At 52.1% G+C, this 57,671-nt stretch carries 51 protein-coding genes, 3 tRNA genes and 1 pseudogene (2 of these 55 only partly in view); 17 read left to right on the forward strand and 38 right to left on the reverse strand.

The genetic code is table 11. The features are described from left to right. The 11 genes from P0D43_RS14985 to P0D43_RS15035 all read right to left on the reverse strand — a co-directional run. A protein-coding gene (locus P0D43_RS14985) for an N-6 DNA methylase (protein ID WP_394672848.1) crosses the window boundary here: on the reverse strand, positions 1 to 115 show its 5' end (the start). 1,508 nt of this gene lie to the left of the window's left edge; the window shows 115 of its 1,623 coding nt (coding positions 1-115); its start codon is at positions 113 to 115; the stop codon falls past the left edge of the window. Positions 116 to 127: 12 nt separating this feature from the next. Continuing rightward, on the reverse strand, positions 128 to 1,906 hold the full coding sequence (gene rmuC / locus P0D43_RS14990) for a DNA recombination protein RmuC (protein ID WP_394672849.1): 1,779 nt from the start codon (positions 1,904 to 1,906) through the stop codon (positions 128 to 130). Between the two features lie 2 nt (positions 1,907 to 1,908). Continuing rightward, positions 1,909 to 5,310 (reverse strand): DEAD/DEAH box helicase family protein, encoded by a 3,402-nt coding sequence (locus P0D43_RS14995; RefSeq protein ID WP_394672850.1) that lies wholly within the window; start codon positions 5,308 to 5,310, stop codon positions 1,909 to 1,911. A gap of 56 nt (positions 5,311 to 5,366) precedes the next feature. Beyond that, positions 5,367 to 5,573 (reverse strand): hypothetical protein, encoded by a 207-nt coding sequence (locus P0D43_RS15000; RefSeq protein WP_394672851.1) that lies wholly within the window; start codon positions 5,571 to 5,573, stop codon positions 5,367 to 5,369. A gap of 36 nt (positions 5,574 to 5,609) precedes the next feature. Then, positions 5,610 to 6,869 carry a sigma-54 interaction domain-containing protein gene (locus tag P0D43_RS15005; protein ID WP_394672852.1) on the reverse strand — a complete coding sequence of 420 codons (1,260 nt, stop codon included), beginning with the start codon at positions 6,867 to 6,869 and terminating at the stop codon, positions 5,610 to 5,612. Continuing rightward, positions 6,856 to 7,065, reverse strand: a complete 210-nt coding sequence (locus P0D43_RS15010) for a helix-turn-helix domain-containing protein (RefSeq protein ID WP_394672853.1) — start codon at positions 7,063 to 7,065, stop codon at positions 6,856 to 6,858. Before P0D43_RS15010 ends, P0D43_RS15005 begins: the two co-directional genes overlap by 14 nt. A gap of 241 nt (positions 7,066 to 7,306) precedes the next feature. Then, the gene (locus P0D43_RS15015; protein WP_394672854.1) at positions 7,307 to 7,720 is read right to left on the reverse strand and encodes a hypothetical protein; all 414 of its coding nucleotides are present in this window, start codon (positions 7,718 to 7,720) and stop codon (positions 7,307 to 7,309) included. Positions 7,721 to 7,836: 116 nt separating this feature from the next. Then, positions 7,837 to 9,288: an AAA family ATPase gene (locus P0D43_RS15020; protein ID WP_394672855.1), complete on the reverse strand. Its 1,452-nt coding sequence runs from the start codon at positions 9,286 to 9,288 to the stop codon at positions 7,837 to 7,839. Further along, entirely contained in the window at positions 9,285 to 10,436 is a 1,152-nt protein-coding gene (locus P0D43_RS15025) for a hypothetical protein (protein ID WP_394672856.1), read from the reverse strand. The genes P0D43_RS15020 and P0D43_RS15025 overlap by 4 nt, the downstream gene beginning before the upstream one ends. Before the next feature lie 2 nt (positions 10,437 to 10,438). Next, complete coding sequence (locus tag P0D43_RS15030; RefSeq protein ID WP_394672857.1) at positions 10,439 to 11,893, reverse strand: tyrosine-type recombinase/integrase; 1,455 nt, start codon at positions 11,891 to 11,893, stop codon at positions 10,439 to 10,441. Next, positions 11,893 to 12,117, reverse strand: a complete 225-nt coding sequence (locus P0D43_RS15035; protein WP_008250376.1) for a hypothetical protein — start codon at positions 12,115 to 12,117, stop codon at positions 11,893 to 11,895. The genes P0D43_RS15030 and P0D43_RS15035 overlap by 1 nt, the downstream gene beginning before the upstream one ends. Positions 12,118 to 12,261: 144 nt before the next feature. Here P0D43_RS15035 and P0D43_RS15040 point away from each other — a divergent pair, with 144 nt between their 5' ends. The 3 genes and pseudogenes from P0D43_RS15040 to P0D43_RS15050 all read left to right on the forward strand — a co-directional run. After that, positions 12,262 to 12,462 (forward strand): helix-turn-helix transcriptional regulator, encoded by a 201-nt coding sequence (locus P0D43_RS15040; RefSeq protein WP_350105334.1) that lies wholly within the window; start codon positions 12,262 to 12,264, stop codon positions 12,460 to 12,462. A 4-nt stretch (positions 12,463 to 12,466) separates the two neighbouring features. After that, positions 12,467 to 13,177 carry an SOS response-associated peptidase gene (locus P0D43_RS15045; RefSeq protein WP_394672858.1) on the forward strand — a complete coding sequence of 237 codons (711 nt, stop codon included), beginning with the start codon at positions 12,467 to 12,469 and terminating at the stop codon, positions 13,175 to 13,177. Between the two features lie 480 nt (positions 13,178 to 13,657). Next, positions 13,658 to 13,888: pseudogene (locus P0D43_RS15050) on the forward strand (DNA polymerase V subunit UmuC); the annotation flags it as partial. Between the two features lie 445 nt (positions 13,889 to 14,333). Here the strand turns inward: P0D43_RS15050 and P0D43_RS15055 are convergent. Both P0D43_RS15055 and P0D43_RS15060 read right to left on the reverse strand, forming a co-directional pair. Next, positions 14,334 to 15,203, reverse strand: coding sequence for an ImmA/IrrE family metallo-endopeptidase (locus tag P0D43_RS15055; RefSeq protein ID WP_394672859.1), 870 nt, complete (start codon positions 15,201 to 15,203; stop codon positions 14,334 to 14,336). Next, the gene (locus P0D43_RS15060; RefSeq protein WP_394672860.1) at positions 15,203 to 15,526 is read right to left on the reverse strand and encodes a helix-turn-helix domain-containing protein; all 324 of its coding nucleotides are present in this window, start codon (positions 15,524 to 15,526) and stop codon (positions 15,203 to 15,205) included. Before P0D43_RS15060 ends, P0D43_RS15055 begins: the two co-directional genes overlap by 1 nt. 164 nt (positions 15,527 to 15,690) lie before the next feature. Here P0D43_RS15060 and P0D43_RS15065 point away from each other — a divergent pair, with 164 nt between their 5' ends. The 9 genes from P0D43_RS15065 to P0D43_RS15105 all read left to right on the forward strand — a co-directional run bounded on the left by P0D43_RS15065 (position 15,691) and on the right by P0D43_RS15105 (position 27,312). Continuing rightward, entirely contained in the window at positions 15,691 to 16,656 is a 966-nt protein-coding gene (locus P0D43_RS15065) for a CBASS oligonucleotide cyclase (protein ID WP_394672861.1), read from the forward strand. Between the two features lie 5 nt (positions 16,657 to 16,661). After that, complete coding sequence (locus P0D43_RS15070; protein ID WP_394672862.1) at positions 16,662 to 17,177, forward strand: hypothetical protein; 516 nt, start codon at positions 16,662 to 16,664, stop codon at positions 17,175 to 17,177. A 1-nt stretch (position 17,178) separates the two neighbouring features. Continuing rightward, on the forward strand, positions 17,179 to 18,111 hold the full coding sequence (locus tag P0D43_RS15075) for an AAA family ATPase (RefSeq protein WP_394672863.1): 933 nt from the start codon (positions 17,179 to 17,181) through the stop codon (positions 18,109 to 18,111). A gap of 49 nt (positions 18,112 to 18,160) precedes the next feature. Further along, the gene (locus P0D43_RS15080) at positions 18,161 to 19,675 is read left to right on the forward strand and encodes an SAVED domain-containing protein (RefSeq protein WP_394672864.1); all 1,515 of its coding nucleotides are present in this window, start codon (positions 18,161 to 18,163) and stop codon (positions 19,673 to 19,675) included. Between the two features lie 202 nt (positions 19,676 to 19,877). Continuing rightward, positions 19,878 to 20,999 (forward strand): DUF4062 domain-containing protein, encoded by a 1,122-nt coding sequence (locus tag P0D43_RS15085; RefSeq protein ID WP_394672865.1) that lies wholly within the window; start codon positions 19,878 to 19,880, stop codon positions 20,997 to 20,999. An 11-nt stretch (positions 21,000 to 21,010) separates the two neighbouring features. After that, positions 21,011 to 22,780, forward strand: coding sequence for an alkaline phosphatase family protein (locus tag P0D43_RS15090; protein ID WP_394672866.1), 1,770 nt, complete (start codon positions 21,011 to 21,013; stop codon positions 22,778 to 22,780). Positions 22,781 to 23,948: 1,168 nt separating this feature from the next. Next, positions 23,949 to 25,079, forward strand: a complete 1,131-nt coding sequence (locus P0D43_RS15095) for a dsDNA nuclease domain-containing protein (protein ID WP_394673738.1) — start codon at positions 23,949 to 23,951, stop codon at positions 25,077 to 25,079. Continuing rightward, positions 25,076 to 25,555: a hypothetical protein gene (locus P0D43_RS15100; protein ID WP_394672867.1), complete on the forward strand. Its 480-nt coding sequence runs from the start codon at positions 25,076 to 25,078 to the stop codon at positions 25,553 to 25,555. The genes P0D43_RS15095 and P0D43_RS15100 overlap by 4 nt, the downstream gene beginning before the upstream one ends. Then, a complete protein-coding gene (locus P0D43_RS15105) occupies positions 25,552 to 27,312 on the forward strand; it encodes a hypothetical protein (RefSeq protein ID WP_394672868.1) in 1,761 nt (586 codons plus the stop codon). The genes P0D43_RS15100 and P0D43_RS15105 overlap by 4 nt, the downstream gene beginning before the upstream one ends. Before the next feature lie 748 nt (positions 27,313 to 28,060). Here the strand turns inward: P0D43_RS15105 and P0D43_RS15110 are convergent. The 5 genes from P0D43_RS15110 to P0D43_RS15130 all read right to left on the reverse strand — a co-directional run bounded on the left by P0D43_RS15110 (position 28,061) and on the right by P0D43_RS15130 (position 29,287). Then, positions 28,061 to 28,136, reverse strand: a tRNA-His gene (locus P0D43_RS15110). Positions 28,137 to 28,160: 24 nt separating this feature from the next. Beyond that, positions 28,161 to 28,237 (reverse strand) — tRNA-Arg (locus P0D43_RS15115). Between the two features lie 77 nt (positions 28,238 to 28,314). Beyond that, positions 28,315 to 28,391 (reverse strand) — tRNA-Pro (locus tag P0D43_RS15120). Between the two features lie 27 nt (positions 28,392 to 28,418). Beyond that, positions 28,419 to 28,715: a hypothetical protein gene (locus tag P0D43_RS15125; protein ID WP_394672869.1), complete on the reverse strand. Its 297-nt coding sequence runs from the start codon at positions 28,713 to 28,715 to the stop codon at positions 28,419 to 28,421. A 5-nt stretch (positions 28,716 to 28,720) separates the two neighbouring features. After that, a complete protein-coding gene (locus tag P0D43_RS15130; RefSeq protein WP_394672870.1) occupies positions 28,721 to 29,287 on the reverse strand; it encodes a hypothetical protein in 567 nt (188 codons plus the stop codon). Between the two features lie 31 nt (positions 29,288 to 29,318). On the opposite strand from P0D43_RS15130, the gene P0D43_RS15135 reads away from it, so the two are divergent. Further along, a complete protein-coding gene (locus P0D43_RS15135) occupies positions 29,319 to 30,206 on the forward strand; it encodes an FkbM family methyltransferase (protein ID WP_394672871.1) in 888 nt (295 codons plus the stop codon). A 382-nt stretch (positions 30,207 to 30,588) separates the two neighbouring features. Next, on the forward strand, positions 30,589 to 33,132 hold the full coding sequence (locus P0D43_RS15140) for a hypothetical protein (protein WP_394672872.1): 2,544 nt from the start codon (positions 30,589 to 30,591) through the stop codon (positions 33,130 to 33,132). Between the two features lie 53 nt (positions 33,133 to 33,185). Here the strand turns inward: P0D43_RS15140 and glmM are convergent, their stop codons facing one another. From glmM to P0D43_RS15165, 5 genes are all read right to left on the reverse strand, one after another. Further along, complete coding sequence (glmM, locus tag P0D43_RS15145) at positions 33,186 to 34,538, reverse strand: phosphoglucosamine mutase (protein WP_159572133.1); 1,353 nt, start codon at positions 34,536 to 34,538, stop codon at positions 33,186 to 33,188. Positions 34,539 to 34,568: 30 nt separating this feature from the next. After that, entirely contained in the window at positions 34,569 to 35,555 is a 987-nt protein-coding gene (locus P0D43_RS15150; RefSeq protein ID WP_394672873.1) for a GlcNAc-transferase family protein, read from the reverse strand. After that, positions 35,555 to 36,391 (reverse strand): dihydropteroate synthase, encoded by an 837-nt coding sequence (gene folP, locus P0D43_RS15155; RefSeq protein ID WP_394672874.1) that lies wholly within the window; start codon positions 36,389 to 36,391, stop codon positions 35,555 to 35,557. The genes P0D43_RS15150 and folP overlap by 1 nt, the downstream gene beginning before the upstream one ends. A 539-nt stretch (positions 36,392 to 36,930) precedes the next feature. Further along, the gene (gene ftsH, locus P0D43_RS15160) at positions 36,931 to 38,853 is read right to left on the reverse strand and encodes an ATP-dependent zinc metalloprotease FtsH (protein ID WP_394672875.1); all 1,923 of its coding nucleotides are present in this window, start codon (positions 38,851 to 38,853) and stop codon (positions 36,931 to 36,933) included. Between the two features lie 150 nt (positions 38,854 to 39,003). After that, positions 39,004 to 39,639 carry an RlmE family RNA methyltransferase gene (locus P0D43_RS15165; RefSeq protein WP_159572121.1) on the reverse strand — a complete coding sequence of 212 codons (636 nt, stop codon included), beginning with the start codon at positions 39,637 to 39,639 and terminating at the stop codon, positions 39,004 to 39,006. 28 nt (positions 39,640 to 39,667) lie between these two features. On the opposite strand from P0D43_RS15165, the gene yhbY reads away from it, so the two are divergent. Beyond that, a complete protein-coding gene (gene yhbY / locus P0D43_RS15170; protein WP_394672876.1) occupies positions 39,668 to 40,039 on the forward strand; it encodes a ribosome assembly RNA-binding protein YhbY in 372 nt (123 codons plus the stop codon). 1 nt (position 40,040) lies between these two features. On the opposite strand, the gene P0D43_RS15175 is transcribed toward yhbY, so the two are convergent. The 6 genes from P0D43_RS15175 to P0D43_RS15200 all read right to left on the reverse strand — a co-directional run bounded on the left by P0D43_RS15175 (position 40,041) and on the right by P0D43_RS15200 (position 47,620). Continuing rightward, on the reverse strand, positions 40,041 to 40,520 hold the full coding sequence (locus tag P0D43_RS15175; RefSeq protein ID WP_394672877.1) for a DUF4149 domain-containing protein: 480 nt from the start codon (positions 40,518 to 40,520) through the stop codon (positions 40,041 to 40,043). A 28-nt stretch (positions 40,521 to 40,548) separates the two neighbouring features. Next, on the reverse strand, positions 40,549 to 41,025 hold the full coding sequence (gene greA / locus P0D43_RS15180) for a transcription elongation factor GreA (RefSeq protein ID WP_159572112.1): 477 nt from the start codon (positions 41,023 to 41,025) through the stop codon (positions 40,549 to 40,551). An 81-nt stretch (positions 41,026 to 41,106) separates the two neighbouring features. Continuing rightward, positions 41,107 to 44,337 (reverse strand): carbamoyl-phosphate synthase large subunit, encoded by a 3,231-nt coding sequence (carB, locus tag P0D43_RS15185; protein ID WP_394672878.1) that lies wholly within the window; start codon positions 44,335 to 44,337, stop codon positions 41,107 to 41,109. A gap of 59 nt (positions 44,338 to 44,396) precedes the next feature. Continuing rightward, positions 44,397 to 45,572, reverse strand: a complete 1,176-nt coding sequence (gene carA / locus P0D43_RS15190) for a glutamine-hydrolyzing carbamoyl-phosphate synthase small subunit (protein ID WP_201301501.1) — start codon at positions 45,570 to 45,572, stop codon at positions 44,397 to 44,399. Between the two features lie 152 nt (positions 45,573 to 45,724). Continuing rightward, positions 45,725 to 46,594, reverse strand: coding sequence for a bile acid:sodium symporter family protein (locus tag P0D43_RS15195; RefSeq protein WP_159572106.1), 870 nt, complete (start codon positions 46,592 to 46,594; stop codon positions 45,725 to 45,727). A 78-nt stretch (positions 46,595 to 46,672) separates the two neighbouring features. Further along, on the reverse strand, positions 46,673 to 47,620 hold the full coding sequence (locus P0D43_RS15200; protein WP_159572103.1) for a LysR family transcriptional regulator: 948 nt from the start codon (positions 47,618 to 47,620) through the stop codon (positions 46,673 to 46,675). A gap of 90 nt (positions 47,621 to 47,710) precedes the next feature. Between P0D43_RS15200 and P0D43_RS15205 the strand changes: the two genes are divergently transcribed. Continuing rightward, complete coding sequence (locus P0D43_RS15205; protein WP_159572100.1) at positions 47,711 to 47,959, forward strand: hypothetical protein; 249 nt, start codon at positions 47,711 to 47,713, stop codon at positions 47,957 to 47,959. A 2-nt stretch (positions 47,960 to 47,961) separates the two neighbouring features. On the opposite strand, the gene P0D43_RS15210 is transcribed toward P0D43_RS15205, so the two are convergent. The 6 genes from P0D43_RS15210 to P0D43_RS15235 all read right to left on the reverse strand — a co-directional run bounded on the left by P0D43_RS15210 (position 47,962) and on the right by P0D43_RS15235 (position 53,708). Then, positions 47,962 to 48,351 (reverse strand): DUF2784 domain-containing protein, encoded by a 390-nt coding sequence (locus P0D43_RS15210; protein ID WP_159572097.1) that lies wholly within the window; start codon positions 48,349 to 48,351, stop codon positions 47,962 to 47,964. Positions 48,352 to 48,419: 68 nt separating this feature from the next. Then, positions 48,420 to 50,225, reverse strand: coding sequence for an acyl-CoA dehydrogenase (locus P0D43_RS15215; RefSeq protein WP_394672879.1), 1,806 nt, complete (start codon positions 50,223 to 50,225; stop codon positions 48,420 to 48,422). Between the two features lie 50 nt (positions 50,226 to 50,275). Further along, complete coding sequence (locus P0D43_RS15220) at positions 50,276 to 51,205, reverse strand: FAD-binding protein (protein ID WP_341236806.1); 930 nt, start codon at positions 51,203 to 51,205, stop codon at positions 50,276 to 50,278. Between the two features lie 23 nt (positions 51,206 to 51,228). Continuing rightward, positions 51,229 to 51,978, reverse strand: a complete 750-nt coding sequence (locus tag P0D43_RS15225; protein WP_159572088.1) for an electron transfer flavoprotein subunit beta/FixA family protein — start codon at positions 51,976 to 51,978, stop codon at positions 51,229 to 51,231. A gap of 123 nt (positions 51,979 to 52,101) precedes the next feature. Next, positions 52,102 to 52,791, reverse strand: a complete 690-nt coding sequence (locus P0D43_RS15230) for a carbonic anhydrase (protein ID WP_159572085.1) — start codon at positions 52,789 to 52,791, stop codon at positions 52,102 to 52,104. Beyond that, the gene (locus P0D43_RS15235) at positions 52,788 to 53,708 is read right to left on the reverse strand and encodes a histone deacetylase family protein (RefSeq protein WP_341236804.1); all 921 of its coding nucleotides are present in this window, start codon (positions 53,706 to 53,708) and stop codon (positions 52,788 to 52,790) included. Before P0D43_RS15235 ends, P0D43_RS15230 begins: the two co-directional genes overlap by 4 nt. 94 nt (positions 53,709 to 53,802) lie before the next feature. Between P0D43_RS15235 and mltB the strand changes: the two genes are divergently transcribed. Then, positions 53,803 to 54,879 (forward strand): lytic murein transglycosylase B, encoded by a 1,077-nt coding sequence (mltB, locus tag P0D43_RS15240; protein WP_394672880.1) that lies wholly within the window; start codon positions 53,803 to 53,805, stop codon positions 54,877 to 54,879. Here mltB and cysM read toward each other — a convergent pair. The 3 genes from cysM to ubiB all read right to left on the reverse strand — a co-directional run. Then, positions 54,876 to 55,778 (reverse strand): cysteine synthase CysM, encoded by a 903-nt coding sequence (gene cysM, locus P0D43_RS15245; protein ID WP_159572076.1) that lies wholly within the window; start codon positions 55,776 to 55,778, stop codon positions 54,876 to 54,878. The genes mltB and cysM overlap by 4 nt on opposite strands. A gap of 41 nt (positions 55,779 to 55,819) precedes the next feature. Next, positions 55,820 to 57,265, reverse strand: coding sequence for a sodium:solute symporter family protein (locus P0D43_RS15250; protein ID WP_159572073.1), 1,446 nt, complete (start codon positions 57,263 to 57,265; stop codon positions 55,820 to 55,822). Between the two features lie 61 nt (positions 57,266 to 57,326). Continuing rightward, a protein-coding gene (gene ubiB / locus P0D43_RS15255; protein WP_394672881.1) for a ubiquinone biosynthesis regulatory protein kinase UbiB crosses the window boundary here: on the reverse strand, positions 57,327 to 57,671 show its 3' end. 1,251 nt of this gene lie beyond the right edge of the window; 345 of the gene's 1,596 nt are visible here — the last part of the coding sequence; its start codon lies off the right edge, out of view — the gene reads right to left on this strand; its stop codon occupies positions 57,327 to 57,329.

Below are 57,671 nucleotides of genomic sequence, written 5' to 3' on the forward strand. Positions count from 1 at the left end.
GGGCAAACATCAGGTAGCTAATCTGCTCGATGACAGTTAGTGGATTGGTAATACCGCCAGTCCAGAACTTTTCCCAGAGTTTGTCGATGTTGTTACGTATTTTTCCAGTTAGCATTTTATTACTCGTTTATTGGTTATCGTTTGCTTCTAATTTGTCGCTTGATGCAATGGACGAAGTTTCCAATGCATCGACTGTTTCCTGATCCTCTATCTGCCTAATACCTTGCTCATCACTCACCTCGTCGATTAGCTCGACAATTAGGGCAAGGCGTTCGGTTTCAAAGTCCACATGGGTTGCCTCAAGGTGGGGCAGGCTTTTGCTGACTTTGGCAGAGAGCTTACTGAACCGATCTACCTTGCCGTACAAACCCTGCTGGCCAGCAAGCGCTGTGATTGTGCTGTTGTAGTGATTGCTTACCGTTTTTAAGGTGCCGCCCAGGCTATTTAAGCGCTCAGCAACAGTACACACCGCATTGAAAATCTCGCCTGCTTTTTCACTGATTTCGCGAGCCTCAGCATTGCTGCGCTCAATCATCCATAGATTTGACACGGTGCGCAGAATTGGAATCAGCGTTGTGTGAGAAACAAGTACAACACCTTTCTTGTATCCATACTCAAACAAATCTTTGTTGTTCTTTAGTGCCTCGATGTAGGCAGGCTCAATCGGCATAAACATCAGCACAAAGCTAGGGCTACGCATGCCAACTAAGTTGGTGTAGTCTTTTGACGCCAAATCATCAATGTGCTTTCGCACCGCCCTTGCATGCTCAACCATGGCCAATTGGTATTCCTCAGGCGATTGCGCACCAACAGCACGGTCGTATGCATTCAACGCCACCTTGCTGTCGATGATGATGTGCTTTCCATCAGGTATTTTGATCAGGTAGTCCGTCTGCTTTTGTTTACCCTCGGCATCCTTGAATGAACTTTGAACTTCGAAGTGGGCTTCTTCGATTAAACCGCTCATTTCCAGCGTGCGACGCAATTGCGCCTCACCCCAGGCACCACGCTGCTGAGAATCGCCCTTAAGCGCAGAAGTCAGGTTGTTCGCTTCCTTGCTCATCTGCAAGCCGATATCCAGAATCTTTTTGATCTCGGAATTAAGACTGGTATTGCCTTGCAGCGAAGCATCATGTACCTCGTTGATACGCTTCTGAAACCCTTCAATCTGCTCACGAAAGGGTTTGAGCATTGTGTCGATACTGGTCTGACTGGTCTGAGTAAAAGTCTTGCCTTTTTCCTCGAAGATTTTGTTAGCCAGATTCTCGAATTCTTTAGTCAACGATTGCTTAGTCTCACCTAGCTGCTGCATTTGTTCTTTGAAATGCTCCTCTCTTCGTTCAAAGGTGGTCTTCAGTTCAGTATGTTGATTGTTAAGCGCTTGATAGCGGTCTTGGAGTTCGTTGTAACGTTGTTGGTACTCCGTAAAGCTCTGCTTGATTTCTTTAAGTTGCTCTCGCGCTTCGAAGTTGGAAGCCTCTTGCTCCTTGGCCTTTTTTCCTTCCTGCGCGACTTCATCTTTAAGTTGGCTTACCAGGCAACGCTCTTGTTGAACGCTCTGCTCCGTTTTTTCCAGTCGGTTTCGCAAATCCAGCACTTGGTCTTTCAAGTTTTGCTCTGTGGCTTGAGCAGATGATTGAAAGCCATCCAGCTTTGTCTGCAATCTACTTTCACACAGTTCTTTCTCGTGCAAGGCAGTTCCTAGCTGCCTGATTTCATCTTGCTGCTTCTCGCTATGTATGCTGCTCAACTCAAGGGCCTGCTCGGCCTGTTTTATCTGTTCGCTGAGCTCCGTGTTCTTTCTGCCCAGCAGAACCATAGCCAGCAAATACCCCAGCGCAGCGAGCCCCAAGCCCGCAACCAGAGTGATTACGGTAAGTTCAGTTGTCCATTCCAGTGATTGCATGTTTACTCCTGGGCATTGCCAGGCTGTAAGCCTGGTGATTTGGGTTCGGCCTTGATAAAAGGCCTCAACACGGTAATGAGCTCACCTACGTCATCAGGTTTAAATACCCCGTCAATTCCTTCGTGCGAAACAGAAGTAAATGGCGCGTCATAAAGCTTTTCGATCACGATAGAGCCATGCTGAGCAATATAATTTTTCAGCAGATTCATAAACCGCACCTGTGGTGCTGTGAGCGTTGAATGGGCGTGCAAAAATTTCTTAAAGTGATCTTCAATGGCTTGTGGATCTAGCCCGATAATTTCACGAACAGTCAGATGTAATTGATCTGCTGTACGGCCATAGAACTCATTCAATAGCTCAAGGCTTACACCAGGATGGCTAGTAAGTATCGTTGAGGTCAGTGTTTTTAGTTCTGGCTCAGCGATAGGCTCACCTCGGCGGATTTTCTGCAAGGTTGGGTTGGCAATCACCATTTGGTCCAGAATATCTTTAAGCCTGCGTCGGTAAATCATGGCCTCGTTGGCCCCAGCAATTTTTACCTCTCGCGTTGTTTCTTGTACTCCAGAATCTCCAGTGCGAGTTGTGCTGGTTTCATAGCCAGGGCCAGTTAGCTGCTGACGATATTTCATGATTCCCCGCAACTCTTTACGGGCTTTTTCCAGTTTTTCAATCGTCGAGGTTTGCCAAAAGTCCGCGCTACGCACTTCCGCAATCATGGCGTCTTTCTGGCGTACCGCCTGAATGTTAACCGCTAGCTTGTCCAGCTCGGCCAGTAACTGATCTCGGCAATCATCAAAGCAGCTTGCTTGTTCAACCATACAACGTTCAAGGGTCGCTATAAGCTTGTCAAGCTGGGTTGCATGCTTGTCGCGAAGAACACGGGCTGACATTAAGGGCGCGATGACATTGGAAAGCAGGTGCTGGGTTTTAGCATCGAAACTTTTCAGTAATCCGGTTTGCTGTAATTGGTGAACAGTTCGTAGTTCTCGCCTTACCGCGATACTGGTATCAGGCAAGTCATTAACATCAGCTCGAAGTAATTCAATAGCAGCATCGAAAGCAACAGCGTGGTTTTTCTGTAGTGCAACCTGCGCCAGTTCAAGCCGTGCTTCAAAAGTTGTTTGCAATAAAGATTTGCTACCTGTGTCGTCGGGCTCTTGATATTCTTCTTCGAAGAAGTCGAAGTTTCCATAGTGGTCGAAAATCAAGAACTCAGTCTTGTGCCTTCCTGGGCCAAACAGGTTTTGGCGCAAACGTGTACCACGACCAATCATTTGCCAAAACTTCACCCAGCTTTTTACAGGCTTCGCAAACACAAGGTTTACAACTTCCGGTACGTCAATACCTGTATCTAACATATCTACTGAAATCGCAATCCGAAAATCGTTGCCTGGTTTTTTGAACTCTTTGATCAGGCTTTCCACATGGGGAATCGCATTGTGGATGACTTTACAGACCTTGGTGCCGTACTGCGGATAGAGTTTACAAAACAGTTTTTCTAGGTGCTCCGCATGATCTTGACGCTGAGCAAAGACAATTGTTTTACCGACCAAGGAGCCCGTCTCATCCTTAATGCCATTGTTGATCAAATTTTCTAGGATTATGCGATCGGTATCTTCACTGAAGATCTTGCGGCCAATGTCTTTACCCGCAATGGTTGTATTTCGAGCCTCTTCCTCGCCAAGATCTTCTTCTAACTGTCGCTTTTGATCCTCACTTAGATCGTTGTAATGAATACCATCACGAAGAAAGTCGGTAGTCAGGTCTTTTACCCGAAAAGGAGCCAAATACGGTGGCTCATTATTTATAGCTGCGTCCAAGCCAAACTCAAATGTAGGATCGGTTGTCTCACAATCAAATATATCGAAGGTATTGCGACTAATGAATTTAACTGGAGTCGCAGTCAAGCCCACCTGCAGAGCGTCAAAGTAATCAAACAGGTCTCGGTATTTGTTGTAGATGCTTCGATGGGATTCATCAGCAATAATGAGATCGAAGAATCCTACATCCAACTGCGCGAAGCGGTTCATCATGCCCGGGTAGGTAGCAATATAGATTCGCGCGCTTTGATCGATCTTATTGGTTTCACCAATCACGCAGCGTGGTTCAGATGGCAAGTTTTGCTTAAACGCATCATCTGCCTGCACCCGTAATTCTTTCCGGTCACAAAGAAATAGCGCCCTCTTGGCCCAGCCAGTGCGTAACAGCAGCTCAGCCAATGCAATGGCTACGCGGGTTTTACCTGTACCAGTAGCTTGGATAATCAGCGCCTTACGGCGCTGGCTTTGGAAGTGCGCAGCAACTGTTTTAATTGCTTCGATCTGATAAGGGCGATCAGCAATGCTGAGTTCTGGATTGAATTTTTCCAACTCAGCGGCACGATAATGACGCTGATAAATCAAGTAATCCAGGCTGTCCTTACTGTAGAAACCGTAGACAGGTCGATAGGTGTTGTACTGGTGATCGTCCCAGATAAAGGTTTCGTAGCCGTTGGAATAGAAAATAACCGGGCGTTGGAAACCCATGCGTTCAAAGGCATCGGCATAGAGACGAGCCTGCTCACGACCTGCTTGCAGATTAGTGTTCCCAGACTTTTTTGCCTCAATTACAGCAAGCGGCTGGCCGTTGTCACCCCAGAGCACGTAATCGACGTAGCCCTTACCGCTTGGATTGTTCGGAAATTGTACTTCAATTTCCTGGCCGACCTGATCTTGATTCTGAATGTCCCAACCAGCTTGCAACAGCATGGCATCGATCAACAAAGCGCGAGTTTTGGCTTCATTCCATTGCAGACTGTCTGCAACCTGTTGACTTTGCTGCTGGCGTTTCTGTCGATCAGGCCTTACTGGTGGTTCAAGCTTGTCAATGTTCTTAGTGCGCTCACGCTCCAGTTGTTCCATGACTCTCTCAAGTTCTACCTGCTGCTTTTGCAGTTCTTTCTCGTAGCTAGAGACAGATTTTTGAAGTTGGTTGAGCGTTGATGTTGGATCGCCGACATCGACAAACGCAGCAAGTTGTTCCTTTTTCTTGCCGTAATATTTGATGCCCATGTACATGGCCAACTGGTGCGCAGTACCCAGGGCCATTTGTGCGTTACGAAACTCACCCTCTGCTCCGTGAGCAGTGTCATTGCCTTGAATTCGCAGGAAGTTGATTTGGTGAATCAGAGATTTGCTGACGCAATCTTCGAAAACGGGGCTTTTAATCAGCTCATAGAAACTGGACTGCGGCAGGCGCGGCAGGAGTTCTTCCTTGTAAATCGCCTTGGTCAGTTCCTCTGCAAAGCTACGCAGACGGGTCAAAGCACTACCCGGATCAATATGCAGTACTGCTTCCGCCAACCCACCAAGGTTAGCAAGCAGATCATTCTCAGGCCGCAGGAATTCGAAGTTCACTGATTTCATAAAAATTATTCTATCCATGACGACCTAATAGCGAAGATCGTGCCAAGTTTAATAAATCACTGGGAAATACCGTATTTTTCCATCCAATTGTTCAATGTCTGGTAGTTTTTCAAGCCCAAAAGCTGTGCTGCCCGTGTCTTATTTTGACCGCTACATGTCAAAGCCTTACGGATATAATTCGCAGCCACAGAACCAATTACTTCCTGAATATCAATGCCTTGCGATACGTCTTTATTTAGAAAACCTGCATTAATATCCGGCATGTTAAATAGTGCCTGACGCAGATCGACAGCAGTAATTTAATCGCCCTGACACCAGAGTGCTGCCCTTAATAAGGTGGACTGTAACTCACGAACATTCCCACGCCAAGAATGCCGAAAGATAATATTTTTTGCCTCAGGAGAAATTTTCTTATCTTTGAGAGTTAGATCATTGGCGCCCAACTCTCGGATTAGGGTGTCCGTCAATAGTGAAAGATCCCCTTCCCTTTCCCTCAGGGGTGGGAGATGCAAAACCCCTACCGCAACACGGTAAAACAGATCCTCTCTAAATTGACCACTGGCCACTGATTCCATCAAGTTGCGATGTGTAGCCGTAATTAATCTGACATCGACCTTCCGCTCCTTGAGACCACCCACCGGTACGAATGAACCCTCCTGTAAAACGCGCAATAGCCGCACTTGCACACTGGGCTCCAACTCGCCAAATTCATCCAAAAACAAAGTGCCTCCGTCCGCCTGCTCAAATACACCAGGCTTGTCTGACACTGCACCGGTAAAAGCACCTTTTTTATGACCAAAGAGCACAGAGTCAACCAGCTCGCTGGGAATTGCACCGCAGTTAACAGGCACAAATGCCTTATCCCCCCTTTTACTTGCATTGTGTATTGCGCGGGCAAACAGTTCTTTACCTGTCCCTGTCTCACCATAAATCAACACAGGCAATTCACGCTCTGCCAATATTTGCGCCTGCGCTTTTAGCGCCTTCATCTGGGGGTTTCGGGTAACTATATTGTCGAAGGCGGCATTGATAGGCGCGGTGGCTTCGGCCAGTTGACCGATCTTTGAGCTACTAATGCTTTTAACAGCAGGCAAGTATTCAGCAGAAAGCTCAAATGGGATATCGATCTGCTGCACCCCCTCTTCCAACGAGGATTGATAAAACTGACAGGGATAACGGGTTTTGCCCAACAAAATCCAGACAGCCTGCATGGCCGGGGTTCCTGGACTTAACAAAATGGACAGGTTACAGCCCTGAGCACTTACTCTGGCTAACTGCTCATTGACCTGAATGTAAATTTCGCCAAAGTTAACTGGCGAAGACAATGCAATACTTTGGGAATTGATCGGGAGTGGGACATATTTCTGAAGCCAATCTAAATAGGGCTTTACTTGATCTTCTGGATAGCTATAGAGAAGTTCTACAGCGTCGAATGCCTGTGCCCTTAGTGTCGCGGCAATTGGCCCGAGGGCTTGTCCCTCTGCATTGATGTTACCGGTGGCTTTGAGGTCGTTCCCCCCAATCCAGCTAACCAGTATTTGAGGCTTAACCTTCCGCATCCGTGAACTCCAAAATATCGGCCACCGCACATTCAAACAGGCGACATAGCTTGTCCAAAGCCTCGACATCGATCTTTTGCGCTGTCTCCTTGTACATCAAGGTCACCGTATTTCGGCTAAGTCCAGTTTCGCGTAAAACATCGGAGATTTTCATTTTTCGCTCCCCCATGAGGCGAGCAAGATGGCAACGAATCATGACCAGATCCTACGCATAAAAGATTGATCATGATATTAACCTTCCATCCTAAAAAATTAAAGATTAGATGAAATATTTACACATAAAAACAAAAACTAGTCATTTGCGCTGATTAAAGCTTTTTATCGAAAAATAGAAAAAACTTCCTTGAACATCCCAAAATTATTCGGTGCACGATATGGCAAAAGTGAATGGGGTTACCCGCTCAGAATCAACTTCTGCGTATTCTGTATTCATGATCTCAAACTATCCTTGGCTTGTAAGCGGCCCACTCCTTCAAGAATAAAGCAAAAGGCATCAGATCAAGATCACTCCCTAGGTCGAGCTCCGTCGCCCTCCATCCCAAGATGGTTATTAACATCTGTTGACTGAAGCCTTGATCCTCAAATTTGCAACGATAAATCGACCCTGAAAACCCGTGAAAGTCCACGTAGCCATTCTGAATTTCGAAGCAACGAATGCCAGAATTCAGACTCCAGACAGCGTCCTCACCATCATGAGGCGCCGAAACCAATCGATAAAGCACTCCTTGTTTGTCGATATATTTAATGACGCCCCACTGGTACGCCTGTTTAATTTGCGTAGACGATTTTTGGGTTTCCGATGCAGACTTTTCATTACTAGATTTATCAGATGAGCTGGTTTTCTTGTTCACCGTAATCTTCCTGATTGAACTGAGCCCTCCCCCTAGCTCTTCCGTTTTTCAGAGCCTTTGAGGAGGACAGTTTTTTGATACATCGAGCTCGAGTCATCACCAAGATAACTAGGCTTTCACACCTCAATATGATCAAAGAATCTGACCTTGGCCCCCATCTGTTCCAAAGCGATCCTCACCGTGAGCTCCTGAATTAACTGTCTTCCACGAAGCGTTGCACCTCGCCCCAACCCCATCTGAGCGAGAGTTAAATCCACATGGCAGGCAACCACACGATCTAAAATCGACTGGAGCGAACGAAGATCACTTTCTTGTCTTGCCAGAAAATTCAGAGCCTGCGGCGCGAAATCGACGTTGCGATAGGCCTTCGTCAGCATGCTGCGAATAATGATCAATCTCTGACTGCGATCAGGGTAGGAGATATCAAATACGTCAAACCGGGATCTGAGAGGGGCTGAAACCGAACTTAAATTATTCGAAGTCGCCACATAGATCACCCTTGAAGCATCAAACTCTATGGACCCATATTCATCTCGCAATTCGCGGGCGGTTTGTGGCTCCAGTGCTGCCAGCAACGGTCCCTCAACAGGGTGCTGCTGAAATGACGACATCTTGTCGATCTCATCGAGAAGAATAAGGGGCGAAGCTGTTTCACTTCTTGCCAACTCAGAGAAAATTAAACCCGTCTGACCGTTTCCCCATTTGTTGGATGTACCTGTCAGCACTCCACCCATTGATGTGGCCGAGATGTTTATATACGCGTAGCGGGTGTTCAAAGCCTCGGCCAATTCGCGAGCAAATGCACTTTTACCTGTCCCCTTCGGTCCATCCAGCAAAATTGGCTTGAGCCTTCGCTCCTGGGAGTTTTTTAAAGGCCAGATTCGCATTTGCCTAAGCACGTGATCAACGACATGTGCAAAATTTGGAAAGTTAGATCGCAGGTGTTGCAGCCGCTTCTCAATCGAAGTACTGGGCTTGATAATTCTTCTAAAGCCGTTGTTTTGAGACATTGAAACAAACAGCCGCCAAGAGCGGCCAATACGTTCACGGTCCTCACCAATTTGTTCGACAAATTCTGATGTGGCTCTGGCTGTAAAGATCCGAGCCTTACCCTTATATGCCGTTAGGTATGCTTTGCTATCACTCATGCACTCCTTCAAGTGCTTAAGAAACAAGCTCGTAGAGTCTGGAACTTTGAGATTCTCTGCTTTTTTCAACGCCTTTTGAGAGTGATTTTTCTTCTCCCCACCATCTTGAAATACCCAACTGGGGTGCTCGTTCAGACTGTCAGACCACTTCTTCTTTAATTCTTCGAATCGCTTAGAGTCAAAAAAATCATGAAGTTCTTCATGAAAATCCAGACTGTTAAGTTGCCTGATAAATTTATCCTTGGAAAGCAATTGCATTCTGCTTTGCAGCTCTTCTTGTCTATTTCTAGGAATGAGAATTTCACACAAGTCGCTGTAGTAGTACTCACTGCAAACTACACTTTCCTGTTGGGGAATCCCTCTCCGTAGGAAAGCGGTCTCACCAAATGGATATTTGCTGCCCTGCCCCTGGTTATTCATGCAGATTCTCCACGTACAAAATGATGGGCCAGCAAGACACTTTTCTCACCTTTATCGAATGCACGTGCGCTTGCACAATCAGCCTCGTGCAACACAAAGCTCTCGGGAGTTTTACGCTTTCGAGCACCCGACTGATCATGCTGTCGCTTCACGGCGCAGATGGCATGTTCAAGCTGTAGTTCACGCTTAAGTGGATAATTCCCTGAATTAGAGCAAGCCGCTGCGATCCACTTGAGCATGGTTTGCTCATGGCCAAGTAGTTTGCAATTGAGATTTGTAGAATAAACATCAGGAGCAAGACGGTAGTAATCGTCCACCTTGGCGGCATCATGTAATAGCGCCGCAAGAAGGGTAAGACTTAGGTCAAAAGCGGGTTTACCTATGCTTCTCTGCCACGGCGACGCCGCTAAAAAGCTAAGCAAAACATTGGCCACCGTTTCTGCTGTGTGCAACATAAGTCCGTGATCGCCATTGTGATGACTGCGTGTTGAAGCCGCGTACTTCAGGAACCTGGGGAAGCGGTTGCTCTGCAACATGATTCCCAAATAAAGGGTACGGTCCTCGGGGGTTAGCAATCGAAACGTTTCACTGAAGAACTCGCACAAACTTGAAGCGCAGATTGCTGTGTTTCCAGCTTGATTCAAAGTGGAAGGCAATTGAGCTATTGCGTAGTCGAAAGGATTGTATTCAGGCTCACCCTCAGCTGGGCTCAATCCCGACACCCAGCAGTTCTTACCATCATCGACAGCACGGGCCCACAACGAGGGAACAACCTTAACGACCGAGTGATCTCCCAGGCCATCTACGCCACTACAGGCTAGATTTACAAATAGCATTCCTTGGTAGATTTGATCAGCCGCAGCGTAAACCGGTATACCAAGCTTCACGTAAGTTACGCCCTCGCGCTGCTGTCTTTGCGAAACATAACCACGTTTGGCCACGCAAATTCCAGTACCAAGTTTTGCGAACTGCGGCATATTCAAACCAGAGAAAGCACCGGTAAAAAGCTGATTGGCATCTGGATTGATGCGAACCATTTTCTGAACACAAACTTTGTTGGCGTGAATACCTTGGCTAGTACAGACCGTTTGTTTATCGGCTTGAGCGCTAAAGGAGCTATTACCGGTTTGAAGTTTTGGATTGATCATGGTTATTCTCCCTGAGTGTTCTTGTTTTGGTAGCTTGCAAACATTTGCAGCCATGGGCTTTGAATGGCAGCTTTAGAAGCTTGATTCACGCCGGTAATAGACGCAGAAGATGTGGGTGCCGCTTTGGGTACTCGTGATGGCTGGGCTTGCTTTGGAGCCTCCGAAACAGAGGACTTTTCCGCCACCGCCACAGAACTCGGAGCAATCGGCGGTGATACACCGGGACCCAAGTTGGCAGCCAACATGCGCTCAAACGCTGAGCCATCACGACGAGTCAAATTGGGTACATAGCGTGAGTACACCTTGAACAGCATTTCTGTGGACGAATGCCCCATCTGAAATGCAATCCACTCCGGTGATTCACCCGCGGCCAACATCAACGTGGCGAAGGTATGCCGGGTTTGATAGGGTGTACGGAGCTTCAACCCAAGGGATCGAAGCATGGGGTACCACACCCGATTGCTCATGTTGCGGTTGGTCAAAGGCCCGCCATTGCCATTGGCAAACACATATGGCGATTTCTTGCCCGTAACTTCCCACTGGGTTTTAAGGGCTTCATACACCTGTGGTGCCATTTGAATGTCCCGGTTGGAATCGGCTGTTTTAGGCGTTTCCTCGTAGTCATCCACAATGGTTTCACGAATGGTGATCAGTCGCTTTTCGAAATCGATGTACTTCCACTTCAGCCCATGAATTTCTCCAGGGCGCATACCTGTGAAGAACTTCACCGTGAAGTAATCCCGAAAGTCCTCGCGGCAGTACTTGATGATCATCTCCACCTCTTCAATCGTGAAGGGTGTGACATCAGTCTTTTTGATCCGCATCCGTTTTATATTCTGGTACGGAGTGGTAAAGTTGAATCGATCAGCGGCTTCATCTAAGACCTGTTTCACAGACGTCATCACATGATTGATCCGTGAAGCTGACATTGTTGTTCCTGGTTTTTTGCCCGGGGCTTTGGCGAGAACTGAGCGAAATTCCAGAAGGTCCTGTTTGGTGATACTGCTGATCACCCTATCTCCAAACTGCGGGATCAACCACTTTTCCAAGATGTCCCGCTTGGTGCGAACGTTCGAACGCTTCCAAAGGGATTCGTTTTCCGTAATGAACTTTTCCGCGAATTCGGCGAAAGTTGGGTGCCCGGCTGAGGAAATATTCTCAACCGCTTGGCGCACCGACTGGTTGGCCATTGGAATGGAAACCATTGGCGAGGCGGGTTGATATTGTTGAGTTTCGAGGGCTTCAATTTTTTCCAGATTTCTACTTGATGGAAATGCGGAACGATATCGAAAAGAGCCTTTTTTAATCTCAGTCACGATTCCAGCCATCACGCGCTCCATGAGCTTGCGATTCTCAGGCGTATCTTTCAAATTAGACTGTTCACGACACCGCACTTTCAAATACTGAAAGTCGAAGTAAAGCAGTCCAGTCTCGGGGCGTACACGAATTTGTGACATCACATACTCCTTGAAGCAGTCATCGGAATAGCCGATGCCAAGGAAGCCGCCGAGAACATATCTTGCTCAATCTGCTCCCAGATGAACAAAATCTTTCTTCCTCCAAAGGGTCGAAAATAATGACGGCCTTCGATCAAAACCGAATCTTTCAGGCGATCCCGGATGGTTCGAATGTCGTACTTGATTCGAGCAGAAAGCTCTTCTGTTGTTAGATAAGTTGCCATGATTACTCCAGTAGGGTTTAAACTAGGAGATCATTTAGATCTTCAAAAGAAATAAATGATCTTCTGTAGATCATTATGCACTATTTTAGATCTTCTGCAAGCGATTTTGATCTTCTATAGATCATTTTGTAACTAGAGGGAACAATGCGTATTCATTTCGCGAGGCTATTAGGCGAACACAAGAAGAAAATTACAGACGTAGCAAGAGACACTGGCATCAACAGAGGGACGTTGACCAGGCTGTATCACGAGACAGCGGAGCGGGTGGATTTAGAGGTGTTGCAGCAGTTGTGTGACTACTTCGACTGCGAGGTAGATGTTCTACTAGAGAGGACGAAGGACTAATCGAATGTGCGGTCGATATGTTCTTGAAGGGCCAGTGTCGCGATTGACTACATACTTCGATGCACGCCATACCGAAGACCAAAGTCAGTTCAAGAACAGCTACAACATTGCTCCCACCACACAGGTGCCCGTAGTAAGAATAAATCGCGAAGGCGAACGAGTCATTCTTAACCATATTTGGGGGCTCATTCCCTACTGGGCTAAAGATATAACTGGCAGTGCAAAACTGAACAATGCACGCGGGGAAACTGTTCATGAAAAACCATCATTTCGAACAGCTTTCAAAAAGTTCCGTTGCTTAATTCCAGCAAGCGGCTACTACGAATGGAAAGCGCCGCCTGAGGGGAGTGGCAGCCGCAAACAGCCCTTTTACATTTACCCCAATGAAACACCCTATTTCGCGATGGCTGGTGTTTGTGACCACTGGATCGATAAAACAAATGGTGAGCTTGTCATGAGCACTGCGATCATTACAACCGAACCTTGCGAGAAGTTGAAGCAGGTTCATGACCGTATGCCAGTGATGATTCCGAAATGGGGTTGGGCTGAGTGGTTAGATCCCAAGAATCAGGATTTAATTTCGCTAAGGCAATTTGTTTCGAGCAGCGATGAAGTGAATTTTCATGCGGTGAGTTTTGAAGTGAGTGGGACAGGAAAGAATAGGGTCGACTCTGAGGCGCTTATAGAGCCAAGGTATCCTAAGCTATATGAGTAGATGAATGGCGACTATTCGGCCGAAGCGAATATTAGGGCTAACGACGGGCTGAAACGTCTGAGTTATTGGTGAAAGCAGACTTCGAAACTTCGGTGGTAGTTGATGATGACGCTGACCTTCGGAATTGAGTTCCAGGCTCACCATTTGATGACGAATAATCAGGATTTATTTTTCATCCCGTTCATGCAACGCATGACAGCTATTCATAATAATTAAGTTAAAGAAATTTTCGTGATTTTCGAACAAATGGACAGCCGTTCTTCGCCGGCTGGGTATATGACCCAATAAAAAACGTTCCAGCACTTTTATTGGCAGGGTCTAAAGTAAGAAAAATTCTGAAGCGAACAGAAAGTCGACAAATTAAATTTCAAGAATTTTAGTGGGTGAGTCTTTCTTGAGAGGCGTCAATCCGGCTTGACTGATCAGATCCTGGTGTTCGCCTACACGTCCCCCGTCAGACAGTGAACACACTTCTCCAAAAGCATCGTCATACCCCGGCGTCGACCTACGGCGGATACAAGGCATCTGGTTCAGGCCGCAGTGATGGGTGGCAGGCAGATTTACGAGCCAGGATTCCAACTCTCAAAAGCGGGCATCATGCTGCTAGACTTGATGCCTGACAACGTCTCTCAAGGTGAGTTTGACTTCGATTCGCCTAAAACACGAGATCGCGGCAGGTTAATGGCAGCGATGGATGCCATCAATGATTGATTAGGACGCGGCGCCATCCATGTAGGAATTGCAGTCGATGCGGCAATAGAGACTTACACCTCAATACTCGAGTAAATTTAGCGACATACCGCTTGCACGGGCATAAGTCTCATGTGCAAAGATTGCGGCCGCTGACTTCTTACAGGCGAGAGAACGGTCTCCGCCACAATTCGGACATGGCGGTTGTATGGCATGCTTAGCGCTAAAGAACGAACTGGAGCGGTTTGCTGACATTGCAGAGCCCAACTATACGTAGCGGGTCTGGCATCGTCACCAAACCAATCATGCCGAGGCCAAGGCCGACATCGCTGACTACATCGTCGGCTTCTGCAACAGCGTGCGGCACTTCAAACTGGGCAAGCTACCGCAGAATGCCTTTGAGCAGAATGGGCCATCAAACAACCTATCGTTGTGACCGAAAAATCTTGACCAGCACACAGTGCTATCACCAATCCTTATTCCCCCAAGGCGGCCAGACCTCTGCGGAACGCGGGAGATGGAGCAGGCTCACCACGACGCCGTATTGCTCCGCATAAACCTTCATCTCGCGCAGCGGCGTGTCGGCGCTGGCGTGTGGAAACCAGACTGACGCCGGAATCTGGGTTCCTGTACGGTCGTGCGTGATCTCAGTCTTAGCGGCGAGCGCACTGTCGGGCACAGGAATCACGCTTTTTCGTGTCCGGAAGAAGGCCCCGGCCTTGGCTGCGGGTTCGCTGGACCAAGCCCAGTTGATGAAGCCATCGTTGGAAATTACCAGCACGGCCTTCTCATCTGTATATTGCAACCATTTCAGTATTGCCGCTGTCAGCGAAACACCATAGCGATCTGCGCAATGCCCCAACAGATCAAGATCGACTGTGGCGGTGGTTACCTGCTTTCGATAGTCATCGAGCGGCATTAACAAGTATGAGGCGAACAAATCGGCCTGCCCCTCAATGTCCTTGTCATCTTTCGACCAGTTCAGCATGTCAGCGTCGCTGCATTGGAACGACTCCCTGAGTTGCCTATGCAAGATGTAGTGCCCAAGCTCATGAGCCTGTGTAAAACGAATGCGTCCGGATGAAGATACCGCTTCGTTGTACAGCAGCAGCCACTCCTTTCGCTCATCACCAGGAAAAAGAGCGCCGTCGAAACCCTTGATGTTGGCAGCCTGCACTTGAGTGATCGGATCTGGCCAGCCGAAGATGCGGGCCGCCTCCATCGCAAGTAACGGTACATCCACCGGAAAACGGTCCATGCCGTGCGCGACGCTGAACACCTCAGCCATTTTCTCCAGCCGGTTGGCTGCGCGCTGCGGTGTCCAGACCTCCGTCATTACGAGTTCTTCTTGAAGGTGTTCAGTATTTTGCGGAGTTGCTCTTTCGCATCAGGCTCAAGCTTCTGATAGCCGCGAAAAAAAGCCTCGTCCAAATGTCGCTCTTCTGGAGCACGCACATCCTCTTCCAGGAAATAAGTAGCCGCAACGCCCAGTGCGTCGGCCAATGCCGTGAGTTTTTCCGCCGAAGGCCGCTGGGATTCGCGGTTTTCAAGCTCCCAGAGGTAGCTCTTGCTGAGCCCTGCAAGCTCAGCCAGCTTTTCGAGTGTCAGCCCGCGCTGCTTGCGCAACTCATGCAGTTTCTCGCCGAGACGTGTCGCCATGGTCCGTCTCCTTTACAAAAGTGATAATCGAAGAATACCACGGTACCGAACTTTTTCTTTGACATCCGAGAAAAATCGCGTAACATAAAATCATGTTCACGATTCCGAACTTTTAATCATGACTCGCTGATACGAGCTGCAACTCCAAAGAAGGAGCTTTTCAGATGTCCCGAACCCATATCGACCATCGCGACCTTGTACGGTTCGCTGAAGATAAGGTCAACTTGCCCAAAGACAAGGCAGATGAATACCGCGCCCAAGCACGGCGGCTGCGCGAGAAGCTGGAGGGCTACATCTCGGAGAATTCCGACTTCTCGCTAAAGCGGATCCAGTTGTCAGGGAGCTTGGCGAAAGGTACGGCGCTACGCTCGTTAAACGACATAGACATGGCCGTCTACATCAGCGGCTCGGATGCGCCCCATGACACGCGGACGCTGCTGGACTACTTGGCCGAACGGATGCGCAAGGCATTTCCCAATTTCAGCCCCGATCAAGTCAAGCCGCAGACTTACTCGGTCACAGTGTCGTTTCGCGGAACCGGGCTGGATGTCGACGTAGTGCCGGTCCTGTACGCCGGCCTGCCCGACTGGCGAGGCGACTTGATCAGCCAAGACGACGGGTCCTTTCTGGAAACCAGCATCCCGCTGCACCTTGACTTCGCAAAGAAGCGTAAGCAGGCCCAGCCGAATCACTTCGCCCAGGTCGTGCGCTTGGTGAAGTTCTGGGCTCGGCGCATGAAGCAGGAGCGCGACGGCTTCCGATTCAAGTCCTTTATGATCGAGATGATCCTGGCCAAGCTGTGCGACGACGGCGTGGATTTCTCCGACTACCCTGAAGCGCTGCAATCTTTCTTCACTTATGTGGCGAAGTCCAACCTACGCGAGCGAATAGTCTTCGAGGACCACTACAAGGCATCGAGCGTTGCCAAGCTCGACGACCCGGTCCAGATCATCGACCCCATCAACGCGATCAATAACGTGGCGCGGCTTTACACCGCGCAGAACGCCGATGACATCGTGGAGGCTGCCCTTGATGCAGGCGACGCCATCGATTCCGCCTTGGCCGCACCCAACAAAGAACTGACGGTGTACTACTGGCAGAAAGTTTTTGGCCCCTCTTTCCAAGGTTGAACATCATGAGCTACAGCTTCACCGCGACCGAAACCAAGACCTTTACGCTGACACATGCGCGGCACCTAGCAGCCAAGGTGGCGGCAGACCTCAAGCGCCTGCAGCGCTTGTATGGGCACATCACCGACGAGCGCATCCGCGAGTTCGAAGGCGAGGCCACCGAACTGCTGCGCCAGGGCTACCTTGGAACCGTCACCTACGGATTTCAGCGCAACGACAAGTGGATCGAACCGACCTTGCGATACACGGCCAATGAATTGGCGAACGGCGACACTGACGACGATCCTGGACGCGTGCCGCCCGGCAAAGATATCAGTGGCGCGCAGTTCCACAGTTACTTGACCTACAGCGCGGCTTGGGACGCCCTGACAGCGGATCAACGTGCGGCCGTCAAGGGGCAGTTGCCCTTGCAGCGCGTGGGTGGTTCGGACGCTGCTGTCAGCAACGGCTACTTCGCTGACGACAAGACTTATGCATCCGGCGGCCGCTCACTTGGCCGCGCCAGCCTGAGGACCTATTAACATGAGCCAACAATCCAATCTGCAGGGCCTTTTCGAACGTCCTACGACGCTGCCCGATCCCGATGCCCAGGGACGCCTCGCGCGTTTGGTGGGGATGGACGACAAGATCAAGCGCCTGGCCAACGTGCTGGGCGTCTTGATCAATCCGTCTGGGCTTCGAAAGTGGCAAGACAAGCACCATGCCGACGCTGGCGGCCTGCTCGACGCCGTCATTTGCCGCCCACCGTTGGTAGTGCTCTCCGGCGATGTCGGTTCAGGCAAGACGGAACTCGCGGAGACCATTGGCGACAAGGTCGCGCGCCAGGAGAATATCGATATCACGCTGTTGCCATTGAGCCTTTCTTCACGCGGGCAGGGTCGCGTGGGCGAGATGACCCAGCTCGTCACTGCGGCTTTCGAATACGCGTTCACCGAAGCCAGCAAATTCAAGTCGACAAAAGGTGCTGCACGTGGTGGCGTGATCCTGCTGGTCGACGAGGCAGACGCTTTGGCGCAATCGCGTGAATCAGACCAGATGCACCATGAAGACCGGGCGGGCGTCAACGCCTTCATCCGCGGCATTGATCGATTCGCGAACGGCGGACTTCCTGCCGTTGTACTGATGTGCACCAACCGGCTGAATGCCCTGGACCCGGCGGTGCGTCGGCGAGCGGCGGACATCCTCGTATTCGAGCGGCCCAATGCCGAGCAACGGCATGAGGTTCTCTCCCGCCGTCTGGGAAGCGCCGGGTTTGGAAAACTCGATCTGCAGGCGCTCGTGGAGGCAACGGGCGAGCAGCCCAAGCGCGCCTACGGGTTCACGTACTCGGATATCACGCAGAGACTGCTGCCCGCTATCGTGCTGGACGCTTACCCCGACGGTCCGATCAATCCATCGCGCGCCATCGAACTGGCACGATCGATTCTGCCAACGCCACCGTTTCGCGATTCCTGAACTTGGAACCCGCGATGCGCGTCAACATCCATACCTACAAGGAATCGTCATGACTCAAGCCGTTGCTGTTCGAAGAGATGGGGATTCCTTTCAGGCCAGAATCTTCTGGCGCAAGGCCGCGTGCCTGCTGGATCCGAAGAGTCCGGTGATGCAGGTTGGGTTCGAGTCAGGACCGAAAGGATTTGATGATGTCTGGGTTGCCTACGTACCCGACCGTGCACCGAACGATCATGAAGGCAAGCCAGTTTTGCGGGAGCACATCCAGTGCAAGTGGCACGTCTCCGTGAACGACTTCGGTTATGCTGATCTGGTGGATCCGGAGTGGATCAACGCCAACAGGTTCTCACTACTGCAGCGCGCCCGGGCGGCGCAGGTTGCGCACGCACGCGACGGCATAGGTGCCCGGTTCAAGCTCCTAACAAACTGGCGCATCGGGCAGACCGATCCGCTGCGTGGCTATATCAATCAGAAGTCGAAGACGCTGCGTTTGAAAGATCTGTTCGATGGAAGCACCGATCGCTCCATGGCCGGCAAGGTCAGGAAGCTCTGGCGTGAACACCTTGATATTGACGATCAGGAGCTCATGCTGCTCGCGCGCACACTTTCGTTAGACACGGACTCCACGTCGCTCGAAGACCATCGGGACAATCTGGATCTGCTGTTCGAGAATCGCGGCCTGCGACGCGTGCCTGTCAACGAAAGCAGCTTCGTCTACGACGACGTTGCTTTTCAGTGGCTTGCGCAAGGCAGACTGGACTTCAATCGGCAAACATTTCGTGAAGCCTGCAAGCGTGAGGGACTGCTGGACGGCGACGGGCGCGCGCATGTGGTATTCGGGGTGAAATCGTTCGAACACCCCTTCGACCGATTGGAGGACCGCTGCACAGTTGTGCTTGATCTGATCCCGCACTTCGACGAACGAGCAATCCGCGACCAGGCCGATTGGACAGCGACGCTCTACCCCAAGCTCAAAAGATTCCTGCAGGCTGCGGCCACGGACCAACAGCATCTTCGACTAATTCTCGACGCGCACATCACGCTGGCCTTCGCCGCAGGATCGGTGCTGAATATCAAGTCTGGCCGCAACGTCGAGATCGAGCAAAGAACCGTTCATCGGAATGTTTGGCACTCAAGCGACATGCCGCGCGACCCGTCTTGGCCGGGGTGGACATTCGATCTGGAAACGCTAAACGAATCTGGTGGAGACATTGCTGTTGCCGTCGGTCTCACCCACGATGTGGTCCCCGCCGTGAAGGCGCACATTGCTGCATCGCTGCCACAGGTAAGTTCTCTGCTGGTGGCGCGCCCAACCTGCGACGCAGGCGCGCGGTCCGTCGTGTGTGGTCGACACGCATTCGATCTGGCCGAGGGATTGGCGTTGCAGATCAACCAGAGGTGCCATGTCGACAGGCCTGCACTGCATCTCTTCATCGCAGCACCAAACGCGTTCACGTTTTTCTTCGGGCAACGTCAGCCCAGTCTTGGGAAGACAACCCTGTATGAATACGACTTCGAAGGTGCAAATGGGGCTGGCTACAGGCCATCTATCTCTCTTCCCATCTGATTATTGACGTTGCAAATAGCTTCCGCCGCTGCGCTGTTTGCACTACGTAGCCGGTCGGTCAGAGGGAGCACCCAGCGGATCGTCTTCTGTTCTAAACTTGGGATGCGCGCCAAGTTTGTAACAAGATCATAGATTCGCGGTTGTATTTCGAGTCCCCGCATGCTGCGGGTAGCTCTGGTCAGTCACATGCGGAGGAGAGGAAATGGCTAATTCCAACAAGATCAGGGTCATGCTTTCGAGCCGCTGCAATGACCTGTTCCCGGGAAAAAGTACGACCAAGCTGAGCGACATCCGGCTTGATCTCAAGAAAGACATTGAGGCCCAGAAAATTCTGGGGCGATCAGTTTTCGAGGTGTGGATCAACGAGGATGCGCCGCCAGCCGACGGTACGCTCGATAGTTGGGAGGCCTGCCTGCAGGCCGTTCGAGACTGCGATGTACTCATCGTACTATCCAACGGCAACGCTGGCTGGGCCAAGACCGGCGGCGACATCGGCATTTGCCATGCCGAGTACGCCGAGGGCTTGGCGCTGGCGCGCGGCAAGGTCCGCCTAATAGCGCTGCCCCAGGTACTGTCGGCTAAGGGCGACCAAGGTGCGCGAGACAAACGGTTCAGGGATGAACTCGCCCGTCAGACTGCATTCCGCGGAGGCGAGGTCCGTACTGTCGATGACCTTAGGAAACGGGTCTTCGAAGCTCTTGCCGATGCTGTGGTCGTGTTGACTCAACGGGGTGTGAAGTCAAGCGCTTCCAGCCGTTTTGGCATGGGGCAAGCTCTGGATTGGACGCGTCTGGACTTCAGCGCGCGCAAGCGGGAGATGGAGCAAGTCATACGTAGCGCTCTTGCATCCCAGTCAGGGGCAAAGGCTTTGGGTGACGATGTCGTCCTTCCTCTGGGAGGCAAGAATATCGGCGTAGTCGTGCACGCCATCCCGGCTGCGTTCACAGTCGCTGCAGCGCGTGAAATGGTGGGGCGTCCATTCTTGCGGGATCACGAGCGCACCGATTTGATCAAGAACGCACAAGGCCCGTTGCATCTGATCGCCTGCCACCGAGGAGCAACGGAAACCCAGGCCAGGGCCTTGTTGGGCTTCCCAGACGCCATCGTGGTTAGCGACTCGTTCGGGATCTACGTGGCGGACGAGATCCAGAAGGTCCAGTTCGCATTTCTGGCGAACTGTCGGGACGATGCACAAACTCGCCATGCCCTCCAACGTTTTCTCGAATGGCTAGAGCAGTCCACCGAAGTACTGAGGTTGGCAGCCCGTGCTCAGTCCCGGGCGAACATCGTGCGAACCATCGCGGCAGAGAACAAGAAGAAGTAGGAGCGGAAACCATGGCAAAAGATATCTTCACAGTCGGACCAGTGTTGTCGTTTCGGGGCATCGTCGATGGTCGTTGGCGGGTGACAGCATTGATCGGTGTCACAACCGACACCATCACTCCAACCCTTGAATTTGAGGGCCGCTCATGTGTGGCGCCAACGCTGCTGCTTGAGCATAAGAAGGAGCGCTACTGGCGCTACGACCTGAGCTGCGATTTGCAGGATAACGAAAGGAAAGTGGTCTTCGGCGTGGGCGGCGGCGGACCGACCTGGTCGTTCACCGTCCCCGGCCGGGGATTCGCGCCCCGTATGGCATACGTGTCTTGCAACGGATTCTCTGACCCCGGCGGCATACGCAAGCTGGTGAAGCCTGAGAACGCAGTCTGGGCCGACTTGGTGGGCAACCATGACCGCAGCTTGCGGGGGCCTGATTTCAAGCTCGACAAGGAGCAGCTCTGGCACGAGGCCCGGACGCAGGACAAGGGCGTGCAGCGGTTCCATCTCATGCTGATGGGAGGTGACCAGCTTTACTTCGATTCCATCTGGGAAGACCTGCCGAAGCTGAAGCAGTGGGTCGGCCTATCGCGCAGCAAGCAACTGACCTTCGCCGTTACACCAACGCTAGAAAAGGAAATTGAGGACTACTACCTCAGCCTGTATGCCAAACGCTGGCTGCCGCCCGCGCGCAAGCCGTGGGGCACCGTGATTGCGAACGGCGATGCCGCAGATGCGATGGCACGTATTCCAACTGTGATGATGTGGGACGACCATGACATCTTCGACGGTTGGGGCTCATACAGCGAGCCCATGCAGCACAGTCCTGTGTTCCAAGCGCTGTTCAAGCATGCCCGACGGGCCTTCTGGGTGTTTCAACTGCAGCATGCTGTTGGCGACTTGCCGACCTTGGAAGAACTCGATCTGCCAAATCTGTCGCGCAAAGATCCTCAGTTCAAGGCCATCTCCTGGCGGAAGCACCAAGCCAAGGATTCCCTGGCGTTGCCATTGATCGACGACCAGCCTGGGTTCACCTTTGCCCACCAAGTGGGTCCCGTCGCTATCGTCGCGGCCGACCTGCGAACCGAGCGCTCACGGACTCAAATCTTGGGCATGGCCACCTGGGACAAACTTCAGAAATGGTTGTCGGCTTTGCCTGCCAAGGGCAACGCCGCGCCGAACACTGGTTGCCAGCATCTGCTACTCCTTTCGTCGGTGTCGGTCGTGCATCCAAAACTGAGCCTTGCGGAAGGTCTGATGGACACATTCGGTCAGGACCATGTACTTGACAGCAGCGCGGACGACCTCAAGGACCATTGGGCGAACGACGACCACGAGGGCGAACGCAAGCGGTTGTTGGAAACACTGGCTCGGACGGCCGAAGACAAGCTACTGCGAGTATCGATCGTGTCGGGTGACGTCCATGTGGCGGCTTGGGGAAGCGCCTACCGCCGTGATATTCCTCCAAATGCGACCTGGGCTCACATCCAGCAATTTACTTCGTCCGCTGTCGTGCATCCATCCTTGATGGGCGTCGCAGAACGACTCTTCTTGTACCTGCTCAACAGCATGGCGAGCAAGCCGCAGTTGATCGATGTCCAGCACGTCGTGGAGATGATGCTGTTTCCGGGGTACAACCGGTACGTCATGCCGGCTCGGAACTGGCTCGCGTTGGAGCTTGACATGGGCACGAATGGTAACGACTGCAAATTGTGGGCAACCTGGCGATGCGAGGCGGAAAATGGTTTCTCTAACCATCTGCAAGCGGTGCAGCCCGCGCGCGTTTAGGCTGATTCTGAGAATGAAACATCGTCGCCGCGAAGCTTTCAATCAGATCGCGTAGCAGCAGACCATGCTGGGTGTAGATCACCCGGTTTCGTTGGTATAGCGGCCCCTTAGCGATCGAATTAAGAATTGCAGGTTTTGGATTCGACGTCATTCGTTTGACAAGCCCGACCGACGGCACCCAGCCTAAACCGGGCATACATTTGGATTTTTAGAGTGGTGTTTTTTGCTAAAAGTGTTAGTCCCTACACGGCGAGTGAGATAGCGAAGTTATTCCCCATTAACAGTTAGGGACATTCAGAATTGTTGCGAGCGGGCGTTTAACCCCAAGCTTGCAGGTGTCCCTATGGTCGTAGTTCCTTAAGTATCTTAATGGCGATCTGCGTGCTAGATTCCGGTTTTTGGCCGAAGCGGACCTCACATGTTTCTTTAAAAACAACTGCTTCCGACCCAAACAAGACATTAATGACTCATGGAATCCTCGAACAGTCAAGATCAGTGTTGACCTGGTCGGCAAATTCCATACGAGCGTACCAGCCCTGGCGCAACCATACACTCCCTTAGGCGAGCTTGGTCAAGGTGGCCCAGCAATGCTGGACGAGATATGCATTTTGATGTGGGCTCCGTGAAGTTTGTCGCGCGGTGATTTGGTTCCTGCAGCTTTCTTGTCGACTTCAGCTGGCGTCAATCAATGCCAAAAGGTAAGCAACAGTAATGTGGTAGGCGTCAACCTAGTCTTTCGATTACATATCGTTCTGATGCTTGATCGAAGCCAAGCTGCACGTCCGTAAGCCGACGCACCTGTAAATTGCGAACTGGTTTCATCGGCCGGTTCCCGCAGGGCCGAACCAATCCTTTTGTTTCGATTTTCCAGCGTTGCTGTCTCTCACCGTCACCAACATTTCGAGCCTCCTAAACCAGCACGGCCAATTGTCCACAGCGATAGCAAACGAAAGCCGAACAACGGGAAGAACTCAACTATACTGTATATTTACACAGTTTTCTTGGGCCGCGTAAGCTAAGAAGCGACAGATATTCTTACTTTTGGAGGCAATATTATTAAGGCAACCGGTTAAGATATTTTCTATAGAAAAAAGTAAAAACAGGTCAAAGCTAAGTGACATCCAATCCGAGCGACACAATATTAATCAGCACCGCACCCACTGAAGAGGTGGGACGGGAGACGCTGTCGAGATACGACATGCAGTTTCAAGCGGCTGCATACGCAGCCTTGGAAATATTGGAAGGGACCGGCGTTGTCTGCGTCTTTTGCGACTTCCATGATGATTTTGTGGTTAAACGGGAAAGCGCAGGTGTATCAACCTATCATTTCTATCAGGTGAAGACCAAGGGCAAGCTCAATCATCAGTGGTCCTTACTCGAAGTTCTGGGCTTCAAGAAAAGAGGACAGTCCGACGACAACGAAGCGCTGAAACGGATTCGCACTAGCTTCCTAGGGAAGTTGCTCGATCAGGGCGTGAAGTTTAGGGAATCCTGTGCCGGAGTCACCTTGCTTTCCAATGTCCATTTCGAGGATGCAGTTATTGCGCTGGTCGACGAATGGAAGGCGCGCAAGAATGAAAGCAAGGCCGCAAACCTGTTAGTGGGGAAATTTTCAGAGATCTTTACGATTGATCCACCGCTGGCTGTTAGCGAGGTACAAGACACGCTCGCCAAACTGTCGCTCAGTCCGGCCGTGGGCCATATCGCGACTGATCGAGAACCTTTTGTCAATTCTTCGCGTACAGCAATCTACAAGTACAGCGAAGTTGACTTGGATTTTTTTGAAATTTCCGACCTTGCCAATAATCTCTTGGACCTGGTGTATCAACGGTCAAAAGGCGCGTTGGCAGATGTCGCTATGACGAGTATTGAAGCGCGCGCTGGCATTGTGTTGGATGATTTGCTGAGAGTGCTAAGCATTTCGCCATCGGCATACCGGGCATTGCTAGGTGGTGAAGACGACAAGGTAATCAAGACCGCCTCCATTCTTCAGCGCGTACTCAAGGCCTCCGGGGCAAGCTCAACTATGATCGAGTATGCATCTGTTCAAAAAGTGGCATGGGACATGTGGTTCAGGGATGCTAGGCACACCTACAGCGACTTCGACTTGGAATTCTTGCTGCAGGAGTTAGACAAGACCTGCCGCGCATGGCGCAATTCCGGTGCAACGTTTGACGATTTGCAAGTCTTGATCGCAAAGTTTCTTGCTCTGAATTCAGTGGCCAAGTTTCAGACTATTACAAAAGAATTGGCACTTGGCGGGATACTTGCCGCGCTGGTAAGGAGCTATACAAAATGAGATACGAAGATTTTTTCAAAGAGGCAAAAGACCGGAATTTGCGATTGCTCGCAGACCTGCCGGCGGACGGTTCGGTGTCCGGGTTGGACAACGAAGCGCTGTTCCAGCTTCCCTTGCTATCGATGGTCATCTTGACGCTGTCAAAGGGCAGGAGCAAGCCTAAGGTCGCAGAAATAGGCCAACTGGTTGGCGAATGTCTGGAACGCACTGTCGCAGGATTTAAAGGATCGAGCCAGTTTATCGGGTGGTCGGCCAATTTACGCATCCGGACCATTCGCGCACTCGCATTCTTAGAAAAGCGCGGGTTAGCCATTGTTGAGGGGGCGGGGAAAAGCATAACTGCAACAGAACGAGGACGGATCGTCGTCGATGCCGCACTCGAGGGCGATACCCCACTCGCTTACGCATTGTCGACCATCGAGCGCAGCTTTGAAAACATCCGGGCCGAGCGAGGGATTTTGGAGGAAGTAGAGTGAGGCTCAAAGCACTGAAGATCAATCCCCGGCACGCCAATGGCTGGGAAAGCCCATTGCTAGAATTTGGGCAAAGGACGACGTCGCTCTTCGCCCCCAACGGGAGCGGCAAGACGCCGATCGTGCAATCGATCGCATTCTGTCTTGGGATGGAAGTGAAATTCCGTGAAGACATATGCGATAACTGCATCAGCGCGACTTTAACGGTCGAGCTGAATGGTGGCGATGTGGACATCGAGCGTAATTTTAGCGACAAGACCTTTGTCGTCCGCTCGGCTGGTGGCACCTGGCAGGCGGATAATGAAGCAGAATTTTCGCGCACGATATTTCAAGAACTCGGCATGGAAGTCCCTTCGCTCGTTGCTGCATCGAAGAAGTCTACCATCCCCTATGTCTCAACTGTCTTGCCCATTTTCTTCATGCGACAAGATGGTGGATACCTGGGGGCATACACCCCATCCAAGACCCCCTTCATTCAAGACCAATTCGTCGAGATGCTGCGATTCGTCTTCGGCTACCCGCCAAAGCGCGCGTATGACGTGCAGAAGTCACGGCTCGATCAAAAGGCGAAATTGGAGCATGCGCAGCGCCGCCTAGTCTTTCAACAACAAATAGTCGCAAAATTGGCGGAAGACATCGATGATTCTCCAGCCGTGGCTCAACAGTTGAGGCAGCAGTCCTTGGGGCTGACCCAGCAGATTGATGAATTGCGTAACGCTGCGGACAAGCGTAATTCGGCCGACAATGCACTTGTTGAATTGTTGAAAGTCAAAGATGAACAGATTGGCCGGTTGCGCCGGGCGAGAGCGGAGCTTCAGGCCCGCGTCGACGGCATCGATGGCATTCGTTCGGAGATCGAAGGCGAAATCAAGACGCTGTCCCTGAACGAGGAATCGCGTCGCGTATTCCTGCGATTTGAAGACATTTGCGCTAAGCCTGACTGTGGCCTCTTCATGTCAAGCCAGGAGACCTACGGCAAGAACTTGCTCTATCTAAAAGATCAGATCAAAGACCTTGAGAACAACGTCCAGCGCGCCGATGCGCAAATTGCTGGCTATGATGAGAACATCCGTAGTCAAGAAGCCGAGCGAAACATGCTTCGTGAGCGTGTTCGGCAACTCGGTGCCGAAGATGACTCTGTAGCAATCATTGTCGCGGTGCAGAATTTGACACGCGAATTAATGGGCGTTGAACAACAGCTCATTGGTATCGAAAAATTGTCTGCGGAAAAAAAGAAATATATTCAGTTCGACGAAGACCGATTCCGCATTCAGGACGGCATCGCGTCGATGACAAAAACTGGGCGTGCTGACCTTGGTTTCAACCAACTCCGCGGAGAGTTAGAGCAACTTACGGTGAAGTGGATGGATATTTTAGCGACCCCCAATGTATCGCGGCGCGTCAGCATTGAACCTGATTTCAAATACAAGTTTGGTAATGAATATCTGGACATCTTCACCGGGAGCGGCCGTGCACGTTTAGTGCTTGCAATACATGGAGCAATTTTTGAAAAATACCTAGAGGTAGAGTCGCGCCCATTCCGGTTCCTCATTCTCGATACACCTAAGCAGCACGAGCTTGAGTCACAAGACTTGGCGCGCTATCTGGTCGCACTTCAGCAGCTTTGCGATAAAAATAACGCGCAAATTGTCGTATCTTCAACTGAATACAGGCACCCGATAGAAACGCAGGATAAAGAGTGGCTCCCATCCTATCCATTCCCAGACCAGCTAATGTATTTAGGCAAGCCTGTGCAATAGTGTTTTCATGGAATCACGTGATTGATAGCGGCGCCGCTATCTCACCAGCTGCGGGCGTGACAGCGATTATGCATCGCACAGTTCATAGCTAAGCAACCGGGAAAATGAACTCATGAGTTAAGAGCAACAAACCAACACAGCTTTAGAGTACCTCGAAAGGCCGGTGATTTATTCAAGGTGCCCAATCCTATAACTCAGACGGAGTTTTCGCAGCTTTCCTGGAATTCTCCAACGATATCTTTGGCAGGGCTGCGGGTTTTGGCAAAGAAGCGGACTAGGCAAGTCGGGGGCGGACCAAACAGTATGCTTCCCTGCGTTACAGCCAGTCGCCCCCGAAACCTGGGCGGCCAGTTTCAGTCTGAAACTACCGGTGAGGCAACACCTTTTCACCGGCAAGAATTGGCCGATAGCCGACTCAAAACGTTGAGATCTGGGAAGTCCGCTTCGGCCGATTATCAGAAGCTCTGTTGCAGAGATTATTTGTCGCTAGACACTGCCGCCAAGTTAAATATATTTATATGTGACAGATGAAAATGTGCCAAAGATAGGTCGATACTCATAAATTGTCTGTGACAGAAAATTTGTCACAGAATTTGTCACAGACTTGTCACAGCCGCTTGATGGAGGTCGGAGACTCCAAGGCGATTTGCCTAATCTATGACCAATGAAGATATCTCTCCGGCGGGAATGAAGCCGCGAAAAAACAAAAAGGACCTAGCACCTCACAGCGCTAAGTCCTTGATATTCTTGGGGCGATGTATGGGGCTCGAACCCACGACCCATGGAATCACAATCCATTGCTCTACCAACTGAGCTAACACCGCCACCGTAAACCGGTACTAAATTCTTGGCCTGCCCGGAGGGGTTCGAACCCCCGACCCTCGGCTTAGAAGGCCGATGCTCTATCCAACTGAGCTACGGGCAGAATTTGCATTGTAACTCGCACACGCGAATGGGTAGAAACAACCCACTGGACAAGGATAGAACATCCTTTAAATTCGGTGGTCGGGGCAGAAGGATTCGAACCCTCGACCCTCTGGTCCCAAACCAGATGCGCTACCAGACTGCGCTATGCCCCGACAAAGAAGCGGAATTCTATGTTTATTTCAGGGTTTCGTCAAGACCTCACACAGCGTTAAGTCAAATTGAGCGCTGCGTTGAAGGGACTCTGGCCACCTGCCTTCAACAACGCCAAGCCTGTGCGATTCCTTCGCTCCAAATTCAGCCGCACGTTCCAGCCATGTTTTAACTGGTCGAAACATGGAAACCAATCGGTTTCTGATCACCGGGCTGCCATCTGAGTACACAAACTGGCGATATTCGTTTGAAATGGCGGCCTGATCAACGCCTTTCATTTGTCGCTCTGCAAGTCGGGCAAAAAAGCCATTCGCGTTGTAAGCCATGCCAGTCAACTCCCGGCAAGAGGAGGCGATGGAGGCACCGCAAAACCAGTTTGACGGGAAAAAGGCTCCTCCAGCCACCTGGCCATGCCCTCGGCACCAATCTTGATTTTCAAAGTAAGGGCAGAAGAGGACTGACCTTCATACCAGTTGGGTTTGGTGGGTTCATCGAAGGCAAGGCCTGTGCCCTGGTCAAAGTGCTGAATATGCACTTCGATTCCATCGCTTTGGGCGTACCTTGAATGCTTCAAAGGTGGAATCAAATTCAGTTGGGTTTGATAAAACCAATCTGCCGCCTTTAGCTGCATGAGAATATCGTCCACTCGATCAGGAACATCGTTACCGTCCTTGTCATCTGCTGGAACAGCATGCTTGCCTTCGGTGGTATAAAAAACCCTGAATACTCCCTCTGCCGCGCTGTGGGTGTAAAGTGCTTTGGGATGTGGCTTGGCCCACGCAGACTCCGCCTGGATTAAAAGCACACACAATGCGAGCAACAAGTACATGAGTTGTTCCAGCTTGATTACACTGAAAACCTGACTCGTCAAATATCGACCAATTCCGTCTATTTGCATGATTTTTTACTGAAATCTGACTGAAAACATTATGTTCCTGGACTTCATTGAAATTGGTACCTCCGACTTCAACACCCTGATTCAGGCTGCTGGGCCTGACACGCGGGGCCTGTCGATCGACCCCATATCACTTTACATTGATCGCTTGCCTAACCGCCCGGGCTGTAAAAAAATCAACGCGGCCATCTCCAATGTGGAAGGTACGGTGAATGTCTATTTCATACCACCTCAAATGCTGGCGAAACACAAACTGCCCAACTGGCTTCGCGGCTGCAATTCAATCGGCGCACCTCACCCAACTGTTGAAAAACTCCTCGCGAAGACTGGCCTGGCTCAACAAGATGTTCTGGTGATTCAGGCTGTACCCTGCCTTCGGCTGCAAACCATTTTTCAACAGCACGAAGTTCACGGCGTATTCATGCTCAAGGTCGACACCGAGGGACATGACGCAGTGATACTGAACGATTTTTTCAGTGATGCAAAACCCGAGCAATGGCCTCATCAAATCATTTTTGAATCGAATAAATTGTCCGACAGCGAAACGATTCATCGGCTAATTGCAAAGCTTATTTTGATGGGCTACGACATCGTGTCCTGTCAAACAGGCGGCGGCGCCAGCGACACGCATCTTCGCCTGAACCTGAACCGGCTGAAAGGTGAGCGCACTATCATTCAAACTGCGAAAGGGTATTACCTCGAGGGTTACCCGAAAAACTACTCACCGCTAAACCTGCCCCACGAGAACAATCTGGATTCAGCGCTCGGCTACGCCCGTCAACAACAAGCTGCCGGCGTCACCTTTCAATATGGTCGGTACGAAGTTCGGCAGGGCCGCTACCTGCAACGCTCTGTGAAAGACTTGCGGGTTTGCAGCTGGATCACTCTGCCCGTGGTAACAAATCATACACATCAACCGTAAAAAGACACTGGGATTAATGCCTACTTCTTTCTGAGCGTTTTCTTTTAATTTACGTTGGTATTAAATTAGAACATTACATTAAATTGTCAAATAAAATTTAGTAAATATTCCCCGTAAAACCCTTCAAGACACCACACTCTTTTCTTAATAAATTTCATAACAATATGTTTTATATATTTATTTTTCAAAAAAAGAAAAAAGAAAAATAAAAATTCTCCGTAATATTTGTTAAATCCAGAATTCCAAATAAAATCCACCTCAAATCAGCGCAAGTAGCAGTTGGACAACAACAAGTCCCGTCTGCCAAATGACCGAGCACACCGAATCAGAGGGTACAAAGCGATCTATGCCAGCGCCACCTGCTGGAGATGCGCCTATCGTCTTGACCAAGACTGACAATGCGCAATCACTTACCGGTCATGAAAAGCCAGTCCTTGTATCGCCAAAGCAAGCTGATTTATCGCAGGTAGAACAAGAAAACGAGACAGAACAAATTGAGCAGGGCGTTTTGCTCGAAAAGGATACCGACGAAGAGACTGAGAAACTGGCAGGTTTATTCGGTGCCGAGTTGGGTTTGGCTGGATTTGGTTCGCTCGCTGGAGGGGCTGTCACTCTGGGAGTAATTGCGGGTGGTTCGAGCAGTGCTGTGACACCAAGCGATGACTCCGACAGCGACTCCGACAGCGACTCCGACAGCGACTCCGACAGCGACTCCGACAGCGACTCCGACAGCGACTCCGACAGCGACTCCGACAGCGACTCCGACAGCGACTCCGACAGCGACTCCGACAGCGACTCCGACAGCGACTCCGACAGCGACTCCGACAGCGACTCCGACAGCGACTCCGACAGCGACTCCGACAGCGACTCCGACAGCGACTCCGACAGCGACTCTGACAGCGATTCCGACAGCGACTCCGACAGCGACTCCGACAGCGACTCTGACAGCGACTCTGACAGCGACTCCGACAACATCACGCTTCCTATGTTGTTAAGCGCGGATCAACTGACAGTCGCGCCACTGGGCATTCAACTGCTACAACTCCAAAACGTAGAAGCCTTAAGCGTCGAAATACACCAAGACGACCCTGAAAACTCGTCGGTTACGGTGCTTGATCCAAAAATTCAAATTTTTGCGGGCGGACAACAACCCGTATTGTCAGTTCAAGACGTGAATATTCTGAACGAGGCCTCTGCACCATCAGTTCAAAGCGACGTTGCAAATATAGATGAAAGTTCTGTCACACTTCCGGACTCATCGCAAACGGGTGAAGAAGGCCTTCTACTGAGCAATGCCTCTGTGAACTTGGGCAGCACTCTTGAAGTTCAACAGGCCACGGTGGATATTACCCGTAGCAACATCGCACAGTCGCTGCAAAATACAGCAAATGCCTTTCGAAGCACCTTCAGTGAAGACGGTCTGCGAATCGCACTTGGTACGTCAATCGACAATCTTGCAATCAACGCTGGCGGCACGCCAATGCGCTTTGACGTACAGCCCGGAGAAGCAACTTTGCCATCCGAAGGGCAAGTTTTTATCCCGACGGTTCTAATTCCGCAACTGGCACCTGTTACCGGACCAATTGGTGCAGGGCTAGAAAGCCTTCTCCTTGCTGCTGCAAACACGATTCAGACCGGTCGCCTTCCTCCGATATCCATAGTTCAAGCACTACAAGAACCAGACACGGCCATCGCCAATTCGGTGGTGACCTTGGGCACATTTGCCCTCAACGAAATGGGGATTGTCTCTAGGGACATCTCCACCACACAAAGGCAAATCGCCGATGTGACACTCGCTGTTATTAATAATTCTAAGGAGACAGACATGACTGCAGTTGTATTTGACCGAATCCAACAGGGCCCTGGTGGAGACAACCTGGCCACACGCGCAGCTGCTGCTGCGGGTGTTATTGCTGGCAATCTGCAAGGTATTGACCCGGCGAGTTACGCACCGGCACCACCCCCACCCGATGAAGGCGATCCAGTTGAGCAATCGCCTGAGCAACAATTTGCAAGCGACATGCAAGCCGCTTTTGAAGCTGGTAACCCAGCCACCGGTGGTAGCCCGGAAGACGGATTTGCCGCTGGCAGTCTTGCAGTTCAAAACTTTGCAGGTCAAATCATGGACGACACTTCCGGTGTCGCAGTCCAACTGGTCGAAGCCGTACCCTCCCTGGCAGCCGATGCCGTGGGCAATGTCGATGGTGAAAATGATGGTGACGATCCGGCCACGGATTTTGGCGAATTTGTCAACGGCCCCGACGGCGATGATGGCTTTGGCGACGATGACGCATTTGCGAACATGGATGTGATTGGTACCGAAAACGACGTACTGACAATTGCAGACGGCGTGTTGAGTTTTCCCGCTGAGGTTGTAGCTGCTGCCGCTGGCGGCGGTGGCGGCGGCGGTGAAGGACCAGCACCTTCACTGGTGAAGGGTTTGGTGCCCGCAGACGCAGCCTTTGCCTCTGCATTTGTTGAAGGCGTCGAACGCGCATTCACTGGCGTGGATGAAGGCCTGAACCTGTTTGTGACTGAATACAATGCAGGCACAGATGCATTTTTGACCTCGGTTGAAGAGCAAGGTCCAGATGCAGGGCAGGCATTTCTGACCAGTCGAGCTCCAGGCGGCAGCAACGAATTGGCCCCACGTATTCAAGCCATTTTAGAAGGTGAGGCTTATACCGACGCGCGCGGCACGCCCGACCAGAGCAATCCTGAGTTTGTTCAGGGCACACTCGAAGGTGCTCCCGGCGTAATCATGGCCTCATTGCAAGGCGGCGGTGCTCCAGTTGGTGGTGACCCCGGAGACGGACCTGACCCAGTGGGCTTTCTGGCCGGGACACCTGCTGCCATTTCGTCTTCAATCGAGGGGGGAAGTCCAACACCCTTCATCGAGCATCTGCAAACGCTCAGCCCCGCCTAACTTCGACTAACGTCAACCAACAGGTTCAAAGAAGCCTCGAAGCCCCCCGCGATTTACTGCGGGGGCGCCTTGGGCAAAGCCTGCAAAATCGAATCAACCAAGCGATTGGCGGTGGGCTTATCGGCCGTTTCAACCATCACGCGCAGCACAGGTTCGGTGCCGGAAGGGCGAATCAACAAACGGCCATTGCTGCCAAGCTCAGCCTTCACAGCCTCGCAAACGCCCTGCACTGTCATATCGTTGGCCCAGTCGTACCCCACAGGCAAACGTGCATTTTTAAGCACCTGCGGCAACATGGCCACCGGCTTCAAAATGTCGGCCAAAGGCATGCCCAAATTGCGCACAGCGCGCAGCACTTGCAAGGCGCTCACAATGCCGTCGCCGGTGGAATGACGGTCCAGCACCAGCAAATGGCCTGAACTTTCTCCGCCCAATTGCCAACCATTGGCTTGCAACTTCTCAAACACATAGCGATCGCCCACCTTGGCACGCTCAAAGTCCACATTCAGTTGCTTCAAAGCAAGCTCTAGCCCCAGGTTGCTCATCAAGGTACCCACCACACCATCGACCTTGCCCTGCATGTGCAAACGCTCGGCCACCAAAGCAAACAACAGTTCATCGCCGTTGTAAATCCGGCCACTGCCATCCACACAAATCAGCCTGTCTGCATCGCCATCCAGCGCAAAACCGTAATCGGCCTTGTGTTCAAAAACGGCTCGAGCCACAAAGTCGGGGTAGGTGGCACCCACGCCGCGGTTAATATTCAAACCATCTGGCTGGTCTGCAAGCACCACCACATCGGCACCCAATTCACGAAACACAGCGGGTGCAATTTGATAAGCTGCGCCGTTGGCACAGTCCACCACAATTTTTAACCCACGCAAATGTTTGTCGCGCGGAAAAGTGCCTTTGCAAAACTCAAGGTAACGACCCGCTGCGTCGTTCAGGCGCTTGGCCTTGCCCAGCTCTTCAGACGACTTGCACGGTGCATTCAAGGCCAATTGCGCTTCGATTTCCATCTCCCAGGCATCGGGCAACTTGGTACCCTCTCCTGAAAAAAACTTGATGCCGTTGTCTTGGTAAGGGTTGTGCGAAGCGCTAATGACCACACCGGCCGACATGTTCAAAGCACGTGCCAAATAGGCCACCCCTGCCGTGGGCATGGGCCCCACCAAAACCACATCCACGCCAACCGATGTAAAGCCCGCCTCCAGGCAGCTTTCCAGCAAATACCCACTCACCCGTGTGTCTTTGCCAATCAACACCTGCGGGCGCCTTCCACCGCCCTCATATTTGGCCAGCACCGTGCCTGCGGCTTGCCCCAAACGCAACACAAAGTCAGGAACCATGGGACTTTGCCCCACCGTGCCGCGAATGCCATCGGTACCGAAATATTGTCTGCTCATTGAATGTCTGCAATAGGTGAATAATGTTTATCAATCTGATTTTACGGGAACTGTGGTGCGACCCCGGTAATCAATCCCGCTTAATTTACAAAAGCTTTCAAGTTGCGCCGGGCTGTCAATGCCATAAGCACCCAAATCAGACCCTGGCGTGAACAAGGCATTGATCCTTTCATTGGAACGTTGTTGCAACCAGCCAAAAGGCGTGTGGCGCTTGGCGTCCATGTCAGGGTGCCAGTGCTGCCCCTCATACGCCTTGCCCACTTCCTTGTACAGGTGATACAGCGGAATCAGATTGTGCCGCGAATGAAACACCTGATAGCCCTTGGCATGCGCACGCAGGGAAAGGCTTTGTTCTTCGCCCCGAAAATACAGGTAAGGATCGTAAGGCACCTGTTGTGTAAAGTCGCCTGTGGTGAACAAAAAACAAGCCCCGACATGAAAACCTGGCAGGTGGGTAATGTCAGGCGGTTCAACCCGTTTGCGAACCACCCGGAACTGCAACACAGCCCGATCGGCGTTCAGCGCACTGGCAGGGTCGCGATCAATAAAAAATATCTCGTCCGATTTAAGTGGTTCATCCGCCACTGCCCTGCCCTGTGAATCAAACCTGAAACCCGGCGGGTAGGTGCTGATCAAAGGCTTTGGATGGGAGTTTTTTAGCTGCTTGAACTGCTCAATCAACAATTCATCCCAGCCTTGATCAAACAAGGTGTGGGAATCAATTTGCAGCAAATAGTCCTGATCGTTGTACAGCGAGAACGCGATAGACCGCGCCCAGCTAACCCCACGCGAATCAATTGGTGACAAGCCCACATAGTTGATATTTTTGCGTGCAGGAAATTGTTGCAACCAATCCGGATTCAAATTCTCAGACTGATCCACCAGGCCCACAAAAATCCGCTGTGGGTGTTTCGCCTGTGAAAACAAATGGTGAATGGTCAGCTGAAGATGAGGCTCGCAGTAAGCCGCCACACTCACAAAAATTGTCGGAAACTTTTGCAAACTGTTGGCTTGCATTATTGGTTCAACGCGAAGGCCACTTTCAATGCCTCCACAGTTTCGCGCACATCATGAACCCGCAACACAGCAGCGCCATGTTGCGCGGCGTAAGTGGCGGCTGCCACCGAACCCGCCGTGCGCAAGCCAGGGTCGGTTTGCCCGGTGAGCTCAGCGATCATGCGCTTGCGCGAAACGCCCACCAGCACCCCTGCCCCGAGCGTGGAAAACAACGGGGTCGCTTTCATCAAATCAACATTGTGTTGAAGTGTTTTACCAAAACCAAAACCAGGGTCTACCAAAATACGGCTTGCGTTTACACCCAGCTGTTCAAGCGCGACCAAGCGCTTGTTCAAAAATGCCTCCACATCGCTGACTACATTGCCGTACTCCGGTGAATTCTGCATGGTGCGCGGTTCGCCTTGCATGTGCATCACAACCGCGCCGGCATTGGATTGCGCAAGTACTGCCTCTGCGCCTGTTTCTCGAAAACCGTTCACATCATTCAGAATATCCACACCCAAATCAACAGCCCGTGCCATCACTTTGGTTTTCATCGTGTCAATTGACAAAGGCACGTTCCAGCCCATTAACTCTTTGAGCACATCCTCCACACGTTTCCATTCATCATCCGCGTCTACGCCTTTTGCGCCAGGGCGGGTGGATTCGCCACCGATGTCCAGAATCTGCGCGCCTTGCTCCACCAGTTGGCGGGCATGTTCAATGGCCAGGTTGGTTTGGTTGTATCGGCCGCCATCGGAAAAAGAATCGGGCGTCACGTTCACAATACCCATAATCAGGGGCTGGCCGTGGGTGTATGTAAGCTCGAATCGACCTGCCTTCCAAGTGCGAACCATGTGCTACCTAGTGAGTTGCTGTAGAAGCCATTTTACGGCAAAGGTGCAAACCTGTTCCGCTCAGCTTGCTCAGGTGCATACCCTCTCGCGCCAGAAAACCTGTATTTCCCTTTTTGAGATTCACCCTGACTCACCTCGCTCGGCAAAAAAGCGGGCCGAGTCTCGGTGCCGGCCTATGGCCGAACGTGGCGGGTGAATTCAAACGGGCAGGTTTTCTTGATCGGCGTTGCGAGGGCATTGCGACCTGAGCAAGCCAAGCGAATGGGTTAGCAACGCGCGAGGCTTGGGTGCTACACCGGTTGGCCGGCTTTGCAAGGCTTCCCGGCGGCTTCGCAGCGCGGGGCGATCCGGGGGATCGATGCGAAGACGCTTAAGCGTTTCGCATGCCCCAAGCCAGAAGCATCAAGCCGGACCGAGAAGCGTTGCTTAGGCCAACCGGTGTAGCACCCAAGCCTCGCTCAAAGCCAACTCACTCGCACCAAACAAAAAAGCCGCTGGTCGCAAAACCAACGGCTTTTCAGTTTTCACCAACCCGACGATTAGTCCGCTTTCACACTCATCGCAGCAGGTGCAGGTTGCGGCGCAGGTGTTACCTTCTCGCCACCACCGCCACTGGAACTGGGGCTGCCACCTGTGGGCGGCGTGCTACCACCAGTTGTGGGTGGACGTGGATCTTTGCCTTCCATGATGTCATTGATCTGGTCTGCATCAATGGTTTCCCATTCCAGCAAGGCCTTGGCCATGACGTGAACCTTCTCACGGTTCTGATCCAGAATGTCCCAGGCCACTTTGTACTGGGCATCAATGATCTTGCGGATTTCAGCATCGACCATTTGCATGGTTTGCTCGCTCATGTGCGTGGTCTTGGTCACAGAACGGCCCAGGAACACCTCACCTTCGTTCTCGGCATACACCATGGGGCCAAGGGCCTCGGTCATGCCGTAGCGGGTTACCATGTCGCGGGCAATGGCTGTGGCACGCTCAAAGTCATTCGAGGCACCAGTGGTCATCTGGTTCATGAAAATTTCTTCGGCAATACGACCACCAAACAAGACCGCAAGCGTACACAGCATGCGTTCCTTGTCCATGCTGTAACGGTCACCTTCCGGCAACTGCATGGTTACACCCAAAGCACGGCCACGCGGAATAATTGTGACCTTGTGCACGGGGTCGGTTTTGCTCATCAATTTGGCAACCACAGCGTGGCCAGACTCATGGTAAGCCGTGTTGCGGCGCTCCTCTTCCGGCATCACCATGCTGCGGCGCTCTGCGCCCATGATGATTTTATCTTTGGCTTTTTCAAAGTCGCTCATTTCGACCACACGGCCATTGCGGCGTGCAGCAAACAGGGCAGCTTCGTTCACCAGGTTGGCCAAATCAGCACCGGAGAAACCGGGGCAGCCACGGGCCAACACAGACGCATCGACGTCGGGCGACATCGGGATTTTGCGCATGTGCACTTTCAGGATCTGCTCACGGCCACGAATATCGGGCAGGCTTACAACCACCTGGCGGTCAAAACGGCCAGGGCGCAGCAACGCTGGGTCCAACACATCGGGGCGGTTGGTTGCAGCAATCACAATAATGCCCTGGTTGGTATCAAAACCGTCCATCTCAACCAGCATCTGATTCAGGGTTTGCTCGCGTTCATCGTTACCGCCGCCCAAACCGGCACCACGCTGGCGACCCACCGCATCAATTTCATCGATGAAAATAATGCAAGGTGCCTGCTTTTTGGCTTGTTCAAACATGTCGCGAACACGGGCAGCGCCCACACCCACAAACATTTCAACAAAGTCCGACCCTGAAATGGTAAAGAAAGGCACTTTGGCTTCGCCTGCAATGGCTTTGGCCAACAATGTTTTACCAGTACCAGGCGAACCCACCATGAGCACGCCACGGGGAATGCGGCCACCCAATTTCTGGAATTTGGTGGGGTCTTTCAGGAATTCAACCAATTCGTGCACGTCTTCTTTGGCTTCGTCGCAACCAGCCACGTCAGCGAAAGTAACCGGGTTGGTATTTTCATCCAGCAACTTGGCTCGGCTTTTGCCAAAGCTAAACGCACCACCTTTGCCTCCGCCTTGCATTTGACGCATGAAGAAGATCCACACACCAATCAGCAATAACATCGGGAACCAGCTCACGAACAGGCTCATCAACAAAGATGGCTCTTCTTCGGGCTTGGCACGTACCTGCACGCCGTACTTCAGCAGATCACCGACCATCCAGATGTCGCCGGGAGAATACACCAGGCGCTCACGGTCGTCGGTAGTGAGGGCACGCACGGTGCGGCCTTCAACGATCACACTCTTGATGCGTCCATTTTGCGCATCCTGCATGAATTCGGAATATGTCATCTCGTTGGAACGAACCTGCTGGCCTTCAAACTGTTTGAACACAGTAAAAAGCACCAACGCCACGACCAACCAAACTGCTGCTTTGGAAAACGAATTATTCAATGCCACTTCTCCTCGAGGACTCTGCCACCACCCTAGGGAAATGGGGGCAGGTTGTCCATTTTAAACCCAAGCCAACGAATTACGCCATCACACTAATTCATGGTGTGCATTAACAATCGCAATCGCCTGGATCATGATGCTGCAAAATACCTATTTAAGACCCTTGCAAAGCAAAAAGGTTTCACGAGAACGATCCCGGGAGGCCTTGGGTTTGCGCGGTGACACACTTTTAAACACCTGTTTCATCTGGTGCACAATGTTGCTGTAAGACGATCCATGAAAAATTTTCACAATCAAGGCTCCGTTGGGTTTTAGCTGATTGACCGCAAAGTCGATGGCCAGCTCGCAAACATGCTCAATCCGGGCTGAATCAGCCGCTGCAACACCAGAAAGATTGGGGGCCATGTCAGAAACCACCAAATCCAGCTTCTCGCCACCTAGGCGTTGATTCAAATCTTCGAGCACCGCTTCGTCGCGAAAATCCCCTTGAATGAATTCAACACCCGCAATAGGTTCCATTGGAAGCAGATCCAGTGCGATAATACGGCCATTGATGACGCCACCGGGCCCAACCAAGGCTTCCCGAAGCACCTGCGACCAACTTCCCGGCGCGCTGCCCAGGTCGACCACCTTGATGCCCGGCTTCAACAACCCTTCCGGCTCTGCAATTTCCTTCAGTTTGAAGGCTGCACGGGCGCGATAGCCTGCATTCGTGGCCATCTTCACGTAAGGGTCGTTGATGTGATCATGCAACCAGTTTTTATTGAGTTTCTTCTTTTTAGCCACCGATTACCCAACCGAGTGAAAAATTAATATGACGGACACCGCTGCTGTAACCCTGACACCTGCCGAAAAAAAGGCGCTTAAAGCCCAGGCCCATGCGTTGGATCCGGTAGTTTTGATTGGCGACAAGGGTTTAACACCCAATGTGGTCAAAGAAATCGACATGAACTTGAATGCACACGGCTTGATCAAGGTACGTGTGGCTGGCGACGATCGGGAAGCCCGCCTTGAATATGCGCAAACCATTTGTGACGAAACCGGGGCTGCCTTGGTTCAACACATTGGCAAATTGCTGGTTCTATTCCGCCCCAAGGCAGAAGACACCGAAAAAGCAAAAACCAAAAGCCGGCCAAAACCCAAAGGCCCACGCCAAACCAAGCGCCAGTTTGCCTCCAAAGCCTAAATCAGCCTTTTGCGGTCAAAACCGGTTTGACACCAAACCGGTTTAAACCCCACACCAGAGCCCCGATCATTTTGATGGAATACAGCACGCTCGAAATGGCGTGCATATTCCCGAACTGGCTTCGCATGGCCGCAAGTGCGTCGCCCTCCAAGGTGGACATTGCTGCACGCAGATCATTCATGTGGGGCTGCAACCAGGCCAACTCGACCACGCTAACCGCCAAAATTACGGCCATCAAGACATTGAGCCGCATACCGGCGCGCAATTCACCCGCAAAATTCGACAGGGCCAACAACAAGGCGCTGCTCACCAAAGAGTACAAGGCCAATATGTAGAACAAACGGCCGGCCACCAAACCTGCTTCCGGTCGGGGTAACCATTTGAACAAACCTGGCACCACCAGAATGGCAATGAACCACAAAGCCCCGAGCCAAATCGCCCAGAACGCCAGTTCCGCACCCCGAAAACCGCGCCAAGTCATTGTTGTTGCACTCCCTTAACAAGCACTATCAAATGTACTTTACTTCCAATACTTCATATTCCCGCAAACCACCTGGTGCCTGAACATGGGCCACATCGCCTTCATACTTACCAATCAATGCACGCGCAATGGGGCTTGAAATAGAGATGAGACCGGCTTTGATGTCCGCTTCATCGTCGCCCACAATTTGGTATTCGACCGTGGCACCGGCCTCAATGTCTTCCAGTTTCACAGTTGCACCAAACACCACACGCCCTTCAGCATCGACATTGGTGGGGTCGATGATCTGCGCATTGCTCATCTTGCCTTCAATTTCCTTGATTCGCCCTTCGATAAAACCCTGCTTTTCTTTTGCTGCATCGTATTCAGCGTTTTCGGACAAATCGCCCTGCGCCCGCGCCTCTGAAATTGCATTGATCACTGCGGGGCGATCAACGGTTTTCAGGCGGTGTAATTCTTGTTTCAGCTTTTCAGCACCCTTGACGGTCAATGGGATAGTTGCCATAAATTCAAATGTTCCTGCAAATGGAAAGCCGCCTGATAGCAGAAATTGCTATGAGACGGCTTAAAGGTTCAGACAGGCAGATTAAGCGGAGAGTTCCGCATGCAAGCCCTGGACGCTGTAAACATCCATTGCGCCGAGGTGTTTCATACCCTCGACTGAAGCCAGTGCACCTGCCATGGTTGTAAAGATCGTAACACGAGAACTCAGCGACGTGGTTCGAATGTAACGGCTGTCATTGATCGCACTTCTGCGCTCTTCCACCGTGTTGACCACCAAATGTACTTCGCCGTTTTTCAGCATGTCGACAATATTCGGACGACCTTCCAGCACCTTGTTGACCACGGTGCATTCAATACCGCCTTCAGCAATGGCTGCCGCTGTACCGCGCGTGGCGATAATCTTGAAGCCCAGTTCAACAAGGCCCTTGGCCAGTTTCACCGTGTGCTTCTTGTCTTCGGTTTTCACGCTGATAAACGCAGTGCCGCCTTCTGGCAATTTGACTGACGCGGCCAGTTGCGATTTCACGAAAGCTTCGCCAAATGTGCGACCCACACCCATGACTTCACCGGTCGACTTCATTTCGGGACCCAGAATGGTGTCCACGCCGGGGAACTTCACGAAGGGGAACACGGCTTCTTTGACCGAGAAGTACTTGGGTACCGGAATATCGGTGACGCCTTGATCAGCGAAGGTTTGACCCGCCATGCAGCGGGCAGCAATTTTGGCCAACTGCTTGCCTGTGGCCTTGGACACATAAGGCACCGTGCGTGAGGCACGTGGGTTTACTTCCAGCACATACACAGTGTCGTTTTGAATCGCGAACTGCACGTTCATCAAACCAATCACGTTCAGGGCTTTGGCCATAAGCTCAGACTGACGCTTCAATTCGTTGACCATGTCAGCCGACAGACTGTACGGGGGCAAACAGCAGGCAGAATCGCCACTGTGTACGCCGGCCTGTTCGATGTGCTCCATCACGCCACCGATCATCACGGTTTGGCCGTCGCACAGGGCATCCACGTCCACTTCAATGGCATCGTTCAGGAAGCGGTCCAGCAACACAGGGCTGTCATTGCTCACTTTCACAGCTTCGCGCATGTAGCGCTCAAGGTCTTTCTGCTCGTGCACAATTTCCATGGCGCGGCCACCCAACACATAGCTTGGGCGCACCACCAGCGGGTAACCAATTTCCTGCGCATGCGAAATGGCTTCAGCTTCCGTGCGCGCAGTGCGGTTTGGCGGCTGGCGCAGGTTCAGCTTGGTCAACAGTTTCTGGAAACGCTCGCGGTCTTCGGCAATGTCGATACTTTCCGGGCTGGTACCAATGATGGGCACGCCGTTGGCTTCAAGCGACTTCGCCAGCTTCAATGGGGTTTGGCCGCCATACTGAACAATCACGCCGACCGGCTTTTCAATGGCCACAATTTCCAGCACATCTTCAAGCGTCAAAGGCTCGAAATACAAGCGATCAGAGGTGTCGTAATCGGTGGATACCGTTTCCGGATTACAGTTCACCATGATGGTTTCGTAACCGTCTTCACGCAAAGCCAGCGAAGCGTGTACACAGCAATAATCAAATTCAATGCCTTGTCCGATGCGGTTTGGACCGCCACCCAACACAATGATTTTTTTCTTGTCGGTCGGCTGGCTTTCGCATTCCTCTTCGTAGGTGGAATACATGTAGGCCGTACCGGTTTTGAATTCAGCAGCACAGGTGTCCACGCGCTTGTACACGGGGCGCACATTGTGCTGGTGGCGCAGCTTGCGAATTTCCGCTTCAGACACGTCGAGCAAATAAGCCAAACGACGATCAGAGAAACCTTTGCGCTTGAGCAAACGCAACACGGGCTCGGTCAAGTCCGCCAGGGTTTTGGTTTCCAATTCGAGTTCTGTGTCAACGATGTCCTGGATCTGAATCAGGAACCAGCGATCAATTTTGGTCAGCTGGTGCACTTCCTCAAGGCTGAAGCCTTGGGCAAAGGCATCGCCCACGTAGAAAATACGCTCGGGGCCGGGTTCGCCCAGCTCACGCTCGATCACTTCACGGTCGGTTGTTTTCTGGTTCAGGCCGTCTACGCCCACTTCCAGACCGCGCAGGGCTTTCTGGAAGCTTTCCTGGAAAGTACGGCCCATGGCCATCACTTCACCTACGGATTTCATTTGGGTGGTCAGGCGATCATCGGCTGTGGGGAATTTTTCGAATGCAAAACGTGGAATTTTGGTAACCACGTAGTCGATTGAAGGCTCGAACGACGCAGGCGTAAGACCACCGGTGATGTCGTTTTTCAGCTCATCGAGTGTGTAGCCCACCGACAACTTGGCGGCCACTTTGGCAATCGGAAAACCGGTTGCTTTGGAAGCCAAGGCGGATGAACGTGACACACGTGGATTCATTTCGATCACGATCATGCGGCCATTGGCCGGGTTGATCGAGAACTGAACGTTTGAACCACCCGTGTCCACGCCAATTTCACGCAGAATGGCAATGGATGCATTGCGCATTAACTGGTATTCGCGGTCGGTCAGTGTTTGTGCCGGGGCAACAGTAATGCTGTCGCCAGTGTGCACGCCCATGGGGTCGAGGTTTTCGATTGAACACACGATAATGCAGTTGTCGGCGCTGTCGCGAACCACTTCCATTTCGTATTCTTTCCAGCCAATCAGGCTTTCTTCAATCAGCAACTCATTGGTTGGCGATGCTTCCAGGCCACGGCGGCAAATGGTTTCGAATTCTTCGGCGTTGTACGCAATACCGCCACCGGTGCCACCCAGGGTGAAACTGGGGCGAATAATGACCGGAAAGCCGTTGCTGCCAACCAGTTTGGCAATGGTGGCCTGCACTTCAAGGGCTTCTTCCATGGAATGGGCCACACCGCTTTTCGCTGAATCCAGGCCAATGCTGGTCATGGCATTCTTGAACTTCAAGCGGTCTTCGGCTTTCTCAATGGCTTCTTCTTTCGCGCCAATCAATTCCACGTTGTACTTGGCCAATACGCCATGCTTGGCCAGATCAAGCGCGCAGTTCAGCGCGGTTTGGCCACCCATGGTGGGCAACACGGCATCAGGGCGCTCTTTTTCAATAATGCGCTCAACAACCTGCCAGGTAATGGGTTCGATGTAAGTGACATCAGCCATTTCCGGGTCGGTCATGATGGTGGCCGGGTTGCTGTTGACCAGCACCACTTTGTAGCCTTCTTCGCGAAGCGCTTTACAGGCTTGGGCGCCTGAGTAGTCAAATTCGCAGGCCTGGCCGATCACGATGGGGCCGGCGCCGATGATCAGGATTGTTTTTAGATCGTTACGCTTTGGCATAACTTCCCTTTAATTTTAAAAATTTCAATACGGTTCAGACTGGCAAGCACGCGGGCTGTTTAAGCCTTGGCTGCCTGAATGTCTGAAATAAAACGGTCAAACAGCTCGGCCAAATCGTGCGGGCCCGGGCTGGCTTCGGGGTGACCCTGGAAGCAGAAGGCTGCACGGTCTGTTCGCTCAAGACCCTGAATGGAGCCATCGAACAGCGACACATGCGTAACACGCAGGTTGGCGGGCAATGAATCGGCATCGACCGCAAAACCATGGTTCTGGCTGGTAATGGCCACGCGCTTGGTTTTCAGGTCTTGCACCGGATGGTTGGCACCATGGTGGCCGAACTTCATTTTCATTGTTTTGGCACCGCTGGCCAAAGCCATCAACTGGTGACCCAAACAAATACCGAATACCGGCAGTTTGGTGTTGTCCAGAATGTGCTTGATGGCAGAGATGGCGTAATCGCAAGGCTCGGGGTCGCCAGGGCCATTGCTCAAGAACACGCCATCGGGATTCAGGGCCAATACTTTTTCAACTGGGGTTTGCGCAGGCACTACGGTAACGCGACAGCCGCGTTGGGCCAACATGCGCAAGATATTGCGCTTGGCACCGTAATCGAATGCAACCACATGGTGTGGGCGCTCGCCTGTCTGGAAATGAGGTTCTTCGGCTGCTACGCCCAATGCCCATTCGCCTTCAACCCATTCATGGGCCTCGGTGCACGAAACCACCTTGGCCAGGTCCATGCCGGCCAGCCCAGGAAAACTTTTGGCCAGTTCAACGGCTCGCTCGGCACTGAAAGTTTCGCCGCTGCCCTCGGTCAAAAGGCAGCCGTTTTGGGCACCTTTTTCACGAAGAATGCGGGTTAACTTGCGGGTGTCGATACCAGCAATACCTGGAACACCGTGCTTTTTCAAGTAATCGGCCAGCGGCAAGGTAGAACGGAAGTTCGACACCAGTTCAGGCAGGTCCTTGATCACCAAACCCGACAAATGCAGCCCAGCGGACTCTTCGTCTTGCGGGTTAGTGCCAACGTTGCCTATGTGGGGATAAGTAAGGGTGACGATTTGACGGCAATAGGAGGGGTCGGTGGCAATTTCTTGATAGCCCGTGAGAGAGGTATTGAAAACCACTTCACCCACTTGCGTGGTGGGGGCGCCAAAAGAAATGCCCTCGAATACTGTGCCGTCTGCGAGCGCGAGCAAGGCGCGCGGGTGGGCGCTTGCGACTAATTTCGACAAGGGAAACTCCAATAGATGCGACAAAACACCCGGGGACAAATAACACCCGCGCAGGCTTTTTGCCTAAGAATCATTCAGCTAGCCGAGAATTATACCCTGAACGGCCGAGTTCGGCCACACCGAAGTGTGACCTTTCGAGAACTTTGGGCGTTTTAGGCGATTGATTTGCTTGCGATTCGACGACCGTACCAGCACAAAACCGCCACCGTGACATACATCAATAAGCCATACACCACCACTGGCACTGCAATTTCCGCGTTTTGCAACAACGACAGCGCAATCGTCAAACCCAGCGTGGAGTTTTTGACACACATTTCGATCGACACGGTCAGGCTGTCACGCGCGTCCAGGCCTGAAATCTTTCCACCGAGAAGCCCCAACGCCACGGCAGCAATATTCAACGCGACCACCGGCATCCAGGCCTGGGCAAACCATCCCAGCATGTTGTCAGACTCGCTGATGCCGATCAGCACCACGATGGCCACCAGCACAAAAACGGCAAACTTGTTGATGGCCGGCTCAAACTTTTGTGACAACGCTGGCTTCTTGGCACGGATAAACATGCCGATACACACCGGGATAATCACGATCACCATCATGGTGATCAATGTTTTCAGGAAAGGAAGCTGCAATTCAGTTCCCACCCCAACAAACATGGGCAAGGCGTACGCCATGTAAAAAGGGATGGTGATAACCGTGAGCAAACTGGCTATTACAGTCAGTGTGATTGACAAAGCCAGATTGGCCCGGGCCATGTAAGTCAGTACGTTCGACGTGGTACCCCCGGGCATGGCGGCAGAAAGCACCAAGCCAGCTGCCATCACCCCACCGCCAAACAAGCCACCAATGGCGAAACCCAACAGGGGAACCCCCACCAACTGCAACACGGTACCCACAATCACGCCTTTGGGCTGTTCCTTGACGCGACGAAAATCTTCGACCGTAAGGCTGAGCCCCATGCCGATCATGATGATAAAAAGAGAAACCGGTAAACCGATCGTGATGTAGGAATTGCCGAGCATTGTGTCTCCATGAGGTCTTTTTTATTGTTCAGCTACTGTAGCCGAAGCCGCACCCATGCACTGTCAGCAAATTGACGTTTAATCCGCCTTTTTGAACTCAGTTCGCACACTTTGCTCCAAAAAGTCAGCCACCACCCGGGTTTTGAGGGACAACTGACTGCTCAAGCCCGGTGGAAACACCAAGTACATGGGCAAACCACCGGTGGCCGGGTTGTCGGAATACCAATCCTCAAGAACTTCAATCAGTTCGCCGCGTGCCAAGGGACCCTGCAACATCCAATCCGCACTGCGACCCAAACCCAGCCCTGCTTGTATGGCACGAACCACCATGATTGGGCTCGAACAGGTCAACCAAGAAATCACTCGATGCTTCTGGCTGGGCTGTGCCCCGTTTTTTGGCCAGAATTCCCATTCTTTCAAATCACCACGCTGTGAAAATGCAATGCATTGGTGGTGAACCAAATCTCCAGGTGTTTGAGGTGCACCGTGCTTTTCAAGGTAGGCGGGTGAGGCATACAGCTTTCGCCAAATGGTGGCAATTTTGCGCGCACGCAAAGTGGAATCTTGAAGCGGCCCAACACGCAAGGCAATGTCAAAACCTTCCTCCACGATCATGGCATTGCGGTTGGACAAGTCCACTTGCAACTGCACATCGGGGTACTTGGCGTGAAATTCCGGCAAACGGGGTGCCAGTATTTTTTCACCCACAATCACAGGAAGACTAATACGCACGGTGCCGTGCGGCTGACCGCTTTGCAACTGGGTAATTGCATCGCGCGCTTCTTGCTGGCTTTCCAGCATGCGCTGGGCATACAGCTTATAAATTTCACCCGCCTCGGTTATTTTGACTTGCCGGGTGGTGCGGTTCAGCAGCCGGATATTCAAATGCGCCTCGAGCTGTGCAACGGCGCGGCTGATGCTGGAGGGGTTCTCGCCTTTCAGTTTGGCGGCAGCAGCAAAACTGCCGGTGTTGACCACCATCAAAAAGGTTTCAGCCGCCTGAAGTTCATTGAAATTGTTGCTCATAGCGCAATGGTGAAGTTCTATATGCGTAGTTTATTTGCACAATGTACAACAATAATATGAGTTCACACCATCTCAAAAGGAGTGTGAATCATGAATGAATGGCCCGAAAACCTACCTGGCCTGGACCTGAACTGGACAATGTTTGATACCGCAAACAAAGTCATCAGGACCATATTAATGTTGCTTGTTGTTTTAGCCGGTATTGGATTGGCGCAAGCCACCGAGCTGCCTGCAGTCATTGTGACTGAAACGGCAGAATGGCTGAACTTTTCCACGTGGTTTGCCGACGGTGCGGTGGGCGGATTCGACGCGGCAGGTGCCAGCATTGGGGGCTGGTAATGTTACTTGAACTGTTGTGGCGGCCAGCGCCACCAGGCCACCGCAACCAACAAGCCGAACAGGGTATAGACCAAGGCGAACACCCAGCCCGGGGCTTGGTAGAACATCACGCCATGCACCCAGTGCTGGATGAAGCTGCCTTGGTACACGCCCTGCCCGGCTTGCAAACGCAACCAGTTTTCAAGGGTCGTCAGCGGGCATTCAATGCCCAGCCAGCTTTCAAGAACAACCACTGAAATTGCGAGCAGGTGAAGTACCCTGAACCACCAACGGTTCACCCAGGGCCACGCACGCAAATTGCCCACAACAATGAGCAATAACCCCACCACCACAAACAGCACAATGGCGAAGTGAGTCAACAAAACAACGTCAGCTGCAAAGGCGTAATTCATGCTGTTAGCATAAACAAAAAGCCCCTCACAGGGAGGGGCTTTGCAAGCGGCTCAATCACCTAAGCGATTTAGAAATTGGCAACGGCCATTTCTGTCACGGACTGGTAACCGTTCACAATGCTGTCGCGCAGGCCGGGTACGGCGTTGAGCACGTGATCAGCAAAAAAGCGTGAAGTCAAAATCTTGTCGCTGTAGAAACTGTCTGTTTCACCAGCCTTGATTTTGGCCTCGGCAGCCAATAGCGCACGCGCCATTTGCCAGCCCGCCACTGTGGTGCCAGCCAGTTTCAGGTAAGGCACTGAACCGGCAAACACGGCGTTGGGGTTGGCTTTCATGTTGTCGACCACAAATTGTGCAGCCTCCAGAAACGACGCACGCGCCGCATCCAGACGGGCTGCAACCGCTTTGGCGTGGGCTGAACCCGATTCATTCAATTGAACCACCGTGCGCGCAATTTCAGCACACAAGGTTTTTACCATGGCACCGCCATCGCGCGATGTTTTGCGACCCACCAAATCGTTGGCCTGAATCGCAGTTGTGCCTTCGTAAATGGTCAGAATTTTCGCATCACGGTAGTACTGGGCTGCGCCTGTTTCTTCAATGAAACCCATGCCACCGTGCACTTGCACGCCAGTGGAGGCCACTTCAATGCTCATCTCAGTCGACCAGCCTTTGACCAGCGGCACCATGAATTCATACACCGCCATGTTTTGCTTGCGGGTAGCTTCATCGGCATGGAAGTGGGCTGCATCATATGCGGCACCCGCCACGCAGGCCATTGCACGCGCAGCTTCAACCTGTGAACGCATGCTCATCAACATGCGCTTGACATCGGGGTGATGAATAATTGCCACGGCCTCGTTGGCTGAACCATCTACCGGGCGAGACTGAACACGGTCGTTCGCATAGCGCACGGCTTGCTGATAAGCACGCTCGGCCACACCAATGCCCTGCACACCCACCTGGAAGCGGGCTGCGTTCATCATCACAAACATGTATTGCAGGCCTTTGTTCTCTTCACCCACCAAATAACCGATTGCGCCCTGACCAACGTCACCCTTGTTATCGCCATACAACAGCACAGCGGTCGGTGAGGCTTTGATACCCAACTTGTGTTCGATGGATGCGCAATACACGTCGTTGCGCTTGCCCAATGAACCGTCGTCGTTCACCATGAATTTGGGCACCACGAACAGGCTGATGCCCTTCACGCCTTCAGGCGCATCGGGTGTGCGAGCCAGCACCAGGTGAACAATATTCTCGGCCATGTCGTGCTCACCGTAGGTGATGTAGATCTTCTGGCCAGAAATGCGGTAAGTGCCATCGCCTTGGGGAACGGCTTTGGAACGCACCAGCGCCAGGTCTGAACCAGCCTGCGGCTCGGTCAGGTTCATGGTGCCGGTCCATTCACCGGAAATCATTTTGGGAATGTAAGTTTCTTTCAGATGCTGGCTGCCGGCCACCAACAGCGCTTCAATGGCGCCATCGGTCAGCAGGGGACACAGCGCAAAGCTGAGATTGGCACCATTGACCATTTCCATGCAGGGTGTTGCCACCAGCTTGGGCAGGCCTTGGCCGCCGAATTCAGAAGGATGCTGCAAACCTTGCCAGCCTTGCTCGCCAAAGGCTTTGAATGCCTGCTTGAAGCCTTTGGCTGTGGTTACAACGCCGTCTTTCCAGTTGGCGGCCTCTACGTCGCCCGACCAGTTCAGTGGAGCAACCACTTCGCTGGTGAACTTTGCGTTTTCATTCAGAACCGCATCCACTGTTTCCTCGGTTGCATCTTCACAACCGGGCAACTGGGATACTTGATCCAAGCCGGCCAATTCTTTCAAGACAAACATCATGTCTTTGACTGGGGCGTTGTAACTCATTGTCGTCTCCTGATACAGCTTTGCGTTTTGTGTCGTTTACAGTTTCTGGTTTACAGCTTTTCCGTCAATTGAGGCACTACTTCGAACAAATCGCCCACCAAACCGTAATCGGCCACACCAAAAATTGGTGCTTCGGGATCTTTGTTCACGGCCACAATCACCTTGCTGTCTTTCATGCCCGCCAAGTGCTGAATAGCACCGGAAATACCGAAAGCCATGTACAGCTGGGGTGCCACGATTTTGCCGGTCTGGCCCACTTGCCAATCGTTGGGTGCGTAGCCTGCGTCTACCGCAGCACGCGATGCACCAATTGCGGCGTTCAGCTTGTCAGCCAATGGGTCCAGAACATGGAAATTTTCTGCGGAGCCCATACCACGGCCACCGGAGATAATGGTGCTGGCAGCAGTCAACTCGGGACGGTCGCTCTTGGCCACTTCACGGCTTACGAAAGTAGACTTGCCGGAATCGGCAACCGCACTCAGGTTTTCAATGGCGGCAGAACCGCCCTCGGCGGCAACCGGATCAAATGCGGTGGTACGCACGGTGATGACCTTGGTGGCGTCCGAAGACTGCACCGTGGCAATCACGTTGCCTGCATAGATTGGGCGAGTGAATGTGTCCGCACTTTCAACACTGATGATGTCGGAAATTTGTGCAACATCCAGCTTGGCAGCCACGCGCGGCAACACGTTTTTGCCCACGCTGGTGGCGGGTGCCAGAATGTGACCGTAGTTGCCGGCAATTGCGAGAATTTGTGCTGCAAAGTTTTCTGCCAACTGGTCACCCAGGGCGTCTGAATCGGCAACCAACACCTTGGCAACGCCAGCCGCTTTCGCAGCTTGCTCGGCTGCAGCGCCACAACCCTTGCCGGAAACCAGCACATGGATATCGCCACCAATTTTCTGGGCCGCAGCGATGGTGTTCAGCGTGGCGGGCTTGATACTTTGATTGTCGTGTTCTGCAATAACGAGTACTGACATTTTTTGCTCCTTTTGTCCCTGTGTTAGATCACTTTGGCTTCGTTCTTCAGCTTGTCGACCAGCGTGGCCACATCGGGCACGGTGATACCTGCTGAACGCACGGGTGGATCGCTTACTTTCAGGGTTTTGATACGTGGATCAACATTCACGCCCAAATCAGCAGGCTTGATGGTGTCGATCTGTTTTTTCTTGGCTTTCATGATGTTGGGCAGCGTTACATAACGTGGCTCATTCAGGCGCAGGTCGGTTGTCACAACCGCGGGCAGGCTCAAGCTAATCGTTTCCAGACCGCCATCCACTTCACGGGTTACATTGACTTTGCCGCCCTCAACCACCACCTTGGATGCAAACGTGCCCTGTGGCATGTCGCCCAAAGCAGCCAGCATTTGACCGGTTTGATTGCAATCGTCGTCAATGGCTTGTTTGCCCATGATGACCAGGTCGATGCCTTCTTTTTCGATAATGGCTTTCAGAATTTTGGCAACAGCCAATGGCTGTAGCTCAACATCGGTCTCAACCAGAATGCCACGGTCTGCGCCAATGGCAGCGGCGGTACGCAATGTTTCTGCGCACTGGGCAACGCCACAACTAATGGCAATCACTTCGGTGGCCACGCCTGCTTCTTTCAGGCGCGTGGCTTCTTCAACAGCGATTTCGTCGAAGGGGTTCATCGACATTTTCACGTTGGCGATATCCACGCCAGAACCATCGCTTTTGCAGCGAACTTTTACGTTGTAATCGACTACGCGTTTAACGGGTACCAGGATCTTCATGCAAGCCATCCCTTTGTTGAAATTGGAGAATAGATGATTGGATTATACGAAGCGTTTTGAGAAAAAACGCACGATCGTTCGATTTTTCATAGAGTCTACACTCTAAGGGGTGGTTTGTCGAGGTTATTGGTATCGGGCGCAGATCGATTTCATCGCTGAAAAGCAGCGCTCGTCGATTTCATCACGGCTTCGAATGGTGCAATCCAGATCGATCACCCGCCCGGTCGACAGGCTATACACCAGGCCGCCCACCGCCACAGGTTCACCTCTCCCCCAAGCCGTATTCACGGCTGGGCTCAACGCCGCCAGGCGCACTTGCTGAATCACGTTCAATTCGCACAGCTTGTCAACATTGCGGTTGGCCTCTTCCAGCGACGCTGGGTTGAACATCAGGTGATCGTGGGCCAGTTCGCGCACACCTTCCAGCCAGTCGCCAGGGGCGCCACCTGCATGCAAGCCCAAGGCGATGCGCACGCCTCCGCAGTTGTGATGCCCAAACACCAAAAGGTGCTTGACCTTCAAACTATCGATGGAGAACTGCAAGGCGGTTTGCAAACTAAGGTCGTTCAAACCCGTTTGGTTGGCCACATTTTTATAAACAAACAGCTCGCCCAAATTGCTTTGCAACAAGGTGTTGGGGTCGGCCCGGCTGTCGCAACAACTAATCACTGTGAATGCCGGACTTTGCCCCGCATAAAGTCGTTTGAAATAGTCTGGATCTTGCGCGGTGATTTGCTCCACCCATTCGGCGTTTCGCGCCAGCATTTCGCTCAACCGATCTTCAGAATACGGCGCAGGCGTTGAAAAAATCACGATGCAAGCGCCTCCACATGGGCATAAACAGAATCGGCCAGGGCCTCTAGCTCGTAACCGCCCTCCAGGGTACTAACCAGCTTTCCATCGCAATACTCATCGGCCACCCTTTTCAGGAAGTGCGTGATCCAGCCGTAGTCCTCAGTGGTCAATTGCATGTCAGCCAGGGGGTCTTTTTCGTGGGCATCAAACCCGGCAGACACCAACACCAACTGGGGCTTGAACTGATCAATCGCATCGACCCAGTGGGTTTGAATGGCGTGCTTGATTTCCTCGCGGTCACCGCCAGGCCGAACAGGACAGTTCACCATATTGCGGGCACCACCCAGCCCCCCACTGAATGGATAAAGTGGCGATTGAAAGGTGCTGCACATCAGTATTTTCGGATTGTTGGCAAATGCATGCTCGGTGCCATTGCCATGGTGCACATCGAAATCAACAATCAGCACGCGTTCAAGCCGGTAAGCGTCAATGGCGTGTTGCGCGGCAATGGCCACATTGTTGAACACACAAAAGCCCATGGCGCGGTCTACGCAGGCATGGTGACCGGGCGGGCGAACCGCACAAAACGCGTTGTTGACCGCATGCGCCATGACCAAATCCACTGCATGCACGCAGGCGCCCGCAGCACGTCGAGCCGCATCCAGCGAGAATTCCGACAAGGTGGTGTCGCCATCAATATCAATGTTTCGCTTCAGCGGAAAACGGGCCTTGATACTTTCCACGTACGCAGGCGTGTGAACGGCAGTCACAGCCGACCAAGGCACCTCCGGTGCGTCACAGTGCACCAAGCGGGGCCACAAATCGGACGCTTGCAGTTTTTCACGAATCACGCGCAGGCGAGCCATGCTTTCCGGGTGACCAAGACCAGGATTGTGCAAGGCGCAATCATTGTGGGAAATATAGGCAGTGGTCATGGCTTAGTCCCGAACAGCGCACAAATGCTGGGTTATAGTGAACAACAGACCTGCCAAACCAAGTAAACACGCGCCGGGTCGACCGCTACTACTTTTGACTACACCTACACCGGACATGCTGACTCCTTCTGTGACTACTCATCGAATCTTAACAAGCTTTGCATCCATTCTAATCAGCACAGCCCTGTGCACTCAATCTGTACACGCCCAAGACACCCAGAAGGTTGACTTTGCAGCGCACAGAAATGCGACAGCCCTTGCTGAGCGATTACAGGCCAAAGAGGGTATTCCTTCAAGCACCACACTGAGCCTGTTAAAACAGGCCGAGTTGCTGCCGCAGGTGGTAAAAGCCGTCATGCCGCCAAAAACCAAAGGGGTACGCAACTGGGACACCTACCGCAGCCGATTTGTTGAGCCTTATCGAATTCGCAAAGGCGTTGAGTTTTGGGACGCCAACCTGGACACCCTGAAAGAGGCTGAAGCCACGTATGGCATTCCGCAAGAAGTGATCGTGGCCATCATTGGCGTAGAAACCATTTACGGGCAACACATTGGCAATTACCGGGTACTGGATTCACTTGCCACATTGGCCTTTGCTTATCCTGAAGGTCAAAAAGACCGTTCGGAATTCTTTCTCAGCGAACTGGAAGCCTTCATCGCCCTGTGCAACAGAACCCATCTGGACGCGCTCGAGGTGAAAGGATCGTATGCCGGGGCAATTGGCCTGGGTCAATTCATGCCCAGTTCATGGACGGCTTATGCCGTAGATGGCGATGCCGATGGCATCGTCGACCTATTTCACAGCCGCCGCGATGCCATTTTCAGTGTGGCCAATTTTTTGAAAGTACACGGCTGGGAAACAGGCAAAGCCACGCGCGTGCTGGTTGATATCGAGCATGCCGATAATTTGAAGGAACTACTGGCACCCGACATTGTGCCCACCTTTACCCCAGCAGTGATGCAACAAAAAGGCGTGAAGCTGAAGGGTGAAACATTGCCGGATGAAAAACTGGCCTTGATTGAACTGGTGCGCGGGGACGCCGAACCCGCTTTCGTCGCGGGTGGGCACAATTTTTACGTAGTCACGCGTTACAACCGCAGTTCCTTCTATGCCAACGCCGTGCTGGAGTTGAGCGAGGCGTTGAAACTTAGAAGGGACATGCTGAATTAGGCTGGAAAAACACCCGTGGACAGGTAACGATCTCCACGGTCGCACACAATGAACACGATCGTGGCGTTTTCAACTTCTTCAGCAATTTTTAGCGCAATGTGCGCAGCACCTGCGGCTGATATGCCGCAGAAAATACCCTCTTCGGCTGCCATTTTTCGGGCCATTTCTTCGGCCTCAAGCTGGGTTACCTGCACCACACGGTCCACGCCGGCGGGCTTGTAAATTTTGGGCAGGTATTCCTGGGGCCATTTGCGAATACCGGGAATTTGCGACCCCTCGCTGGGCTCCGCACCAATAATTTGCACATTGGGATTTTGACTTTTCAGGTAACGAGACACACCCATAATCGATCCGGTGGTGCCCATGGCACTGACGAAATGAGTCACTTTGCCACCCGTGTCGCGCCAAATTTCCGGACCGGTAGTCTCGAAGTGCGCCAGCGGATTGTCTTCGTTGGCGAACTGGTCGAGGATGACACCCTTGCCTTGATCGCGCATTTGTTCGGCCAAATCACGCGCGTATTCCATGCCACCCTTTTGCGGAGTCAAAATGATTTCTGCGCCAAATGCACGCATGGTTTGACGGCGCTCGATGCTAAGGTGCTCAGGCATGATGAGTACCATGCGGTATCCGCGAATGGCCGCAGCCATGGCGAGCGCAATACCGGTGTTGCCCGATGTGGCTTCGATCAGGGTGTCGCCGGGCTTGATGGTGCCGCGTGCTTCAGCACGTTTGATCATGGAAATTGCCGGGCGGTCTTTCACTGAACCCGCCGGGTTGTTGCCCTCTAGCTTGCCAAGAATGACATTGCCGCGATCGGCATTGGCCTTGCCAGGCAAACGTTGCAACTGAACCAAGGGGGTGTTGCCGATGGTGTCTTCAATGGTGAGGTATTTCACAGCCGGATCACTTTCAACAAAGGTAATCCGGCTATTTTAGCTTAATGTGGGTGCACAACACCGTCACGTAGCGCCGGCCTGTGTTCAATCCACTGTGGCAACAGAGAGGCGATAATCATGGTGAACAAGCCCAGCACCATGCCCAACAACTGGGGTGGCCAAACTTCGCTGGGGAAGAAGTTTTTGGCAATCAACCAGCTGCTGACACCCACAATGATTGACCACACCGCGCCTTGCGAAGTGGCACCCTTCCAGTACAGGCCGAACACCAAGGGCACAAATGCGGCAGCCAAGGTAATTTCATAGGCGCTTTCCACCATTTCAAATATGGAGGAATCGCTGTTGATTGCGAAAGCCACCACGATGATGGTGAACACAAACACAGACACCCGCATGGTCAACAACAAGGCTTTGTCGTCCATGTTCGGATAAATGTTCTTCACAATGTTTTCAGCGAAAGACACGGAAGGCGCTAACAAAGTGGCACTTGATGTACTCATGATGGCTGAAATAAGCGCACCGAAAAACACGATTTGCGCAAACAGGGGCGTGTGCATCAACACCAAATTGGGCAAGACCATTTGCGAGTCTTCAGACACCATTGCACTAAAGGTAGCCGGGTCGATCATGATGGCGCCATAGGCCAAAAACACCGGAATGAATGCGAAAAAGAAGTACAGGGAACCACCGAGCACCGCGCCACGTACCGCAGTTTTTTCGTTTTTGGCCGAGCTGATACGTTGAAAAATATCCTGCTGGGGAATTGAACCAAAGGCCATGGTCAGGAAAGCGCCCACGAACGGCACCCACATCACATAGCTGAATTCTTCAGGGAAAAACTGCAGTTTGCCCGCTGCTTCGGCATGGTCAACCACCGTGCCTACGCCACCAGCCAGGTCAGCCACAATCCACATGATGTAGACCAAACCAGCTGCAATCACCACCATTTGAATGAAATCGAGAATGGCCACTGACAACATGCCACCAAACAGCGTGTAGATAAGCACCACACTGGCACCAATGATCATGCCCCATTCCTGGGAAATTGCACCATCAGTGAGCACATTGAAGATCAAACCCAGTGCACTGATTTGCGCAGCCACCCAACCCAGATAGGACACCACAATACAGGCGCTACAAAAAATCTCGACGACCCGGTTGTAGCGGACGCGGTAGTAGTCACCCAAGGTGAGCAAATTCAGACGATAAATTTTGGGCGCAATGAACAGACCCGCCAAAATCAGGCACATGGAGGCACCAAACGGATCAGCCACAATGCCGCTCAAACCCTCTTCTACAAAGGTTGAGGAAATACCCAGCACCGTTTCAGAGCCGAACCAAGTGGCAAACACCGTTGCGGTCACGATGGGCAAGGAAAGGTGCCTGCCCGCCACCGCGTAATCCGCTGTACTACTTACATTTCTGGCCACATACAGGCCAATGAATACAGAAACCAGCAAATAAGCAACTACCGAGGCAAGCAACATCTTGAAAACCCACCAGAGAGAAAAAATGATTTCGGATTATAGGCAAGAAACATGCGCACTGCTAGAACAAGCCTTTCGGCCCCGCGTAGCCAATCAAGAAAGGCCACAACAAATCAAGCGCTACAACGCCAAACAACACGGCAAGCATTAATACCATCCAGAACAAAGCGCGATTCAAGCGTTTTTGTTGTTTCACCAACTGTTCAATTTGATCGTCGACCCGGCCATTGGAATGCGTCAGGGTTTGGTGCAACAAACGTGGCAAGGCAGGCAAAATTTGAGACCACTGCGCAGCCTCCCACTGCAGGCTGGACTGAAAGCCCTTGAAACCAATTTGCTGGTGCATCCAGTTTTCCAGATACGGTTTGGCAGTTTTCCAAAGATCCAGATCGGGGTCGAGTTGTCG

Origin of the sequence: Limnobacter sp., assembly GCF_043511195.1 — a bacterium.
Lineage (GTDB): Bacteria > Pseudomonadota > Gammaproteobacteria > Burkholderiales > Burkholderiaceae_B > Limnobacter.

Bases quoted from the DNA above. Each gene is read 5' to 3' on its own strand.
- rmuC (WP_394672849.1), bottom strand. From the start codon at position 1,906: ATGCAATCACTGGAATGGACAACTGAACTTACCGTAATCACTCTGGTT.
- P0D43_RS14995 (WP_394672850.1), bottom strand. From the start codon at position 5,310: ATGAAATCAGTGAACTTCGAATTCCTGCGGCCTGAGAATGATCTGCTT.
- P0D43_RS15000 (WP_394672851.1), bottom strand. From the start codon at position 5,573: ATGCCGGATATTAATGCAGGTTTTCTAAATAAAGACGTATCGCAAGGC.
- P0D43_RS15005 (WP_394672852.1), bottom strand. From the start codon at position 6,869: ATGCGGAAGGTTAAGCCTCAAATACTGGTTAGCTGGATTGGGGGGAAC.
- P0D43_RS15010 (WP_394672853.1), bottom strand. From the start codon at position 7,065: ATGATTCGTTGCCATCTTGCTCGCCTCATGGGGGAGCGAAAAATGAAA.
- P0D43_RS15020 (WP_394672855.1), bottom strand. From the start codon at position 9,288: ATGAATAACCAGGGGCAGGGCAGCAAATATCCATTTGGTGAGACCGCT.
- P0D43_RS15025 (WP_394672856.1), bottom strand. From the start codon at position 10,436: ATGATCAATCCAAAACTTCAAACCGGTAATAGCTCCTTTAGCGCTCAA.
- P0D43_RS15030 (WP_394672857.1), bottom strand. From the start codon at position 11,893: ATGTCACAAATTCGTGTACGCCCCGAGACTGGACTGCTTTACTTCGAC.
- P0D43_RS15035 (WP_008250376.1), bottom strand. From the start codon at position 12,117: ATGGCAACTTATCTAACAACAGAAGAGCTTTCTGCTCGAATCAAGTAC.
- P0D43_RS15040 (WP_350105334.1), top strand. From the start codon at position 12,262: ATGCGTATTCATTTCGCGAGGCTATTAGGCGAACACAAGAAGAAAATT.
- P0D43_RS15045 (WP_394672858.1), top strand. From the start codon at position 12,467: ATGTGCGGTCGATATGTTCTTGAAGGGCCAGTGTCGCGATTGACTACA.
- P0D43_RS15055 (WP_394672859.1), bottom strand. From the start codon at position 15,203: ATGACGGAGGTCTGGACACCGCAGCGCGCAGCCAACCGGCTGGAGAAA.
- P0D43_RS15060 (WP_394672860.1), bottom strand. From the start codon at position 15,526: ATGGCGACACGTCTCGGCGAGAAACTGCATGAGTTGCGCAAGCAGCGC.
- P0D43_RS15065 (WP_394672861.1), top strand. From the start codon at position 15,691: ATGTCCCGAACCCATATCGACCATCGCGACCTTGTACGGTTCGCTGAA.
- P0D43_RS15070 (WP_394672862.1), top strand. From the start codon at position 16,662: ATGAGCTACAGCTTCACCGCGACCGAAACCAAGACCTTTACGCTGACA.
- P0D43_RS15075 (WP_394672863.1), top strand. From the start codon at position 17,179: ATGAGCCAACAATCCAATCTGCAGGGCCTTTTCGAACGTCCTACGACG.
- P0D43_RS15080 (WP_394672864.1), top strand. From the start codon at position 18,161: ATGACTCAAGCCGTTGCTGTTCGAAGAGATGGGGATTCCTTTCAGGCC.
- P0D43_RS15085 (WP_394672865.1), top strand. From the start codon at position 19,878: ATGGCTAATTCCAACAAGATCAGGGTCATGCTTTCGAGCCGCTGCAAT.
- P0D43_RS15090 (WP_394672866.1), top strand. From the start codon at position 21,011: ATGGCAAAAGATATCTTCACAGTCGGACCAGTGTTGTCGTTTCGGGGC.
- P0D43_RS15100 (WP_394672867.1), top strand. From the start codon at position 25,076: ATGAGATACGAAGATTTTTTCAAAGAGGCAAAAGACCGGAATTTGCGA.
- P0D43_RS15125 (WP_394672869.1), bottom strand. From the start codon at position 28,715: ATGGCTTACAACGCGAATGGCTTTTTTGCCCGACTTGCAGAGCGACAA.
- P0D43_RS15130 (WP_394672870.1), bottom strand. From the start codon at position 29,287: ATGCAAATAGACGGAATTGGTCGATATTTGACGAGTCAGGTTTTCAGT.
- P0D43_RS15135 (WP_394672871.1), top strand. From the start codon at position 29,319: ATGTTCCTGGACTTCATTGAAATTGGTACCTCCGACTTCAACACCCTG.
- glmM (WP_159572133.1), bottom strand. From the start codon at position 34,538: ATGAGCAGACAATATTTCGGTACCGATGGCATTCGCGGCACGGTGGGG.
- P0D43_RS15150 (WP_394672873.1), bottom strand. From the start codon at position 35,555: ATGCAAGCCAACAGTTTGCAAAAGTTTCCGACAATTTTTGTGAGTGTG.
- folP (WP_394672874.1), bottom strand. From the start codon at position 36,391: ATGGTTCGCACTTGGAAGGCAGGTCGATTCGAGCTTACATACACCCAC.
- yhbY (WP_394672876.1), top strand. From the start codon at position 39,668: ATGACGGACACCGCTGCTGTAACCCTGACACCTGCCGAAAAAAAGGCG.
- P0D43_RS15175 (WP_394672877.1), bottom strand. From the start codon at position 40,520: ATGACTTGGCGCGGTTTTCGGGGTGCGGAACTGGCGTTCTGGGCGATT.
- greA (WP_159572112.1), bottom strand. From the start codon at position 41,025: ATGGCAACTATCCCATTGACCGTCAAGGGTGCTGAAAAGCTGAAACAA.
- carB (WP_394672878.1), bottom strand. From the start codon at position 44,337: ATGCCAAAGCGTAACGATCTAAAAACAATCCTGATCATCGGCGCCGGC.
- P0D43_RS15195 (WP_159572106.1), bottom strand. From the start codon at position 46,594: ATGCTCGGCAATTCCTACATCACGATCGGTTTACCGGTTTCTCTTTTT.
- P0D43_RS15200 (WP_159572103.1), bottom strand. From the start codon at position 47,620: ATGAGCAACAATTTCAATGAACTTCAGGCGGCTGAAACCTTTTTGATG.
- P0D43_RS15205 (WP_159572100.1), top strand. From the start codon at position 47,711: ATGAATGAATGGCCCGAAAACCTACCTGGCCTGGACCTGAACTGGACA.
- P0D43_RS15210 (WP_159572097.1), bottom strand. From the start codon at position 48,351: ATGAATTACGCCTTTGCAGCTGACGTTGTTTTGTTGACTCACTTCGCC.
- P0D43_RS15215 (WP_394672879.1), bottom strand. From the start codon at position 50,225: ATGAGTTACAACGCCCCAGTCAAAGACATGATGTTTGTCTTGAAAGAA.
- P0D43_RS15220 (WP_341236806.1), bottom strand. From the start codon at position 51,205: ATGTCAGTACTCGTTATTGCAGAACACGACAATCAAAGTATCAAGCCC.
- P0D43_RS15225 (WP_159572088.1), bottom strand. From the start codon at position 51,978: ATGAAGATCCTGGTACCCGTTAAACGCGTAGTCGATTACAACGTAAAA.
- P0D43_RS15235 (WP_341236804.1), bottom strand. From the start codon at position 53,708: ATGACCACTGCCTATATTTCCCACAATGATTGCGCCTTGCACAATCCT.
- P0D43_RS15250 (WP_159572073.1), bottom strand. From the start codon at position 57,265: ATGTTGCTTGCCTCGGTAGTTGCTTATTTGCTGGTTTCTGTATTCATT.